48 protein-coding genes (2 of these 48 cut by a window edge) are annotated in these 56,497 nt (G+C 72.1%); 12 read left to right on the forward strand and 36 right to left on the reverse strand.

Features of this window, described 5'->3' with window-relative positions:
• Positions 1–194 carry the 3' end of a GNAT family N-acetyltransferase gene (locus ACZ5Y0_RS01670; RefSeq protein WP_469126647.1) on the forward strand. It extends 268 nt beyond the left edge of the window, so only the last 194 of its 462 coding nucleotides appear in the window; the start codon falls outside the window, past its left edge; it ends in the stop codon at positions 192–194.
• Here the strand turns inward: ACZ5Y0_RS01670 and ACZ5Y0_RS01675 are convergent.
• The 3 genes from ACZ5Y0_RS01675 to leuA all read right to left on the reverse strand — a co-directional run bounded on the left by ACZ5Y0_RS01675 (position 175) and on the right by leuA (position 3,599).
• The gene (locus tag ACZ5Y0_RS01675) at positions 175–636 is read right to left on the reverse strand and encodes a phosphatase domain-containing protein (RefSeq protein ID WP_469126648.1); all 462 of its coding nucleotides are present in this window, start codon (positions 634–636) and stop codon (positions 175–177) included. The genes ACZ5Y0_RS01670 and ACZ5Y0_RS01675 overlap by 20 nt on opposite strands.
• A 361-nt stretch (positions 637–997) precedes the next feature.
• Positions 998–1,693 (reverse strand): TerB family tellurite resistance protein, encoded by a 696-nt coding sequence (locus ACZ5Y0_RS01680; protein ID WP_469126649.1) that lies wholly within the window; start codon positions 1,691–1,693, stop codon positions 998–1,000.
• A gap of 184 nt (positions 1,694–1,877) precedes the next feature.
• Positions 1,878–3,599: a 2-isopropylmalate synthase gene (leuA, locus tag ACZ5Y0_RS01685; protein WP_469126650.1), complete on the reverse strand. Its 1,722-nt coding sequence runs from the start codon at positions 3,597–3,599 to the stop codon at positions 1,878–1,880.
• A gap of 316 nt (positions 3,600–3,915) precedes the next feature.
• On the opposite strand from leuA, the gene ACZ5Y0_RS01690 reads away from it, so the two are divergent.
• Genes ACZ5Y0_RS01690 through ACZ5Y0_RS01700 form a run of 3 tightly spaced genes read left to right on the forward strand, consistent with a single transcriptional unit; the run spans position 3,916 to position 6,663 of the window.
• Entirely contained in the window at positions 3,916–4,986 is a 1,071-nt protein-coding gene (locus ACZ5Y0_RS01690) for a M4 family metallopeptidase (protein ID WP_469126651.1), read from the forward strand.
• 20 nt (positions 4,987–5,006) lie between these two features.
• Positions 5,007–5,273: a protealysin inhibitor emfourin gene (locus ACZ5Y0_RS01695; RefSeq protein ID WP_469126652.1), complete on the forward strand. Its 267-nt coding sequence runs from the start codon at positions 5,007–5,009 to the stop codon at positions 5,271–5,273.
• Positions 5,274–5,331: 58 nt separating this feature from the next.
• Positions 5,332–6,663 carry a GH1 family beta-glucosidase gene (locus ACZ5Y0_RS01700; protein ID WP_469126653.1) on the forward strand — a complete coding sequence of 444 codons (1,332 nt, stop codon included), beginning with the start codon at positions 5,332–5,334 and terminating at the stop codon, positions 6,661–6,663.
• A 300-nt stretch (positions 6,664–6,963) separates the two neighbouring features.
• Here ACZ5Y0_RS01700 and era read toward each other — a convergent pair whose 3' ends face one another.
• Positions 6,964–7,917: a GTPase Era gene (era, locus tag ACZ5Y0_RS01705; RefSeq protein WP_388703820.1), complete on the reverse strand. Its 954-nt coding sequence runs from the start codon at positions 7,915–7,917 to the stop codon at positions 6,964–6,966.
• A 174-nt stretch (positions 7,918–8,091) separates the two neighbouring features.
• Here era and ACZ5Y0_RS01710 point away from each other — a divergent pair, with 174 nt between their 5' ends.
• Positions 8,092–9,402, forward strand: coding sequence for an ammonium transporter (locus ACZ5Y0_RS01710; protein ID WP_469126654.1), 1,311 nt, complete (start codon positions 8,092–8,094; stop codon positions 9,400–9,402).
• Entirely contained in the window at positions 9,399–9,737 is a 339-nt protein-coding gene (locus ACZ5Y0_RS01715) for a P-II family nitrogen regulator (protein ID WP_366057621.1), read from the forward strand. The genes ACZ5Y0_RS01710 and ACZ5Y0_RS01715 overlap by 4 nt, the downstream gene beginning before the upstream one ends.
• Here ACZ5Y0_RS01715 and ACZ5Y0_RS01720 read toward each other — a convergent pair.
• The 15 genes from ACZ5Y0_RS01720 to ACZ5Y0_RS01790 all read right to left on the reverse strand — a co-directional run bounded on the left by ACZ5Y0_RS01720 (position 9,631) and on the right by ACZ5Y0_RS01790 (position 26,103).
• On the reverse strand, positions 9,631–10,650 hold the full coding sequence (locus ACZ5Y0_RS01720) for a DUF916 domain-containing protein (RefSeq protein WP_469126655.1): 1,020 nt from the start codon (positions 10,648–10,650) through the stop codon (positions 9,631–9,633). The genes ACZ5Y0_RS01715 and ACZ5Y0_RS01720 overlap by 107 nt on opposite strands.
• 92 nt (positions 10,651–10,742) lie before the next feature.
• Positions 10,743–12,074 (reverse strand): WxL domain-containing protein, encoded by a 1,332-nt coding sequence (locus tag ACZ5Y0_RS01725; RefSeq protein WP_469126656.1) that lies wholly within the window; start codon positions 12,072–12,074, stop codon positions 10,743–10,745.
• Positions 12,075–12,245: 171 nt separating this feature from the next.
• Positions 12,246–12,719, reverse strand: a complete 474-nt coding sequence (locus ACZ5Y0_RS01730; protein ID WP_469126657.1) for a hypothetical protein — start codon at positions 12,717–12,719, stop codon at positions 12,246–12,248.
• Positions 12,720–12,973: 254 nt separating this feature from the next.
• The gene (locus tag ACZ5Y0_RS01735; RefSeq protein WP_469126658.1) at positions 12,974–13,324 is read right to left on the reverse strand and encodes a cytidine deaminase; all 351 of its coding nucleotides are present in this window, start codon (positions 13,322–13,324) and stop codon (positions 12,974–12,976) included.
• A gap of 52 nt (positions 13,325–13,376) precedes the next feature.
• Positions 13,377–13,736 carry an MmcQ/YjbR family DNA-binding protein gene (locus ACZ5Y0_RS01740; protein ID WP_469126659.1) on the reverse strand — a complete coding sequence of 120 codons (360 nt, stop codon included), beginning with the start codon at positions 13,734–13,736 and terminating at the stop codon, positions 13,377–13,379.
• Positions 13,733–15,028, reverse strand: coding sequence for a hemolysin family protein (locus tag ACZ5Y0_RS01745; protein WP_469126660.1), 1,296 nt, complete (start codon positions 15,026–15,028; stop codon positions 13,733–13,735). Before ACZ5Y0_RS01745 ends, ACZ5Y0_RS01740 begins: the two co-directional genes overlap by 4 nt.
• Positions 15,025–15,522, reverse strand: a complete 498-nt coding sequence (ybeY, locus tag ACZ5Y0_RS01750; protein WP_366057447.1) for an rRNA maturation RNase YbeY — start codon at positions 15,520–15,522, stop codon at positions 15,025–15,027. Before ybeY ends, ACZ5Y0_RS01745 begins: the two co-directional genes overlap by 4 nt.
• A 13-nt stretch (positions 15,523–15,535) precedes the next feature.
• Entirely contained in the window at positions 15,536–16,606 is a 1,071-nt protein-coding gene (locus ACZ5Y0_RS01755) for a PhoH family protein (protein WP_469126661.1), read from the reverse strand.
• Positions 16,607–16,781: 175 nt separating this feature from the next.
• A complete protein-coding gene (locus ACZ5Y0_RS01760; RefSeq protein WP_469126662.1) occupies positions 16,782–17,903 on the reverse strand; it encodes a carbohydrate kinase family protein in 1,122 nt (373 codons plus the stop codon).
• Positions 17,904–18,013: 110 nt separating this feature from the next.
• Positions 18,014–19,303, reverse strand: coding sequence for a glucarate dehydratase family protein (locus ACZ5Y0_RS01765; protein ID WP_469126663.1), 1,290 nt, complete (start codon positions 19,301–19,303; stop codon positions 18,014–18,016).
• Between the two features lie 533 nt (positions 19,304–19,836).
• On the reverse strand, positions 19,837–20,826 hold the full coding sequence (locus ACZ5Y0_RS01770) for an adenosine deaminase (RefSeq protein WP_469126664.1): 990 nt from the start codon (positions 20,824–20,826) through the stop codon (positions 19,837–19,839).
• Positions 20,827–20,846: 20 nt separating this feature from the next.
• Entirely contained in the window at positions 20,847–21,779 is a 933-nt protein-coding gene (locus tag ACZ5Y0_RS01775) for a ribonuclease Z (protein ID WP_469126665.1), read from the reverse strand.
• A gap of 3 nt (positions 21,780–21,782) precedes the next feature.
• Positions 21,783–22,136: a histidine triad nucleotide-binding protein gene (locus ACZ5Y0_RS01780; RefSeq protein WP_467513226.1), complete on the reverse strand. Its 354-nt coding sequence runs from the start codon at positions 22,134–22,136 to the stop codon at positions 21,783–21,785.
• 104 nt (positions 22,137–22,240) lie between these two features.
• Positions 22,241–25,492: a S41 family peptidase gene (locus ACZ5Y0_RS01785; RefSeq protein WP_469126666.1), complete on the reverse strand. Its 3,252-nt coding sequence runs from the start codon at positions 25,490–25,492 to the stop codon at positions 22,241–22,243.
• Between the two features lie 62 nt (positions 25,493–25,554).
• Complete coding sequence (locus ACZ5Y0_RS01790) at positions 25,555–26,103, reverse strand: hypothetical protein (RefSeq protein WP_469126667.1); 549 nt, start codon at positions 26,101–26,103, stop codon at positions 25,555–25,557.
• An 85-nt stretch (positions 26,104–26,188) separates the two neighbouring features.
• Between ACZ5Y0_RS01790 and ACZ5Y0_RS01795 the strand changes: the two genes are divergently transcribed.
• Positions 26,189–26,578 carry a hypothetical protein gene (locus ACZ5Y0_RS01795; RefSeq protein ID WP_469126668.1) on the forward strand — a complete coding sequence of 130 codons (390 nt, stop codon included), beginning with the start codon at positions 26,189–26,191 and terminating at the stop codon, positions 26,576–26,578.
• 83 nt (positions 26,579–26,661) lie between these two features.
• On the opposite strand, the gene ACZ5Y0_RS01800 is transcribed toward ACZ5Y0_RS01795, so the two are convergent.
• From ACZ5Y0_RS01800 to hrcA, 4 genes are all read right to left on the reverse strand, one after another.
• On the reverse strand, positions 26,662–27,408 hold the full coding sequence (locus tag ACZ5Y0_RS01800) for a 16S rRNA (uracil(1498)-N(3))-methyltransferase (RefSeq protein ID WP_469126669.1): 747 nt from the start codon (positions 27,406–27,408) through the stop codon (positions 26,662–26,664).
• Positions 27,405–28,538 (reverse strand): nitronate monooxygenase, encoded by a 1,134-nt coding sequence (locus ACZ5Y0_RS01805; protein ID WP_469126670.1) that lies wholly within the window; start codon positions 28,536–28,538, stop codon positions 27,405–27,407. Before ACZ5Y0_RS01805 ends, ACZ5Y0_RS01800 begins: the two co-directional genes overlap by 4 nt.
• A 202-nt stretch (positions 28,539–28,740) precedes the next feature.
• On the reverse strand, positions 28,741–29,874 hold the full coding sequence (gene dnaJ / locus ACZ5Y0_RS01810) for a molecular chaperone DnaJ (RefSeq protein ID WP_467513210.1): 1,134 nt from the start codon (positions 29,872–29,874) through the stop codon (positions 28,741–28,743).
• Complete coding sequence (gene hrcA, locus ACZ5Y0_RS01815; RefSeq protein WP_469126671.1) at positions 29,875–30,891, reverse strand: heat-inducible transcriptional repressor HrcA; 1,017 nt, start codon at positions 30,889–30,891, stop codon at positions 29,875–29,877.
• A gap of 159 nt (positions 30,892–31,050) precedes the next feature.
• Between hrcA and ACZ5Y0_RS01820 the strand changes: the two genes are divergently transcribed.
• Together ACZ5Y0_RS01820 and ACZ5Y0_RS01825 are read left to right on the forward strand one after the other, a co-directional pair.
• Complete coding sequence (locus tag ACZ5Y0_RS01820; RefSeq protein ID WP_469126672.1) at positions 31,051–31,776, forward strand: MBL fold metallo-hydrolase; 726 nt, start codon at positions 31,051–31,053, stop codon at positions 31,774–31,776.
• A gap of 31 nt (positions 31,777–31,807) precedes the next feature.
• Positions 31,808–32,671 carry a DUF3097 domain-containing protein gene (locus ACZ5Y0_RS01825; protein WP_469126673.1) on the forward strand — a complete coding sequence of 288 codons (864 nt, stop codon included), beginning with the start codon at positions 31,808–31,810 and terminating at the stop codon, positions 32,669–32,671.
• Between the two features lie 227 nt (positions 32,672–32,898).
• Here ACZ5Y0_RS01825 and hemW read toward each other — a convergent pair whose 3' ends face one another.
• From hemW to lepA, 4 genes are all read right to left on the reverse strand, one after another.
• The gene (gene hemW / locus ACZ5Y0_RS01830) at positions 32,899–34,131 is read right to left on the reverse strand and encodes a radical SAM family heme chaperone HemW (protein WP_469126674.1); all 1,233 of its coding nucleotides are present in this window, start codon (positions 34,129–34,131) and stop codon (positions 32,899–32,901) included.
• A gap of 52 nt (positions 34,132–34,183) precedes the next feature.
• On the reverse strand, positions 34,184–36,112 hold the full coding sequence (locus tag ACZ5Y0_RS01835; protein WP_469126675.1) for a SpoIIE family protein phosphatase: 1,929 nt from the start codon (positions 36,110–36,112) through the stop codon (positions 34,184–34,186).
• Between the two features lie 290 nt (positions 36,113–36,402).
• A complete protein-coding gene (locus ACZ5Y0_RS01840) occupies positions 36,403–38,277 on the reverse strand; it encodes an AMP-dependent synthetase/ligase (protein WP_469126676.1) in 1,875 nt (624 codons plus the stop codon).
• Positions 38,278–38,488: 211 nt separating this feature from the next.
• A complete protein-coding gene (lepA, locus tag ACZ5Y0_RS01845; RefSeq protein ID WP_469126677.1) occupies positions 38,489–40,357 on the reverse strand; it encodes a translation elongation factor 4 in 1,869 nt (622 codons plus the stop codon).
• A 220-nt stretch (positions 40,358–40,577) separates the two neighbouring features.
• On the opposite strand from lepA, the gene rpsT reads away from it, so the two are divergent.
• Positions 40,578–40,844, forward strand: a complete 267-nt coding sequence (gene rpsT / locus ACZ5Y0_RS01850) for a 30S ribosomal protein S20 (RefSeq protein ID WP_015660447.1) — start codon at positions 40,578–40,580, stop codon at positions 40,842–40,844.
• 277 nt (positions 40,845–41,121) lie between these two features.
• Here the strand turns inward: rpsT and ACZ5Y0_RS01855 are convergent, their stop codons facing one another.
• The 9 genes from ACZ5Y0_RS01855 to leuS form a co-directional block, all read right to left on the reverse strand.
• Positions 41,122–41,517, reverse strand: coding sequence for a nuclear transport factor 2 family protein (locus tag ACZ5Y0_RS01855; RefSeq protein WP_469126678.1), 396 nt, complete (start codon positions 41,515–41,517; stop codon positions 41,122–41,124).
• An 814-nt stretch (positions 41,518–42,331) separates the two neighbouring features.
• A complete protein-coding gene (holA, locus tag ACZ5Y0_RS01860; protein WP_467513183.1) occupies positions 42,332–43,321 on the reverse strand; it encodes a DNA polymerase III subunit delta in 990 nt (329 codons plus the stop codon).
• A gap of 168 nt (positions 43,322–43,489) precedes the next feature.
• Positions 43,490–43,735, reverse strand: a complete 246-nt coding sequence (locus ACZ5Y0_RS01865; RefSeq protein WP_469126679.1) for a hypothetical protein — start codon at positions 43,733–43,735, stop codon at positions 43,490–43,492.
• A 144-nt stretch (positions 43,736–43,879) separates the two neighbouring features.
• The gene (locus tag ACZ5Y0_RS01870) at positions 43,880–44,776 is read right to left on the reverse strand and encodes an arylamine N-acetyltransferase family protein (RefSeq protein WP_469126680.1); all 897 of its coding nucleotides are present in this window, start codon (positions 44,774–44,776) and stop codon (positions 43,880–43,882) included.
• A 4-nt stretch (positions 44,777–44,780) separates the two neighbouring features.
• The gene (locus tag ACZ5Y0_RS01875) at positions 44,781–47,450 is read right to left on the reverse strand and encodes a ComEC/Rec2 family competence protein (RefSeq protein ID WP_469126681.1); all 2,670 of its coding nucleotides are present in this window, start codon (positions 47,448–47,450) and stop codon (positions 44,781–44,783) included.
• A 149-nt stretch (positions 47,451–47,599) separates the two neighbouring features.
• Positions 47,600–48,643: a ComEA family DNA-binding protein gene (locus tag ACZ5Y0_RS01880; protein WP_469126682.1), complete on the reverse strand. Its 1,044-nt coding sequence runs from the start codon at positions 48,641–48,643 to the stop codon at positions 47,600–47,602.
• 111 nt (positions 48,644–48,754) lie between these two features.
• Positions 48,755–49,600 carry a DegV family protein gene (locus tag ACZ5Y0_RS01885; RefSeq protein ID WP_469126683.1) on the reverse strand — a complete coding sequence of 282 codons (846 nt, stop codon included), beginning with the start codon at positions 49,598–49,600 and terminating at the stop codon, positions 48,755–48,757.
• A gap of 94 nt (positions 49,601–49,694) precedes the next feature.
• Positions 49,695–50,438 carry a hypothetical protein gene (locus tag ACZ5Y0_RS01890; RefSeq protein WP_469126684.1) on the reverse strand — a complete coding sequence of 248 codons (744 nt, stop codon included), beginning with the start codon at positions 50,436–50,438 and terminating at the stop codon, positions 49,695–49,697.
• A 192-nt stretch (positions 50,439–50,630) separates the two neighbouring features.
• Positions 50,631–53,507: a leucine--tRNA ligase gene (gene leuS / locus ACZ5Y0_RS01895; RefSeq protein ID WP_469126685.1), complete on the reverse strand. Its 2,877-nt coding sequence runs from the start codon at positions 53,505–53,507 to the stop codon at positions 50,631–50,633.
• 413 nt (positions 53,508–53,920) lie between these two features.
• Here leuS and ACZ5Y0_RS01900 point away from each other — a divergent pair, with 413 nt between their 5' ends.
• Positions 53,921–55,213, forward strand: coding sequence for a cytochrome b/b6 domain-containing protein (locus ACZ5Y0_RS01900; RefSeq protein ID WP_469126686.1), 1,293 nt, complete (start codon positions 53,921–53,923; stop codon positions 55,211–55,213).
• A protein-coding gene (locus ACZ5Y0_RS01905) for an NADH-ubiquinone oxidoreductase-F iron-sulfur binding region domain-containing protein (RefSeq protein ID WP_469126687.1) crosses the window boundary here: on the forward strand, positions 55,210–56,497 show its 5' portion. It continues 323 nt past the right edge of the window; the window shows 1,288 of its 1,611 coding nt (coding positions 1–1,288); the start codon lies at positions 55,210–55,212; its stop codon lies beyond the right edge, outside the window. Before ACZ5Y0_RS01900 ends, ACZ5Y0_RS01905 begins: the two co-directional genes overlap by 4 nt.

Raw genomic sequence — 56,497 nt, forward strand, 5'->3', positions numbered from 1 at the left:
GGCAGCTGATGACGCGGATCCTCGCTCATCTCCGCACCCGGGGCGTGCACTTGGTGACGCTCTCGGTGGAGCCGCGCAACGACACGGCGATCGCGCTGTACCGGTCCCTGGGCTTCGCATCGGACCCCGGCGGCCCCCGGCCGGACTACTTCGGCCCCGGCGAGGACCGCCTCCTCATGACGCTCGCCCTGTGAGTCCCTGGAACCGCCGCACGTAGCGGCGCTGCCAGGGCGTCTCCACGGCGTGCCGGTCGTAGTGCCGGCGCACGAACTCCACCGCCCCCGCGGCCGGTACGCCGTCCAGCACCGCCAGGCAGGCCAGCGCCGTCCCCGTACGGCCGCGCCCACCGCCGCAGGCGACCTCCAGCCTGCCGTCGGCCGCCCGCCGCCACGCCTCGGTGAGCGCCGCGCGGGCGTCGGCGCGGTCCGCGGGCAGCCGGAAGTCGGGCCAGCGGATCCACCGCGCCTCCCACGGCACGGCCGGGGGTTCACCGCCGAGCAGGTAGAGGCCGTACGTCGGGGCCGGCGCCGCCGGGTCGAGGGGGCGGCGCAGTCCTCGGCCGCGCACCAGCCGCCCGGACGGCAGCCGGAGCACGCCGGGCAGTTCCGTCGGCCAGGGCTCCTGTCGTGTCTCCACGGGCCCATTCGAACCCGGCGCCGCCGTCCGGGCAACCGATTCGGCCCGACCTGTGGGCCGCAGGGGGAGGGAGTGGGTGACACGGGCCGAACACGAGGCCCCGCTGCGGGAGTTCGTCCGCGCGACCGGCAGGCCGCCACGACGCCCGGAACCGGACGGCACCCTGGCCCAAGCTGCTGCGGAAGACACCATGACGCTCCGCACCCCGAAGACCCGGCTCGGCGCACGGTGGAGAAGACGCTCCCCTACCGAAGCCCGGCGTCGGTCTCCCCCGGTGTCCCCGGTCCGGACTCGTACGCCCCGACGACAAGTCGCGCCCGGTCCCGCGCGCCCGGTGTCAGGGCGGGTGTCGGGACGGACCTCAGGACGGTGTGCGGGCCGCGGCCAGCAGCCGGGTCACCTCGTCCGCGCGGATGGTGAGGGCCGCGCCGACGGTGGCCAGGACCTCGCGTTCGGCGGGGGTGTACGGGCCGTCGGCGAGGGCGATGCGGGCGCCCTGGAGCAGGATCGATTCGCGGCCGGCGGGGGCGAGGTACGGGGCGAGCGGGTCGAGGGCCTCGTGCAGCTCTATGGCCAGGCCGGGCGTGCAGGGTGCGCCGTGGACGCGGCCGGTGTCGGCGGCGAGGGCGTCGACCAGGGCGGCGAGCTGCTCGCGGGTGCAGTCCGGGAAGCCGGCCGCGCGCACCGCCACCGTCGCCGTCTCCAGGGACGTGGGGGCGCAGGTGCCGCTCGCCGAGAGGACCGCGAGGGCCACGGTGTGGACGGCGTCGCGGAGCATCGCGGAGAAGCGGGTGGTGGTGGGGTGGTCGAGGGCGTCGGTGCCGAAGTGGCTCCGGCAGGCGGCGCATTCCACGACCGGGCCGGCCTCGCCGCGCGGCAGCACGGGCACGCCCAGCAGGGTGAAGCGGCGTCGCCCGGTGAGCCGCTGGTAGTTGCGGTCACCGCCGCAGCCGGGACAGAAGAACTCGCCGTCCCCGACGGGTGTCCAGGCGGTCCGATGGCCCAGCACACGGGCAAGCCCGGTGGCACGGCCGTCTCGTCCCCGTTCTGGCAGCACGTCGCACCTCCGTAACCGCGGCAACATCGCCACGCGCTTTCGTGATGTTAGCCACATCGTCGAGGCGGAGTCAGCACCCCGGACGAGACCTTTCCGTGACCTCCACGGACGGATGGCCGATATACGACGGAGCCCCGGCCGCCGTTTCCGGCGGCCGGGGCTCCGGAATTCCCGATCCGGATGATCAGCGCGTCGCGCGGTTGACGGCGGAGACGACCGCCTTCAGCGAGGCCCGCGTGGTGTTGGCGTCGATGCCGATGCCCCACAGGACCTTGTCGCCGATCGCGCACTCGATGTACGAGGCGGCCTGCGCGGAGGCGCCCTCGCTCATCGTGTGCTCCTGGTAGTCCAGCAGACGTACGTCGATGCCGATGGACTCCAGGGCGTCGAAGAAGGCCGAGATCGGACCGTTGCCCGAGCCGGACAGGACGGTCTCCTGACCGTCGACGACCGCGTCCACGGTGAGGGTGTCCACGCCGTCGGTGTCGGTGGTCGACTGGCCGTTGCGGACCTGGATGCGGCCCCACGGGTTCTCGGGGTTGGGCAGGTACTCGTCCTGGAAGGTCGCCCAGATGTCGCCGCCGGTGACCTCGCCGCCCTCGGCGTCCGTCTTCGCCTGGATGATCTTCGAGAACTCGATCTGCATCCGGCGCGGCAGGTCCAGCTTGTGGTCGTTCTTCAGGACGTAGGCGATACCGCCCTTGCCGGACTGGGAGTTGACCCGGATGACCGCCTCGTAGGAGCGGCCGACGTCCTTGGGGTCGATCGGCAGATAGGGCACCGCCCACTCGATGTCGTCCACGGTGACGCCCCTGGCTGCCGCGTCGGCCTCCATCGCGTCGAAACCCTTCTTGATGGCGTCCTGGTGGGAACCGGAGAAGGACGTGTAGACCAGGTCGCCCACGTACGGGTGGCGCGGGTGGACCTCCATCTGGTTGCAGTACTCCCACGTACGACGGATCTCGTCGATGTCGGAGAAGTCGATCTGCGGGTCGACGCCCTGCGAGAACAGGTTCATGCCCAGGGTGACGAGGTCGACGTTGCCGGTGCGCTCGCCCTGGCCGAACAGGCAGCCCTCGACGCGGTCGGCGCCGGCCATCAGCGCCAGCTCGGCGGCGGCGACGGCGGTGCCGCGGTCGTTGTGCGGGTGGACCGAGATGCAGACGTGCTCGCGGCGGGAGATGTTGCGGCTCATCCACTCGAAGCGGTCGGCGTGGGTGGAGGGCGTCGAGCGCTCGACCGTGGCCGGCAGGTTCAGGATGATCTCGCGGCCGGGGCCGGGCTGGTAGACGTCCATCACCGCCTCGCAGACCTCCAGCGCGAAGTCCAGCTCGGTGTCGGTGAAGATCTCCGGCGAGTACTGGTAGCCGAACTCGGTCTCCGGGCCCAGCAGTTTCTCCGCGTACTCCATGACCAGGCGGGTGCCGTCGACGGCGATCTGCTTGATGTCGTCCTTGGAGCCGCGGAACACGACCCGCCGGAAGACCGGCGCGGTCGCGTTGTACAGGTGCACGGTGGCACGCCTGGCGCCCTTCAGGGACTCCACGGTCCGCTCGATCAGGTCCTCGCGGGCCTGCGTCAGGACGGAGATCGTGACGTCGTCCGGGATGGCGCCCTCTTCTTCGATGATCGAGCGCACGAAGTCGAAGTCGGTCTGGCCGGAGGCGGGGAAGCCGACCTCGATCTCCTTGTAGCCCATCTTGACCAGCTGGTCGAACATCCGGCGCTTGCGCTCGGGCGACATCGGGTCGATCAGGGCCTGGTTGCCGTCCCGCAGGTCGGTGGAGAGCCAGCGAGGGGCGACGGTGATCCGCTGGTCGGGCCAGGTGCGGTCGGGGATCTCGACCTGCTCGTACTGCCCGTACTTCTGGATCGGCATGGAACTGGGCTGCTGGCGGTTCGCCATGATGCGGTGGCTCCTCAGGATGTCCGGAAGGACGGCCGACGCAATGCCAAGCTCCGCGGGGAGGGAGTCGGCCTCGACTACAGGCCCTCGCCGCGGCAGCTAAGGAGAAGCAGCCCGAAACGCATAGTGCTCCGCACTGTAGCCGAGCCCCACGGGACGCGCTGGCCTGTTCCAGTATGCGGGACCGGCCGGACGAACCGGACAAAAAGTGCCGCATACCACTCATCGGTGTAGATCGCGGATGTTTGTCACTGTATTTCACCAATCATGGTTGCCTTTGGTGACAGGGGCGTCACGCGGTGCGATGGTGCCGGGCATGACGACTCACGGGGGCTTCGAGCCCGTCTTCTGCACCGTCGTACCGCCCCACGTCCTCGACCGCCTGGCGCGCAACGACGACCCCGCTCTCTCCGGACCGGCGCGGCGCACCCTGGTGCGCGACAGCGAGCTGCGCTCCCGGCGCCGGGTGACCAGCGAGTTCCGCCTCGCGCCCGCTCCGGCGGCGCAGGCGCCCTCGGACCAGCCGTTGCGCACGGTCCACGACGCCGGGCACGGCACCGCCCTGCCCGGCACCAAGGTCCGGGGCGAGGGCGACGACCCGGGCCAGGACGCCACGGTGAACCGTGCCTACACGGGCCTCGGCGCCACCTTCGAGCACTTCCTCATGGCCTACGGCCGCCACTCCATCGACGACGACGGCCTGCCCCTGGACGCCACCGTCCACTACGACGAGGACTACAACAACGCCTTCTGGAACGGCGAGCAGATGGTGTTCGGCGACGGCGACGGCGAGATCTTCGTCGACTTCACCAGCTCCATCGACGTGATCGGCCACGAGCTGAGCCACGGCGTCACCCAGTACACGGCGAACCTCACCTACTACGGCCAGCCGGGCGCCCTCAACGAGTCGATGTCCGACGTCTTCGGCGTGCTCATCAAGCAGTACACGCTGGGCCAGACGGCCGCCGAGGCCGACTGGCTCATCGGCGCCGAGCTGCTCGCCCCGAACGTGAGCGGCCGGGCCCTGCGCTCCATGAAGGCCCCCGGCACCGCGTACGACGACGACGTGCTCGGCAAGGACCCGCAGCCCGCGACCATGGACGACTACGTCCGCACCGGTCGCGACAACGGCGGCGTCCACATCAACTCGGGTATCCCGAACCACGCGTTCTACCTGGCCGCCACCGCCCTCGGCGGCTTCGCCTGGGAGAAGGCCGGCCAGCTCTGGTACGACGTGCTGACCGGCGGCGAGCTGACGGAGCGGGCGTTCTTCACCGACTTTGCCAAGCTCACCGTGAAGGCCGCGCGCGAACGCTTCGGCGACGGCGGCGAGGAGTTCCAGGCAGTGGAGAAGGCGTGGGAGCGGGTGGGGGTGCGGATCCGGTAGATCCGTACTAGACACGTCCCATGCGGATTGACGTGAGACGCACGGGCGGGTTCGCGGGCATCGAGCGCGGCGCCGGGGTGGACACCTCGGGGCGGCCCGACGCCCGCGACTGGGAGGTCCTGGCCGGGCAGGCGCTGGCCGACGGTCACCCGTCCCGCCCGGCCGGGGTCCCGGACGGGTTCAGCTACGAGATCACGGTGGACGGGAGGACGGTGTACGCGGCCGACCCCCGGCTCACCCCGGAGCAGCGCGAGCTGGTCTCGCGCGTGCTGAAGGAAGGGGCCTGACCGCCGTTTGACGCCGGGGCGTTGACTTCCCTTACCGGCGGTACGGATGATCGCGCCCATGGCGACTGATCCGCGCGGGGCGGCGAACCCGATACCCCGGTTCCCGGCCGGGTTCCTGTGGGGTGTCTCGACCTCCGCCCACCAGATCGAGGGCGCGGTCGACGCCCGCGAGCCGTCCGTCTGGGACGCCTTCACTGCCGAGCCGGGGCGGGTCAAGGACGGCTCCACGGCCGCGGTGGCCTGCGACCACTACCACCGCCACCCCGAGGACGTGGCCCTCCTGGCCGGCCTGGGCGTGGACGCGTACCGCTTCTCGATCTCCTGGCCACGGGTGAACTCCCCCGGCGGCCTCGACTTCTACGACCGGCTGGTGGACGACCTGCTGGCGGCCGGCGTACGCCCCGTCCCGACCCTCTTCCACTGGGATCTGCCGGCCCGGCTGGACTGGCTGGAAAGGGACACGGCGCACCGCTTCGCCGAGTACGTGGCCGTGGTCGCGGACCGTCTCGGCGACCGTGTGCACAAGTGGATCACCCTCAACGAGCCCGCCGAACACACCCTGCTGGGCCACGCACTGGGCATCCACGCCCCCGGCCGGCAGCTGATGTTCGACGCTCTCCCGGTCGCCCACCACCAGCTCCTCGCCCACGGCCTGGCCGTCCAGGCACTGCGGGCGGCGGGCGCCCGCGACATCGGCATCGCCAACTCCCACGGCCCCACCTGGCCCGCCTCCCGGGAACCCGCCGACCTGGAGGCCGCCGCCTTCTACGACCTCCTGCTGAACCGGCTCTTCGCCGACCCGCTCCTGCTCGGCGAATACCCGGAAGGCCTGGGCGAATTGATGCCCGGGGACGTGCCGTCCGACCTCCAGGTGGTCGCGGAGCCCCTCGACTTCTACGGCGTCAACTACTACGCCCCCACCCGCGTCGGCGCTCCCCAGGGGACCGAGATCGAGTTCGGCGGCGTGCGCATCCCGGCCGAACTCCCCTTCACCGTCCGGCAGATCGAGGGTGTCCCGGTCACCGACTTCGGCTGGCCGGTGGTGCCGGAAGGACTGACGGAACTCCTGACCGGCTTCGCGGAACGCTACGGCGACCGCCTCCCGCCGGTCGTCATCACCGAGAACGGGTGCAGCTACCCCGGCATCGACGACCAGGACCGCATCGCCTACCTCGACGGCCATCTGCGTGCCCTGCACCGGGCGGTGGAGGCGGGCGTGGACGTGCGCGGCTACTTCGTGTGGTCGCTGCTGGACAACTTCGAGTGGGCGGAGGGCTACGCTCGCCGCTTCGGCCTGGTCCACGTGGACTTCTCCGACCCCGGCACCCTGGAACGCACCCCCAAGGCTTCCTATGCCTGGCTGCGGGACGTCCTGCGGGCCCAGAGGTGACGACGGTCCGCCCGTCGGCCGCCCCTGCCGAGCCCTCGACCCGGTCGGCGGGCGGCTGGACGGCGCCGCCGTGCCGCCGTGCCGCCGTGCCGCCGTGCCGCCGTGCCGCCGACGGGACGATCCGGGTGGGCTGGTTCGGGCCCCGCTCCGGGTCGACCCCGGCATCCCCCAGAACCCCGACTTCCGCGACTGCCTCGGGTCCCGCCGCCCTTCCTTCGCCCCCTTCACACGCGGGTCCAGGCCGTACCGACCAGCGGCTACCGCCGCGCGGCAGCGGTGCCGAACACCCCTTCGACGACCCTAGAACCCCAACTTCCGCAACTGCTTCGGGTCCCGCTGCCAGTCCTTCGCCACCTTCACGTGCAGGTCCAGGAAGACGGCGGTGCCGAGGAGCGCCTCGATCTGCTTGCGGGACTTGATGCCGACGTCCTTGAGGCGCTTGCCCTTCGGGCCGATGATGATGCCCTTCTGGCTGGGGCGCTCGATGTAGATGTTCGCGTGGATGTCGAGAAGCGGCTTGTCCGCCGGACGGTCCTCGCGCGGGAGCATCTCCTCCACGACCACCGCGATGGAGTGCGGCAGCTCGTCGCGGACGCCCTCCAGCGCCGCCTCGCGGATCAGCTCGGCGACCATCACCTGCTCGGGCTCGTCCGTCAGGTCGCCCTCGGGGTACAGCGGCGGGCTCTCCGGCAGCATCGGGATCAGCAGGTCCGCGAGCAGCTCGACCTGCTGATCGCCGACGGCGGAGACGGGCACGATCTCGGCCCACTCGATGCCCAGCTCCTTGCCGAGCTGGTCGATCGCGATCAGCTGCTCGGCCAGCGTCTTGGAGTCCACGAGGTCGGTCTTCGTCACGACCGCGACCTTCGGCGTCCGCTTGATCCCGGCCAGCTCCTTGGCGATGAACCGGTCGCCGGGGCCCAGCTTCTCGTTGGCCGGCAGGCAGAAACCGATGACGTCGACCTCGGCCCAGGTGGTGCGTACGACGTCGTTGAGCCGCTCGCCCAGCAGGGTGCGCGGCTTGTGCAGCCCAGGTGTGTCCACGAGGATCAGCTGCGCGTCCGGCCGGTGCACGATGCCCCGCACGGTGTGCCGGGTGGTCTGCGGACGGTTGGAGGTGATCGCCACCTTCGTCCCGACCAGAGCGTTCGTGAGGGTGGACTTGCCCGCGTTGGGGCGGCCGACGAAACAGGCGAAACCGGCCCGGTGGGCGGCCTCGGCCGGCTGTTCGGATGACTGGGTACGAACGCTCATGCCGCCCATTCTCCCTGATCCACGAAGCCCTGCCGTACAACCGCCCGAGAGCACCCCCGGACGTGAGGTTCCAGAAACCCGCACGCAATGAAACGTCACGGAAACACACACGTACGCCACCGGAAACGCATGCCCGTGAATCTCTGACGAGCCCCCACCCCGTTGGAGACGACCGTGACCCTCGCCGCCGCTCGGATCGACACCGGCGACACCGCCTGGCTGCTCGCCGCCACCGCTCTCGTCCTGCTGATGACACCGGGCCTCGCCCTGTTCTACGGCGGCATGGTCCGCACGAAGAGCGTCCTCAACATGCTGATGATGAGCTTCGTGTCGATCGCTCTGGTCACCGTCGTGTGGCTGACCGCCGGTTACTCCCTCGCCTTCGGCCCGGACGCCGGCGGCGGACTCATCGGCACTCTGGAGCACGCCGGCATGGCCGGTCTCCGCCCGGACAGCGTGTCCGGCACCGTGCCGACCCTGCTGTTCGCCACCTTCCAGCTGACCTTCGCGATCATCACGGCGGCCCTGATCAGCGGCGCGATCGCGGACCGCGCGAAGTTCGGGGCCTGGCTGGTCTTCGTGCCGGTCTGGGCGCTCCTCGTATACGTTCCCGTCGCGCACTGGGTGTGGGGCCCGGACGGCTGGATCCTGAGCGGCCTCGGGGCCCTCGACTTCGCCGGCGGACTCCCCGTCGAGATCACCTCGGGCGCCTCGGGCCTGGCGCTCTGCCTGGTCCTGGGGCCGCGCCTGGGGTTCAAGAAGGACGCGATGCGTCCGCACAACCTCCCCATGGTCATGCTGGGCGCGGGCCTGCTGTGGTTCGGCTGGTTCGGCTTCAACGCGGGCTCGGCCCTCGGCGCGAACGGCCTCGCCGCCGCCGCCTTCCTCAACACCCTCGCCGCAGGCTGCACCGGCCTGCTCGGCTGGCTCTTCGTCGAGCAGAAGCGCGACGGACACCCCACCACCCTCGGAGCGGCCTCCGGCGCCGTCGCGGGCCTGGTCGCGATCACCCCCTCCTGCGGTTCGGTCTCCCTGCTCGGCGCCCTCGCGGTCGGCCTCGCGGCCGGCGTCGTCTGCTCCTACGCCGTGGGCTGGAAGTTCCGGTTCGACTACGACGACTCCCTCGACGTCGTCGGCGTCCACCTGGTCGGCGGGGTCATCGGCACCCTCCTCATCGGCGTCTTCGCCGTCGAGTCGATGACCGGCGGCGCGGAGGGCCTGCTCTACGGCGGCGGCCTCGCCCAGCTCGGCAAGCAGTTCGTGGCCGTCCTCGCCGTCGGCGCGTACGCCTTCCTCATGACGTACGGCATCGCCGAGCTGCTCGACCGGACCCTCGGCTTCCGGGCGGACGAGGAGCACGAGCACACCGGTCTGGACCTTACGGTGCACGCCGAGACGGCATACGATCACGGCGTCCTGGGCCATGGCGCCCCGGTCGGTGCGTCCTCCGTCCCCTCCGCTCAGAAGGTCAAGCCCCCGGCATGAAGCTCATCACCGCGATCGTCAAGCCGTACCGCCTCGACGAGGTCAAGACCGCCCTCCAGGAGCTGGGTGTGCACGGTCTGACCGTCACCGAAGCCAGCGGCTACGGCCGGCAGCGCGGCCACACCGAGGTGTACCGCGGGGCCGAGTACCAGGTCGACCTCGTCCCGAAGGTCCGGATCGAGGTCGTCGTCGAGGACGCGGACTCCGAGGCCGTCATCGACGCGATCGTCAGGGCCGCGCAGACGGGGAAGATCGGCGACGGAAAGGTGTGGGCCGTCCCGGTCGAGACGGTCGTCCGGGTCCGGACCGGCGAGCGCGGACCCGACGCGCTCTGACCAGCAGCGTCCCGCCCACCAGCCCGGCGAGGAACGCCACCGCCACCAGCAGCCAGGGCAGCGCGAGGAACGATGTGCTCGCCGACTCCCGCGTGCCCTCGGCGCTCGCGGTCAACGTCACGTCGCCCCGGTCGAGCCGGGGCGCGTCCCGCCAGGGTTCGGTGAGCCGGACCCGCTGGCCGGGCAGCAGCTCGGAAGGGACCGCGGTCAGGTCGCGGGCGAGGAGCGTACGGCCGAAGAGGCCGCGGGCCCGTAGCTCCACCTTCGGTTCGAGGGTGACGTTGCCCGTGTTGTGCAGGGTGTAGGAGATCGTCGCGGCGCTGTCGCCGAGGCCGGGGACGAGCGGCCGGTCGTACCCGAGGCGGACGTCCTCGACGGCCAGCGCGGGCAGCGTCGGGCCGCTGACCTGGAGGTAGACGCGGGCACCGACCGCCCGCCGCACGCCGAGCGCGACTCCGCCGCCGGCCTTCTCCACACGCTCGTCGAGCGCCACGACCGCGCCCGGATGGTCACCGGGTTCGGCGTCCGCGGGCACCCGGATCGTGAACGGCACGGTGACGGACTTCCGGCCGGGCACGGTGACCCGGTCCTTCGCGGGCTTCGCCCACGCTCCCACGCCCCGCATCCGTTCCCCCGGCGTCCGTACGGCGAACCCACCGTCCCGCGCGGTGTTGTAGGCGTCGGCGGCGTACAGCCGGAAGGTCAGGGCCTCGTCCGTCTTGTTGACGACGACGACCTTGTCCTCGATGGTCTGCCCCCGGTCGGCGGAGACGTAGAAGTACGGGCGCGCGGCGACGGTCGAGGAAACGGGCTGCACGGACCAGCTGCCGTTGTCCGCGGCACCCGCCGGAGCGGCGCCCGACAGCAGAGACGGAACGAGCGGCAGAAGGAGCAGGGCGTACGGCTTGCGCATGGGTGCGGACCCCCGCGGACATCGGGCACGGCGGATGGTCGGGCGGGTGCGGACCCGCGCGGAGCGAGCGCCCGGCCACCGGTGGACGTCGATCAGCTGAGCGTCAGGGTCAGGACGCCGGCGTACGTGCCCGGAGGCGTGAACGCCGGTACGTCGAGGGAGAGCTGGGCGTCGGCTGTGAACTCGCCGCCGGTGAGCGCCGCGTCGGGGGCCGAGGCCAGGGTCGCCCCCGCCGTGCCCACCACGCCCGCCGAACCGGCCCGGCAGGTGCTCGGGCTGCCCGCGTCGGTCGCGCACGCGGGTGTCCAGCTCAGCGCGCCGGCGTCGATCTTGGCGCCGGGTCCGGTGAAGTCGGTGACCTTGCCGGTCAGGGACCAGCCCGCGGGGCCACCGCGGAAGTCCTTGACGGTCACCGTCCGCAGCGCGCCGGTCGACGCCCCGCCGGTGCCGAAGTCGACCCCCGACAACCGGACGGCGTCCCCGGCCTGGGACATCGACAGCGTGCCCGCCTTCACGGTCGTCGTCAGCTTCTGACTCCCGTCCGGTACGGGCGTGTCGTCGAGGACGACATAGGCGACGGGTCCGGCGCCCTTCTCCGCGCTCCAGGCGCCGCCCTCGTAGGCCACCACGCCGGTCGTGGTGCGGTCGGTGACGGCGAGGGAGCCGCTGAAGCCGCCCTGCGCGCCCGCGGTCACGGTCGCCGTGTCCGCGGTCTGGGCGCTCCCGGAGCGCCCGGCGAGGGTGACGGTCGCGCCCGGTGTGAAGGCGCTGCCCGTGACGGTCACCGCGGCCCCTGGCGCACCGGAGGCGGAACTGAGCGAGATCGCTCGGGTGTTGGCGGGTGGGTTGTCGCCCGCCGTGACCGTCTCCGACACCGGCGCGGGCGGGCCGGTCACCGTGCAGGGGGTGTCCAGCTCCAGGATGTAGCTGGTGTGGATGTTGTAGTCGCCGGGCGAGAGCGTGATCGCGCCGGGTGCGGTGACCGTGAAGGTGCCGGTCATGGAGAACGACGGGAAGGGCCCCTTGCCGGGCACCGGGTCGTTCTTCTTCGGCCCCGCGACGGTGACGCTGCCGGTCTGCGCCCCGCCCAGGGTGACCTTGCCCGTGGGCGTCATGATGTCGGCCGGCAGGGCCAGGTCGGTGGGGTTGCTCGCGGCGGGCTTGACCACCGTGTAGGTCACGGTGACGGTGTCGCCGACCCGGGGAGTGGCGTCGTCCACCGTGATCTTCCCGGTGGTGGTGCCGTCGATCGGCGGGATGCCCGCGATGGGCGGCGGGACGCAGTGCGTGGGGAAGTCCACGTCCACGGCCGCGGCGACGGCGGCGGGCGCCGCCAGGGCTCCGCCCGCGGTGACCGCGAGCGCGGTCGCCCCGAGCAGCGCGGTCCAGTGCCGTCTGCGGGATCTCTGGGGTGTGGGACCCATGGGTGCCCCCTCCTGAGGGATGCGGGCGCAGCTACTCGTCTGCGCCGACAGGGGGCATTGAGATGGGGATCGCACCAGAAGTCAATGGACGCGACGAGAGGAACTGACGAACCGTCAGCTTCCTGCTCTCGCGGGGAAACTGACGGCTCCATGGCCCCGTTCAGCGCAGCGTCAGAACACGAACGGTCCCGGCGACTGCGGCCCGTTCGCCGTACAGGTGACGGTGATCCCGAAGACGACCATCTTCAGGGACCCCCGGTAGAAGTCCAGCCTGTCACCGGAGGCCACGGTCCCGCCGAGCGGTCCGACCACGATCGGGGCGCCGACCGCCATGGCCGGGTTCGCGGTGCCGGTGAAGACTCTGGCGGCACCGGCCGAGTTCGCCATCGTGAGCGTGGAGGTGATGCTGTTCGCGTTGATCGCGATCGGCGCGGTGATGGCGGTGGACGACAGCTTGAGGGTGGCGGAGGTGCCGCTCTGGGTGGCGGTGAGGGTGGCCGCACCCCCGCCGAACAGACCGCAGTTCGCGGTGACGGTCGCCGTCGTCGGAGTGACGGCGGCGGCAGAGGGTGCGAGCGCCGGCCCGGTGACCGCGAGGGCCCCCGCCAGCAGTGCCGCACCTGATCCGATTCGCTTGCCTCGCATGGGAATTCCGGCTCCTTCCCGAATGTGGGGAGACGGACAGCCGAAGCGGGACGGGTGGGTGCGGGCACCGGTGCCGATGGGGTCTCAATCTGACGGTCCGTCGGATATACGCTTCCATTGACGGGGCGGGGAAGCGAGAAGGGCAAGGCCGAATTCCGGCCTACCTGGGGTGGGCCGCGGGCTCATGATCCCCCCACGTGGCGACCTGGCCCGGCCGGAGAACGCGGGTCCGGGGGGCGAGGCCCCCCGGTACCTCAGCCGGCTGAGACGGTCGCCCGGACGACGCCGTCGGGCCCGGCCACCAGCACCGGCGTCCCCGGCCCGCCGAGATCCCGTACCGCAGCGAGATCCGCCTCGGCGGCACCCTCCGCCGACGTCACGACGGCCGCCGCCTCCAGCGACTCCGCCCCCGACGCCACCGCCATCGCCACCGCCGTCTGCACCGCACTCAGCTTCAGCGACGGCAGATCCACCGTCCCGGCGACATACGTACGTCCCGTCTCGTCCCGTACGGCGGCACCCTCGGGCACACCGTTGCGGGCCCGCGCCGAACGGGCCAGGGTGACGATCTTGCGGTCCTCGGGATCAAGCGCGTTGTCGGTCATGCCCCCGAGCATACGAAGCGCCCGCCCCGGCAGACGCTCAGGGGCAGGCCGCTCAGGGCCGGTCGAGGCGGAGCCGCTCGGCACGCGGCAGACCGGCCACCACCAGGTCGTAGGAGTCCTCGACCAGCTCCCGGACCACGCGGTCCGGGAGACCGCCGTCGACGGTCACCGTGTTCCAGTGCCGCTTGTTCATGTGATAGCCCGGAACGATCAGGCCGGGGTACTCCTCGCGCAGCCGGATCGCGTCCTCCGGGTCGCACTTGAGGTTCACCGTGAGGGGCTTCCCGTCCAGGCTGGTCAGCGCGAAGAGCCTGCCCCCGACCTTGAACACCGAGATCTCCGGACGGAACGGGAAGTCCTCCACGACCGCGTTGAACGACAGACACAGACCACGCAGCTCCTGGGGCGTCACTGCGCCTCCTCGTCCTCCGGCGGCGCCACCGGCTCCACCAGCACCGTCACGATCTTGTTGCGGCGCCCGGCGGCGGCCTCGGCGGTCAGCCGCAGGGAGCGGCCGTCGGGCAGCTCGACGGTCGAGGAGGCCCCGGCGATCGGCACCCGGCCCAGCGCCTTCGCGAGCAGTCCGCCGACGGTCTCCACGTCCTCGTCGTCGTACTCCTCCAGGCCGTACAGCTCGCCGAGGTCGGTGATGTCGAGGCGCGCCGTGACCCGGTAGCGGTCCTCGCCCAGTTCCTCGACGGGCGGGAGTTCACGGTCGTACTCGTCGGTGATCTCCCCGACGATCTCCTCGAGGATGTCCTCGATGGTGACGATGCCCGCGGTGCCGCCGTACTCGTCGATGACGACGGCGACGTGGTTGCGCTCCTGCTGCATCTCCCGGAGCAGATCGCCGGCGTTCTTGGTGTCGGGGACGAACGCCGCGGGCCGCATCGCCGTGGACACCAGGTCGCTCTCCGCGTCCCGGCTGATGTGCGTCCTGCGCACCAGGTCCTTGAGATACACGATCCCGACGATGTCGTCCTCGCTCTCCCCGGTGACGGGTATCCGCGAGAACCCCGAGCGCAGCGCCAGGGTGAGGGCCTGCCGGATCGTCTTGTACCGCTCGATGACGACCAGGTCGGTCCTCGGGACCATGACCTCACGCACGAGCGTGTCGCCCAGCTCGAAGACCGAGTGCACCATCCGGCGCTCGTCGTCCTCGATCAGCGACTCCTTCTCGGCGAGGTCGACCAGCGCCCGCAGCTCCGCCTCGGAGGCGAAGGGGCCGCGCCGGAAGCCCTTGCCGGGCGTGAGCGCGTTGCCGATGAGGATCAGCAGCGACGGGATCGGACCCATGATGCGCGCCAGCGGCAGCAGCACGTACGCCGCCGCCGTCGCCGTGTTCAGCGGGTGCTGGCGGCCGATGGTGCGCGGGGAGACGCCCACCGCGACGTACGACACGAGGACCATCACGCCGATCGCGGCCAGCAGCGCGGGCGTCGTGCCGTCGATCGCCTTCAGACAGGCGTGCGTGACGAGCGCGGCCGCCGCCATCTCGCAGACCACGCGGACCAGCAGCGCCACGTTGAGATAGCGGGTCGGGTCGGCCGCGACCTGGGCCAGTTTCGCGCTGCCGCGCCGGCCGGAGCGGACGGACTCCTCCGCGCGGAAGCTGGAGACGCGCGCGAGGCCCGCCTCCGCGCAGGCGGCGAGCCACGCCACGACGACCAGGGCGATCGCCCCCGAGACGAGGGGGAGGCTCATGACACGGTCGGGGCCGGGGACGGGCCGGTGTGGCCCTTCTCCGCACGCCAGCCGTCCACGATGGCCGCCTGGAGGCCGAACATCTCGGCCTTCTCGTCCGGCTCCTCGTGGTCGTAGCCCAGCAGGTGCAGCACACCGTGGACGGTGAGCAGCTGGAGCTCCTCGTCCATGGAGTGCCGCGTCGGCGCTTCCTCACCCTGCTTCTTCGCGACCTCGGGGCACAGCACGATGTCGCCGAGCAGGCCCTGCGGGGGCTCGTCGTCGTCCTTCGACGGCGGACGCAGCTCGTCCATCGGGAAGGACATGACGTCCGTCGGCCCCGGCAGGTCCATCCACTGGATGTGCAGCTGCTCCATGGCGTCGGCGTCCACGACGATCACCGACAGTTCGGAGAGCGGGTGGATGCGCATCCGCGCGAGGGCGTAGCGGGCGATGTCGAGGATCGCCTGCTCGTCGACCTCGGTTCCGGACTCGTTGTTGACGTCGATCGACATGGTGGTGCTCGGTCTACTTCCCCTTGTGCCCGGACTTCCCCCGGCCGCCCTTGTGCGTGCCGTTCTCCGTGCCGTGCGTGTCGTCGTACTTCTCGTACGCGTCGACGATACGGCCCACCAGCTTGTGCCGTACGACGTCCTGGGACGACAGCCGGGAGAAGTGGACGTCGTCCACACCCTCCAGGATGTCCTGCACCTGACGCAGCCCGGACCTGGTGCCGCTCGGCAGGTCGACCTGCGTCACGTCGCCCGTGATCACGATCTTCGAATCGAAGCCGAGCCGGGTGAGGAACATCTTCATCTGTTCGGGACTCGTGTTCTGGGCCTCGTCCAGGATGATGAAGGCGTCGTTGAGCGTCCTTCCCCGCATGTAGGCGAGGGGTGCCACCTCGATCGTGCCCGCCGCCATCAGGCGCGGGATCGAGTCCGGGTCGAGCATGTCGTGCAGGGCGTCGTACAGGGGGCGCAGGTAGGGGTCGATCTTCTCGTACAGCGTGCCGGGGAGGAATCCGAGCCGCTCCCCCGCCTCGACCGCCGGACGGGTCAGGATGATCCTGTTGACCTGCTTCGACTGGAGGGCCTGGACCGCCTTGGCCATCGCCAGGTACGTCTTGCCGGTACCGGCGGGGCCGATGCCGAAGACGATCGTGTGCTTGTCGATCGCGTCGACGTACCGCTTCTGGTTGAGGGTCTTGGGGCGGATGGTGCGGCCGCGCGAGGACAGGATGTTCTGCGTCAGTACCTCGGCCGGGGTCTCCTGGCCGTCGCTCGTCCCGTTCTCACTCGCCCGCAACATGGCGATCGAGCGTTCCACTGCGTCCTCCGTCATCGGCTGTCCGGTGCGGAGCACCAGCATCATCTCGTCGAACAGGCGCTGGATCATGGCGACTTCCCGCGGATCGCCCACCGCGCTGATCTCATTGCCCCGGACATGGATGTCGGCCGCCGGGAAAGCCGTCTCGATCACGCGCAGAAGGGAATCTCCGGACCCCAGCACGGTCACCATGGGGTGCTGGGCGGGAACGGTGAACTGTGCTCTCGCCTCGCCCTGCGCGGGCGTGTGAGCTGTCGGTGTCTGAGTCATAGGCCGGCCCGAAGGCCTCTACGTCCTCCCGGATGCGACTCGCCTGCCACGAGGGCAGCCTGGCGTTTTCCAGGGTACGCCAGGGGACTGACAACGCCGTAGGGCTTTTCGACCACCGGCTCCTCCGGCGGGACGGTGTCCGGCGGCTCGGGCGGGCGGTGTCCGCTCCCGCACGTCAGCCCGAGCCGCCGAATCCGATCGTGGGGACCGCTCTGCGGCGGGGCCACGGCGTGGCCTGCCGGGTGGGGAGCAGGCCCTCCAGGAACGCGTACCGGCGCAGCGCCTCCGGGTTCTGGCTCTCCACCGACTGCACCCGGCGCCACCAGGCGGCGACCTCGGACCAGCCGGGCGCGGACAGCGAGCCGCCGAACTCCTGCACGGAGAGCGCGGCGGTCAGACCGGCGAACGCCAGGCGGTCCGCGAGCGGCCAGTCGGCCAGCGTGCCCGTGACGAAACCGGCCACGAAGACGTCGCCCGCGCCCGTGGGGTCGAGGGCCTCGACGGCGATCGCGGGAACCTCCGCGGTCTCGCCCGTGCGGCCGTCCACCGCGTACGCGCCCTCCGCGCCGAGGGTGACGACGGCGAGCGGTACGTGCTCGGTGAGGGCGCGGGCCGCGGCGCGCGGACAGGTGGCACCCGTGTACCGCATGGCCTCCTGTGCGTTCGGCAGGAACGCCTCGCAGTACTCCAGGTCGGCCAGGCCCGCCAGGTCCCAGGCGCCGGTGTCGTCCCAGCCGACGTCCGCGAAGACGCGGGTGCCGCGGTTCGCCGCCTGGGCGATCCAGGGGGCGCGCTTGCCGGGGGTGAGGGAGGCGACGGCGGCCCTGGCGTGCGGCGGGGAGGCGGGGGCGGGCTCCTCCGGGGGTGGTTCGTGACCGTGGGAGACCATGGTGCGCTCGCCCTCGTACGCCATCGAGACGGTGACCGGGGAGTGCCAGCCGGGGACCGTGCGGGACGCGGTCAGGTCGATGCCCTCGCCCTGTTCCAGGGTGTCCCAGCAGTACTCGCCGTAGTGGTCGTCGCCGAAGGCCGCGGCGAGCGAGGTCCGCAGGCCGAGGCGGGCCAGGGCGGTGGCCATGTTGGCCACGCCGCCGGGACTGGAGCCCATGCCGCGCGCCCAGGACTCGGTGCCGCGGACGGGGGCGGAGTCCAGGCCGGTGAAGATGATGTCGAGGAACACGGTGCCGGTGAGGTAGACGTCCCACGGCGGGTCCGTGGGGGCGCGCCGGGCGGCCAGCGGGTCTACCTGGGCCTGGCGGGGGTTCCGGTGGTGTCCCTCTCCGGTGGACGCGGTCACGGTGTGCTCCCTGACGTGGTGCCGATTCGGCCAGTGTGCACCACGGGGCTGACAAGGCGGCGGCGTCGGGGGCGGGGCGGGGTGTCGCTGTGGCGGCGGAAGCCTGGGCCTCACCAGCGGGGTACCGCCGGGGTGCTCCAGGCAGGGGTGGCGGCGCGCATCGCTGCCTCGTCGTCCCGGTCGCGGTAGGTGCCCTTGTCGTCCAGCCAGCGCTGGTGGAGGTGGCGGAGGCGGTCCCGGTCGAGGTCGACGCCGAGGCCGGGGGCGTCGGAGACGGTGACCTTGCCCTCGGTGAAGGTGAGGCGGTCGGTGAGGACGTCCTCGGACTGCCAGGGGTAGTGGGAGTCGCAGGCGTGGTGGAGGTCGGGGACGGTGGCCGCGACGTGGGTCATCGCGGCGAGGCTGATGCCCAGGTGGGTGTTGGAGTGCATCGAGACTCCGACGCCGTGGGTGCGGCAGACGGCGGCCAGGTGCTGGGTGTTGCGCAGCCCGCCCCAGTAGTGGTGGTCGGAGAGGACGACCTGGACGGCGTCGCGGGCGAACGCCTCCTTGATCTCGGCGAACGTGGTCACGCACATGTTCGTGGCGAGCGGTACGCCGGTTCCGGCCGCCACTTCGGCCATGGCGGGGGTGCCCAGGGCCGGGTCCTCCAGGTATTCGAGGACGTCCTGAAGCTCCCGGGCCACGCGCAGGGAGGTCGGCACGCTCCAGGCGCCGTTGGGGTCCAGGCGGAGGGGGTGGCCGGGGAACGCCTCGGCGAGGGCGCGTACGGCGGCGACCTCCTCGTCCGGCGGGAAGACACCGCCCTTGAGCTTGAAGGAGGTGAAGCCGTACCGCTCCTTGAACGTCCGGGCCTGCTCGACGATGCCGGCCGGGTCGACGGCCGGCCCCCAGTCGTCCGTCTCGTGCGGTACCGACTCGGGATGGTCGGCCCACTTGTAGAAGAGGTACGCGCTGTACTCGACGGCGTCGCGCACCTTGCCGCCCAGCAGTCGGTGCACCGGCAGGCCGACGGACCTGCCGAGGGCGTCCAGGCAGGCGACCTCGAAGGCCGAGACCACGGACAGGCGGAGCTTGTCGGCCGTCTGGACGCCCCGCAGCCCGCCGACGTCCATCTGCTCCGAGATGCGTGACCGGTCCACGTCCACCTCGTCCCCGAGAGTGAACAGCGCGTTCAGGTCGCTGACCTGTCGGCCGATCAGTTTCTTCGCATAGGGGCGGGCCAGGTCCAGGTACCTGGTGTCGCCGTAGGTCTCGCCCAGACCCGTGACACCGTCGGCCGTGACGACCTCCACGATCAGGCGCGGGGTGTACGGCTGGTGCACGCCCTGCGTGTTCAGGAGGGGCGGGTCGGCGATCAGGATCGGCGTCAGCCGTACGTCCTTGACGGTGAGGTCCACCCGGCCATCTCCCTATGTGAAGGTCGTCCATGTATGAAGATGGAGGCTAAGTACATGGACCGCCGGACGTCAACGGAGCCTTCCCCTTCGGCCACCGGTGAAGGGCGTCACTGCCACCCGACGAACACCTGACCAGATCTCTCCTGATCCACATCACTCCCGTTCCGCTTCTCGCACCTGCGTGCCAGGTACGGATTGCCGCGGGCTGCTGAGTTCGGCCTCGGCCGATTCGCGCGCCGCGTCCACCGGCACGCCCAGCGGGGCGGTACCGCGGGTGGGCGCGGCGGAACAGGCGGTCGTGAAGATCCCGGTGGACGTTCCGGTGGGTGTGTCCAGCCAAGGGGCGTACGACACGGCCGGGCCCCGGCGGGCGGCTGCCGCGCCGGGCGCCGTGGAGTAGGGCGGCCCGGTGGGATCTCGCGCGCCCCGGCTCCGCCTCGCGGTCCCCCCCGCCGCCCGAAGGGGGTGGGGGTACCCCGCCCCCGACCCGCTCCGCTGGCCGGCCTGATCCGAACGGAAGACCCCGGAACGACTCAGAACTCGTACGCGTCGACCTCGGCCAGATACCGCGAACGCAGCTTCTCGTCGTCCTCGAGGAAGGAGGCGACGAAGGAGTTGCGGGCCAGTTCGCGCAGCCGCTCCTCGCTCAGGCCGAGCTCCGACCGTACGGCGTCGAAGTTGTCGCCCGCGTAGCCGCCGAAGTAGGCCGGGTCGTCGGAGTTGACCGTGCACACCAGCCCGGCGTCGAGCATGGCGGGCAGCGGGTGGTCGGCGAGGACGTCGACGGTCCGCAGCCGGACATTGGACAGCGGGCACAGCGTCAGCGGGATCCGCTCCCGCACCAGCCGCTCGACCAGTGCCGGGTCCTCCATGCAGCGCAGCCCGTGGTCGATGCGCTCGATGCCGAGGACGTCGAGGGCCTCGGTGATGTACTGCGGCGGCCCCTCCTCACCGGCGTGCGCGACGCGCCGCAGGCCGAGGGCGGCGGCGGTCTCGTAGACCTCGCGGAACTTCACGGGCGGATGCCCGACCTCCGCCGAGTCCAGCCCGACGCCGGTGATCCGGTCGAGGTACGGCTTCGCGGCGTCGAGCGTCTCCAGCGCGGACTCGGCGGACTCGTCGCGCAGGAAGCACATGATCAGTCGGGTGGAGACGCCGTGGTCGGCCCGGCTGCCGCCGAGCGCCCGCCACAGCCCCTCGACGACCGTGCCCATCCCGATGCCCCGGGCGAGGTGGGCCTGCGGGTCGAAGAAGATCTCCGCGTGCCGCACGCCCTGTGCGGCGGCGCGGGCGAGGTAGGCGTTGGCCAGGTCCTCGAAGTCCCGCTCGGTGCGCAGCACCGCCATCAGCTCGTAGTACAGGTCCAGGAAGGACTGGAGGTCCTCGAACCGGTACGCCTCACGGAGCGCCTCGGTGTCGGCGTACGGCAGCGTGACACCGTTGCGGGCGGCCAGCTCGAAGGCCAGCTCCGGCTCCAGAGTGCCTTCGATGTGCAGGTGCAGTTCTGCTTTGGGGATGGGCATCAAAGCATCGTACGGATGTCTTATCGTCGTTTCGGAACCGGCACCCGCAGAAGGTCGTACGCCACCGTCAGCTCCCCCTCGAACCCGGCCGCCCGCGCCTGCCGCTCGAACTCTCCCCCGGACCCCGTCCGGGAGGTGTCCCCGGGTTCGTTGTACCGCTGACTGAAGTGCGTGAGAACGAGATGCCGGACACCGGCGTCCCGCGCGACCCGCCCCGCCTGACCGGCGGTCAGATGACCGTGGTCCTCGGCGAGCCGCTCGTCCTCGTCGAGGAACGTCGACTCGATGACCAGCATGTCGCAGCCCTCCGCCAACTCCCCCACCCCGTCGCACAGGCGGGTGTCCATGACGAACGCGAACCGCTGCCCGTGCCGCACCTCGCTGACCTCCTCCAGCGACACCCCGCCGACCGAGCCCTCCCGCTGGATGCGGCCGACGTCCGGCCCCCGGACACCGCGCGCGGCGAGCCGCTCGGGCAGCATGCGGCGGCCGTCGGGCTCGATCAGGCGGTAGCCGTAGGACTCGACCGGGTGGGAGAGCCGGCGGGCGTCCAGCGTGTACGACGCGGTGACGGCGAGGGGTCCGTCGCCGTCGACCGGCACCTCGGTGACGCCGACGGTCTCACGGTAGGCGGTGGCATACCTGAGCCGGTCGAAGAAGCGCTGCCCGGACCGCGGGAAATGGGCGGTCACCGGGTGGGGGACCCGGTCCAGGTTGACGCGCTGGATCACCCCGGCGACGCCGAGCGAGTGGTCGCCGTGGAAGTGCGTGACGCAGATCCGGTTCAGGTCGTGCGCGGAGACCCCGGCCCGCAGCATCTGACGCTGCGTGCCCTCGCCCGGGTCGAAGAGGATGCCCTCTCCGTCCCAGCGCAGGAGGTAGCCGTTGTGGTTGCGGTGCCGGGTCGGGACCTGGCTGGCGGTGCCCAGGACGACCAGTTCACGTGCGGACACGGCTCAGCCGGGGGGCCACTGGAGGCCACGGCCGCCGAGGACGTGCGCGTGGGCGTGCCAGACGGTCTGGCCGGCGCCGCTGCCGGTGTTGAAGACGATGCGGTAGCTGTCCAGCTTCTCCTCGTCGGCGACCGCCTGCGTCTCGCGCAGGACGTCCGCGGCGAGCTGCGGCGCCTCGGCGGCGAGGGCGGCGGCGTCCACGTGGTGCGCCTTGGGGATCACCAGGACGTGGGTGGGCGCCTGCGGGTTGATGTCCCGGAAGGCGACGGTCGTCCCGGTCTCCCGCACGATCGTCGCGGGGATCGTCCCCGCCACGATCTTGCAGAACAGACAGTCGTCCTGCGGTTCGCCTGGCATACGGCCTCCTCGGGTGATGATCGCGTACCGGGGCATGCTATCGCCGCCGCCGACGGCTGGTGGGCGGCTCGTCACGCGGTTGCCCGCCCCCCTCGGGGGACGGCTCAGCCAAGACGCCGGTCGACGGGCAGGGCGGGCGGCACCTTCGCCGGAGTCTCCTCCAGTGCGAGCAGCGCCAGCCGGACCGCCTCCTCCAACTGAACGTCCCTGCCCGCGACATGGTCCTGCGGACGGATCACCACCTCCACGTCCGGATCGACGCCGTGGTTCTCCACGCCCCATCCGTGGCCGTCCAGCCAGATCGCGTACCTGGGCTGGGTGACCAGCGTCCCGTCGACCAGGCGGTACCGGTTGTCGATGCCGATGGTCCCGCCCCAGGTGCGCGTCCCGACCACCGGCCCGATGCCGAGCGCCTTGACCGCCGCGTTGACGATGTCCCCGTCGGAGCCGGAGAACTCGTCGGCGACCGCGACGACGGGCCCGCGCGGCGCGTCCTCCGGGTAGCTGTACGGCCGCATCCCGCGCGGCACGTCCCAACCGACGATCCGCCGCGCCAGCTTCTCCACGACGAGCTGGGAGGTGTGCCCGCCCCGGTTCTCCCGGACGTCCACGACGAGCCCCTCGCGGGCCACCTCCACCCGCAGGTCGCGGTGGATCTGGGCCCAGCCGGGGGCCTGCATGTCGGGCACGTGGAGATAGCCGAGCCGACCGCCGGACGTCTCGTGCACGTACGCCCGCCGGCCGGCGACCCAGGCGTGGTAGCGCAGCGGCTCCTCGTCGTCGACGGGGACCACGACGGCGTGCCGGGGTTCGCCCCCGCCGGACGGCGACACGGTCAGCTCGACCGCCTTGCCGGCCGTACCGACGAGGAGCGGCCCGGGTCCGGCGACCGGGTCCACGGGGTGGCCGGCGACGGCGAGGATCGCGTCGCCCGCGCGCACCGCGACGCCGGGCGCGGCGAGCGGGGAGCGGGCGTCGGGGTCGGAGGTCTCCGAAGGCAGGATCCGGTCGATGCGCCAACTTCCGTCCTCGTGCCGGGAGATGTCGGCGCCGAGCAGGCCCTGGCGGGCGCCGCCGCCGTGACCGCGGGGGACGACGTAGGCGTGCGAGGTGCGGAGTTCGCCGTGCACCTCCCAGAGGACGTCGACGAGGTCGTCGCGGGTGGCGACCCGGTCGAGGAGCGGCCGGTAGCGTTCGAGGACGCCGTCCCAGTCGATCCCGCCGAGGTCGGGCAGCCAGAAGTTGTCCCGCATGAGGCGGCCGGTCTCGTCGTACATCTGGCGCCACTCGGCGGCCGGGTCGACGGTCTGGCGGACGCGGCCGAGGTCGACGGTGAGGTGGGAGTCGCCGTCCTCGTCGCCGGAGGCGCGCCGGTCACTGGGAACGACCTTCAGCTTGCCGTCGGAGCGCAGCAGCAGCCGCTTGCCGTCGCCGCTGACCTCGAAGGCGTCGGCGTCGGGGGCGAGGTGTTCGAGGCGCTGGTGGACGAGGTCGTAGCGCTCCAGTCCGGTGTCCGGACCGGGGTCCTCCGGGGTGGCGCGGGAGGCGCCGAGGACACCGCGCACGGGGTGGCGCAGCCACAGCACGCCGTCCTTGGCGGCGCGCAGCCCGGAGTAGCGGCCGGCCTCCACGGGGAAGGGCACTATCCGGTCGGCGAGGCCCTCCAGGTCGATACGGGTGGCCGGGGCGCCCTCGCTGTCGGGGGTCTCGTCCTTGTCGGGGGCCTCGAAGGGGCGGCCGTGCCGTTGCGGGCCGAACGGCGAGGGGGTCGTCGCGGCCAGCGGGATCAGGTACGGGCGCGCACCTTCGATGAAGGACAGGTCGAAGGCGTGCTCGTCGTAGACCGGGTCGAAGGCGCGCGTCGACAGGAAGGCGAGGTGCTTGCCGTCCAGGGTGAACGCGGGCGCGTAGTCGTGGAAGCGCAGCGGGGTCGCCTCGGTGACCGACAGGTCGGCGGTGTTGGCGAGCTTGAGCCGGCTGAGCGGGCGCGGGCCGGGGTGCGACCAGGCCAGCCAGGCGGAATCGGGCGAGAAGACCAGGTCGGAGACCTCACCGTCCTCGCTGCGGTCGACCTCGTGGACCTCACCGGTCTCCCGTTCGACGAGCAGCAGCCGCCCGTCGTGTGCCGCGACGGCGGCCCGGCTTCCGTCGGGGGCCATGGCCAGTTCCAGCACCCTGCCGAGACGACCGGCGGCCAGCCGGCGCGGGGTGGCACCCGGTGCGGGACCGGTGGCGGGCGCGAACTCCAGGGCGTCGTCGCCCTCGGCGTCGGTCACCCACACCACCCACTCCTCGCCCTCCGTGCGGAAGGTGCGCGGCAGCCGGGCGCGGACGCCCGGTTCGGCGGCCAGGGCGCGAGCGGGGCCGTGGCGGTGGGTGACCCAGTGGACGGCGCCGCGCACCTCGACGGCGCTGCCGCGCGCGGTGTGGTCGGGGGTGGCGGAGCCCAGCCAGCGGGCGGCGGACACCGGGTACGGCCGCCGGCCGGTGCGCTGCCCGCCGAGCCGGACGTCGAGGCGGCGCGGCTCGGCGCCCTCCAGGTCGTCCAGGATCCACAGTTCACCGGCGGAGCAGTACACGACCCGGCTGCCGTCCCCGGCCGCGTGGCGGGCGTAGTAGCCGTCGAGCGGGGTGTGCCGCCGCAGGTCGGAGCCGTCGGCGAGGGAGGAGTACAGGGCGCCGGTGCCCTCGTGGTCGGAGAGGAAGGCGATCCTCCCCCGCTCCCGGCCGCGCTCCAGCGGGGGGACCCCCGGGCCCGCCCACACCGGGTACTCGATGTTGCCGTCGAGGTCCTCGTGCAGCCGCGTGAACTCGCCCTCGCCCTCCAGGTCGATCCACAGCTTGCCGGCCGTGCCGCCCCGGTAGCGCTTCCAGGCGGCGGCCTCGCGTCCCATCGACGCGGACACCAGCACCGTGTGCGGGCCGAAGGCGACCCCGCCGACGGGCCCGTACGGCAGGGTGGTGGCCGGTCCGCCGTCGAGCGGGACCGCGCGGGCCCAACTGCGGCGCAGACTCGCCTGGTCGTGGGTGCTCAGCACGAGCACCCGGCCGTCGGGGGTCCAGCCGCGCACCCTGGTCTGGGGGCTGCCCCAGTACGTCAGCCGGGTGGTCGGTCCGCCGTCGACCGGGGAGATGTACACCTCGGGGGCGCCGTCGCGGGTGGAGGTCCAGGCGACGGTGGTGCCGTCGGGCGAGATGCGGGGCAGGGTGACCGGCGTTCTGTCGGCGCTGACCCGCCAGGCGCGTCCGCCGTCGAGGGGCGCGAGCCACACGTCGTCCTCGGCGGTGAAGGCCACCAACTCGCCGTGCAGGTGCGGGTATCGGAAGTACGCGGCAGGCGTCACGGGCTGGGTCACCCGATCACTCTAGGCAGGGGCGGGGGTGACCGACAGGGGTTCGGATCACTTGCTCGCGCAGGTCACTTGGTGTCGGCGGGCTCGCAGCGCGTGCCGTCGTCGCACCGGACCGTCTCGGTGACGGTCACGGTGACCGTGGGCCGGCCGGGCTCGGCGGGCCGTGCGGAGCGGGGCGGGGCGAGCGGCGAGGGGGTGACGGACTGGCAGTCGCCGAGGCCGCCCACCCGGAACAGCTGTCTGCCGCCGACGTCCGCGCGGAGGTCGCCGCGCACGCACGAGCCGTCGACGGCGCGCGTGACGTGGCCGGTGACGGTGATGTCCCGCCCGTCGCCGGTCTCCCCCTCGCAGTCGACGGAGGCGACGGTCTCCCGGCCCCCGGAGGACCCGTCGTCGCCGTAGTCGGCGGTGCAGGTCAGCCACCGCACGTCGACGTCCCGGCGTTCGATCTCGGTCGTCGCCGCCTCGTCGGTGGTGTACGCGACGGCCGCCGAGCCGATCCCGCCCGGTTCGCACGCCACGGCCCCGCCCACGGCCAGGAACGCGAGTCCCGCCACGGCCGCCGCACGTGTCCCACGCGCCCGGCCCAGCGTCCGTCTCCTCCATGCCCCCATGAAGGCAGCCTGCCACCGTCGGCGGGGGCGCGGTAGAGCACTTAACGCCATGCGCCGCACCGCCGTCCCGGCCTAGGGTGACCGCATGCGCAACCACCGCCGCCCGAGGAGACTGACCGTCGACGACACGACGGCCTACCTGTGGACGGTCCGGCACCGGCACCGGGACGGCCAGGGCTGCCGGGACGTCCTCACCCTGGTCCGGGACGGTGTGCGCACCAGGATCGTGTTCCGGGAGGGCGAGGGCCGTTACGTCGGCGGCGGCGCGTACACGCACTCGGGCGGCGTCGGCGACCGCTCCCACCACCTCAACCTGCACAAGCCCGGCACGGTGCGCGCCCTCGTCGACGAGGCCGTCCGCCGCGGACTCCTCCCGTACGAGGGGGAGCTGGACGGCTGGATCCTGTTCGAGGCCCTCGGCCGCGCGGCGCCGGCCACTCCCGAAGCTGCACCGGAGCGCCCCGCAAGCCCCTGAGGGGGACGAGGTGGGCCACGCGCATCCGGTCCGTCGGCGGGACCGGGCCGCGAGTCCCACCGGGTGTCCGCGAGGCGGGCCGGTCAGGACCAGCGGCCGGTCCGGCCCAGGATCAGGGCGGCTGCGGCCGTCCCGGCGGTCGAGGTCCGCAGCACGCTGCGCCCCAGCCGGTACGCCCTGGCACCGGCCTCCTCGAAGAGCGCCAACTCCTCCGGGGAGACGCCACCTTCGGGTCCGACGACCAGCACGATCTCGCCGTCCGCGGGGAGTTGGGCGGTGGCGAGGGGTTCGCTGCCGTAGTCACGGTCCTCGTGGAGCACCGCCGCGAAGTCGGCCCGTGCCAGGAGGGCCGCCACCTGTCTGGTGCTCGCCGCGTCGGCGACCTCGGGGAAGCGGACCCGGCGGGACTGCTTGCCGGCCTCGCGGGCGGTGGCGCGCCACTTGGCGAGCGCCTTCAGCCCCCGGTCGCCCTTCCACTGGGTGATGCAGCGGGACGCGGCCCACGGCACGATCGCGTCGACGCCCGTCTCGGTCATCGTCTCGACGGCCAGCTCGCCCCGGTCGCCCTTGGGCAGCGCCTGCACGACGGTGATCCGCGGTGACGCGAGGGGCTCCTGCGCCACCCGCGTCAGCCGGACGACGAGCCTGTCCTTGCCCTCGGCGGCCACGACCTCGCCCTCGGCCCAGCCGCCGGTGCCGTCGGTGAGGACGACCTCCTCACCGGCCCGCAACCGTTTCACGGAGACGGCGTGGCGTCCCTCGGGGCCGTCCAGCACGAACTCGGCGGGACCACCCGGCAGTTCCTCGACGACGAACACCGGGGCGGTCATCGCGCACCGCCCGCGCCGGCCGCGCCACCGCCCGACAACGCTGTCCTCGCCGTGTCGAGTTCGCCCTTCAGCACCTCCACCAGTTGCCCGGCGGGCAGCGCGCGGGCCAGCCGGTGTCCCTGGCCCGCCCACAGTGCCATGCCCTGCGCGTCGCCCGCCTCGGCGGCCGCCTTGCGCAGCGGCGAGGTGAGGTGGTGGACCTCGGGGTAGGCGGCGGGCGCGTACGGGCCGTGCTCGCGCAGGAAGCGGTTGACCAGGCCACGGGCCGGACGCCCGGAGAAGGCGCGGGTGAGTTCCGTACGCACGAAGAGCGGATCGGTGAGGGCCTCCTTGTGGACGGCGGCCGCGCCCGACTCGGGCGTCGGGAGGAAGGCCGTACCGAGCTGGGCGGCGCACGCCCCGGCGGCGAGGACGGCGGCGATCTGGCTGCCCCGCATGAGACCGCCCGCGGCGACCAACGGCAGGCCCACGGCCTCCCGGATCCGGGCGAGCAGGGACAGCAGGCCGATGCCGGAGCCGTCGTTCTCGGGGATGTCACGGTGGGTGCCCTGGTGGCCGCCGGCCTCCACGCCCTGCACGATCACCGCGTCCGCGCCCGCCCGTTCGACCGCGACGGCCTCCTCGGCGGTGGTCGCGGTGACCAGCGTGAACGTGCCGGCCCGGCGCAGCGCCTCCAGCGCGTCCGGGCTGGGCACTCCGAAGTGGAACGACGCCACCGGCACCGGGTCGTCCAGCAGCACCGCGAGCTTGGCGTCGTAGCCGTCGTCGCGGCCGCTGTCCGGATCGCCCAGTTCGGTCTCGTACCAGGCGGCCTCACCGGCCAGCTGATGGGCGTAGACCTCGACGGCACCGGAAGAGGGCGCGGCGTCGGCCGTTCCGGTGGAGCCGGTGCCTGCGCCGGGGTGGTCCGGCTGCGGCATGAACAGGTTCACGCCGAAGGGACGGGAGGTCAGACTCCGCAGCTGTTTGATCTCCTGGTACATGCCGTCGGCGGTCTTGTACCCGGCGGCCAGGAAGCCCAGCCCGCCGGCCTCGGACACGGCGGCGGCGAGCTGCGGGAGGGAGACGCCGCCCGCCATGGGGGCCTGCACGATCGGGAGAGGGAAGAGATCGGTCAGCGCGGAGGACATGACCGCATGGTGTCACGTCCCCGGAACAGGTCCGAATCGAGCCCGCCGGCCCGTCCGGCGGTGCCCCTCCGGGAAGCTTGCGGGCGCGGCCCGTCCGAGGCCGGCTCGGGGGTCGGGGGGGCGGGAGCCTCCCCCCGGTTCCGGGCGGGAAGGGACGCGCCGGGCGGAACCCGCCCGCCCGCACTCCCTCCCTCGAGCACCGTCAGCGTCCGTTGAACGCGTCCTTCAGCCGGGAGAACAACCCCTGCTGGCCGGGCTGGAACTGCCCGAGGGGCCGCTCCTCCCCCCGCAGCTTCGCCAGCTCCCGCAGCAACCGCTCCTGCTCGGGATCCAGCTTGTTGGGCGTCTGAACCTCGACATGCACGATGAGGTCACCCCGCCCGCCGCCCCGCAGATGCGTGACACCGCGCCCGTGCAACGGAATCGACTGCCCGGACTGCGTGCCGGGACGGATGTCGACCTCCTCGAGCCCGTCGAGCGTCTCCAGCGGCACCTTGGTGCCGAGGGCCGCCGCGGTCATCGGCAGGGTCACCGTGCAGTGCAGGTCGTCACCGCGCCGCTGGAACTGCGCGTGCGGCAGTTCGTGGATCTCGACGTACAGGTCGCCGGCGGGACCGCCGCCGGGCCCGACCTCGCCCTCACCGGCGAGCTGGATGCGGGTGCCGTTGTCGACGCCGGCCGGGATCTTCACGGTCAGTGTGCGACGCGAGCGCACCCGTCCGTCGCCGGCGCACTCCGGGCACGGGGTCGGCACGACGGTGCCGAAGCCCTGGCACTGCGGGCAGGGCCGCGAGGTCATGACCTGACCGAGGAAGGACCGCGTCACCTGCGACACCTCGCCGCGGCCGCGGCACATGTCACAGGTCTGCGCGGTGGTCCCCGGCGCGGCGCCCTCACCGCTGCACGTGGCGCAGATGATCGCCGTGTCGACCTGGATGTCCTTGGTCGTGCCGAAGGCCGCCTCCTCGAGGTCGATCTCCAGCCGGATCATCGCGTCCTGGCCACGACGGGTGCGCGAGCGCGGCCCGCGCTGCGACGCCGTGCCGAAGAAGGCGTCCATGATGTCGGAGAAGTTGCCGAAACCGCCGGCCCCGAAGCCGCCCGCGCCGCCGCCCGCCTGGGACAGGGGGTCGCCGCCGAGGTCGTAGACCTGCTTCTTCTGCGGGTCCGACAGCACCTCGTAGGCGGCGTTGATCTCCTTGAACCGCTCCTGGGTCTTCGGATCGGGGTTCACGTCCGGGTGCAGCTCGCGTGCGAGCCGCCGGAAGGCCTTCTTGATCTCTTCCTGCGACGCGTCGCGGCGCACGCCGAGAACGGCGTAATAGTCCGTGGCCACTTACGACTCCGCCAGGATCTGTCCGACGTACCGTGCCACTGCGCGTACCGCTCCCATCGTTCCCGGGTAATCCATGCGGGTCGGTCCGACCACGCCGAGCTTGGCGACTGCCTCGCCGCCCGAACCGTAGCCGACCGACACCACCGAAGTGGAGTTGAGTCCCTCATAGGCGTTCTCGTGACCGATGCGTACGGTCATGCCCGAATCCCCCGCCTCGCCGAGGAGCTTGAGGAGCACGACCTGCTCCTCCAAGGCTTCCAGGACGGGGCGGATCGTGAGGGGAAAGTCATGTCCGAAGCGGGTGAGATTGGCGGTGCCGCCGATCATCAGCCGCTCCTCGTTCTCCTCGACGAGCGTCTCCAGCAGCGTGGAGAGCACCGTCGTGACCGTGCCGCGGTCCTCGATCTCGAAGGCGTCGGCCAGGTCCTCGACCAGACGCGGCACGTCGCTGAAGCGGCGGCCCGCGACCCGGCTGTTCAGCCGCGCCCGCAGATCCGCCAGCGAGGCCTCGCCGAAGGGCGCCGGGCAGTCCACCATCCGCTGCTCCACCCGTCCGGTGTCCGTGATCAGCACCAGCATCAGCCGGGCGGGCGCCAGCGACAGCAGCTCGACGTGCCGCACGGTGGAGCGGGTCAGGGACGGGTACTGCACGACGGCGACCTGCCGGGTGAGCTGCGCGAGCAGCCGAACGGTCCGTGCCACGACGTCGTCGAGGTCCACGGCGCCGTCGAGGAAGTTCTGGATGGCCCGTCGCTCGGGGGCCGTCATCGGCTTGACGCCGGCCAGCTTGTCGACGAACAGCCGGTAGCCCTTGTCGGTGGGGATGCGCCCGGCGCTGGTGTGCGGCTGGGCGATGTACCCCTCGTCCTCCAGGGCGGCCATGTCGTTGCGGACCGTCGCCGGGGAGACGCCGAGGTTGTGCCGCTCGGTGAGCGCCTTGGAACCCACGGGTTCCTCGGTGCCGACGTAGTCCTGGACGATGGCGCGCAGCACTTGGAGCCTGCGTTCACTCAGCATCCGCGCTCACCTCCAGAAGTCGTCCCCGGTCCCACCGGGGGCCTCGCCTGGCACTCTTCACATCCGAGTGCCAGCGTTCCCCGGCCCAGTGTACGGCTGTGGGGTACACCCCGGGCAAGGTCGGTCGCCCGGCGGGGCTGCCAGGGCTAGCGTCGCGGTATGACGGTGACTTGGGAAGAGCTGGGGTGGGAGCGGGTCGCGACGGGAATCGGCCGGTGCCGGCTCCCGGGCTGGGACTGCACGGTGGGGCTGGTCGTCGGGGAAGGGCGGGCCCTGTTGGTGGACGCGGGGTCGAGTCTCGCCGAGGGCGCCCGGCTGCGGCTGCGCGCCGAGGAACTGGCCGGTCACCGTGTGACGGATCTCGCGCTCACGCACCCCCACTTCGACCATGTCCTCGGGACGGCGGCCTTCGCCGGCGCGGAGGTCTACGCGGCGGTGGGCGCGGAGACGGTACCGGCGGAGGAACTGCGCGCCGACGCGGTCCGCAACGGCCTCGACGAGGCCGCGGCCGCGGCGGCGGCGGACACGCTGGTGCGGCCCCGCCATCTGGTGTGCGGTGAGTGGACGCTCGACCTGGGCGGCGGCCGGCAGGTCCTGCTGGCGAACGTCGGCCCCGGTCACACCGCGCACGACCTCGCCGTCCTCGTCCCGGCGGGCCCTGGTTCGCCCGAGGTCGTCTTCTGCGGCGACCTCGTCGAGGAGTCCGGTGAGCCACAGGCCGGCACCGACGCCGTACCGTCGCAGTGGCCGGCCGCCCTCGACCGGCTGCTGGACCTCGGCGGCGAGGACGCGCTGTACGTGCCCGGTCACGGCGCGGTGGTGGACGCGGCGTTCGTACGGGCCCAGCGGAACGCGCTGGCCGCGCGTTTCGGCGTGTCGCTGTGACCGTGCGAGGGCTTCTCCTATCGTCATCCGAATGCGCCCACCCGTCTCCCACCGCCGCCCTCCCGGCGAGGGCCCTTCGGGCCCGCGCCCTCGCACGTACTCCGCCGACCTGACCCCGCCGTGGAAGAAGCAGCAGCCGGTCCCCGAGGTCCCGGCCGAGCCCGGCCTGGTCGTGGAGGAGCCCGGCACCGGTTTCTGCGGCGCGGTGATCCGATGCGAGGCGGGCACGGTCACCCTGGAGGACCGCTTCGGCAAGCACCGGGTGTTCCCGCTGGAGCCGCGCGGCTTCCTCCTGGAGGGCCGGGCCGTGACGCTGGTCCGCCCGACGTCGGCGGCTCCCATACGGCCCACCCGTACCGCTTCCGGTTCGGTCGCCGTGCCCGGCGCCCGCGCCCGGGTGGCCCGCGCCGGCCGCATCTACGTCGAGGGCCGGCACGACGCCGAGCTGGTGGAGAAGGTGTGGGGTGACGACCTGCGCATCGAGGGCGTGGTCGTGGAGTACCTGGAGGGGGTGGACGACCTGCCGTCGATCGTGGCCGAGTTCGCCCCCGGACCGGACGCCCGCCTGGGTGTCCTGGTCGACCATCTCGTCCCCGGCACCAAGGAGTGGCGCATCGCCCAGTCCGTCACCGGCGAGCACGCGCTGGTGGTGGGCCACCCGTACATCGACATCTGGGAGGCGGTGAAGCCGTCGGCGGTGGGGATCACGGCCTGGCCCCGCGTCCCGCACGGGCAGGACTGGAAGACGGGGGTGTGCCGGGCGCTGGGGTGGCCCTCGGACAACACGGGCGCGGTGTGGCAGGCGATCCTGAAGCGGGTGCGGTCCTACCGGGACCTGGAGCCGGAGCTGCTGGGATCGGTCGAGCGCCTCATCGATCACGTGACCGTGCCCTGAAAAGGTGCGCGTCGGACGCGGGAGACCCGGTGCGCCGTTGTCCGCACAGGCGGAGGTGGTCCGTCGGTCAGCCCGTCCACCTGCCCGAGCGGTCCGTCGGCCCGAGCCGCGGCGCGTTGTCCGGCGATCCGGGACGCGGCCCCGCGCCGCTGGTCCTCGCGCGCCGGGATGAAGGCGACCGCCTCGTCGCGGACGAGCAGGCTTCCCGCCGCCGCGGGGCGTTCCGCTCAGTCCACCAGGTCCCGCACCACCGCGTCCGCCAGCAGACGCCCCCGCAACGTCAACACCGCGCGCCCCTCCTCGTACGGCCCCTCCTGGAGCAGCTCCTCCGACAGCGCCCGCCGCGACGCCGCCAGTCCGGCCTCCTTCAGCAAAGCCAGCGGAACCCCCTCCCGCAGCCGCAGCTCCAGCAGGATCCGCTCGACCCGGCGGTCCTCGTCCGAGAGGATCTCGCGTCCGGCGCCCGGTGAGCCGCCGCCCGCCAGCGCCGCCGCGTAGGCGCCGGGATGCTTGACGTTCCACCAGCGCACGCCCCCGACGTGGCTGTGGGCTCCGGGGCCCGCGCCCCACCAGTCGGCGCCCCGCCAGTACAGCTCGTTGTGCAGGCAGCGTCCCGCCTCGGAGGTGGCCCAGTTGGACACCTCGTACCAGCCGAAGCCCGCCGCGGACATCGCCTCCTCGGCGATCAGGTACCGGTCGGCGTGGACGTCGTCGTCGGTCATCGGGACCTCGCCGCGGCGGATCCGGCGGGCGAGCTGGGTGCCCTCCTCGACGATCAGGGCGTACGCGCTGACGTGGTCCGGGCCCGCGCCGAGGGCGGCGTCGAGGGACGCCCGCCAGTCGTCGTCCGACTCGCCGGGGGTGCCGTAGATCAGGTCGAGGTTGACGTGCTCGAAGCCGACCCCGCGGGCCTCCGCCACGCACGCCTCGGGGCGGCCGGGCGTGTGGGTGCGGTCGAGGATCTTCAGCACGTGCTGCCGGGCGCTCTGCATGCCGAAGGAGATCCGGTTGAAGCCGCCCTGGCGGAGCGTGGCGAGGTACGCCGGGTCGACGGACTCCGGATTGGCCTCGGTGGTGACCTCCGCGTCCGCGGCCAGCCCGAACTCGTCGCGGATCGCCGTCAGCATCCGGACCAGGTCGTCGGCCGCGAGCAGGGTGGGCGTGCCACCACCGACGAAGACCGTACGGACCTCACGCGGGTCGTCGCCGAGGACCTTGCGGGCCAGCCGGACCTCGTCGATCAGGGTGTCGGCGTAGTTGTCGCGGGAGGCGAGGACGCCTCCGGTGCCGCGCAGCTCGGTGGCCGTGTAGGTGTTGAAGTCGCAGTAGCCGCAGCGGGTCGCGCAGTAGGGGACGTGCAGATAGAACCCGAGGGGGCGGTCGGCGGCCCCGGCGAGCGCGGAGGCGGGCAGCGCGCCGTCGGTGGGGACGGGCTCGCCGTCGGGGAGAGCGGAAGGCATGTCTCCCATTGTCCCGTACGGGGCTCGTAGGTCCTGTGGGTCCTCTGTTCGTCTATTCCGCCTGGAGCACCAGCAGGGCAAGGTCGTCCTCCGGGGGCCGGCCGCCGAAGTCGTGGACCAGGCGGCGGATCCGCTCGGCGATCATGTCGGCGTCCAGCCCCGCGCAGCCGGCCAGGGCGAGGGCGAGGCCGTCGCCGTCGTCGAACTGGCGGGAGCCCGAGCGGCGTTCGGTGACGCCGTCGGTGACGCACAGCAGGGTGTCGCCGGGCAACAGGTCCAGGCTCTCGCTGACGTACGTGGCGTCCTCGACGACGCCGAGGAGGGTCTGCGGGTGCGCGGCCGTGGTCACGCTGCCGTCCGGTCCGAGGAGCAGGGGCAGGGGGTGGCCGGCCGAGGCGAGGGTGACGCGGACGCCGCCGTCGAAGGGCACGAGCTCGCCGTAGAGGAGGGACAGGAAGCGGGTCTGCGGCCCGTCGCCGGGGCCCGCGGGGCCGACGAAGGCGCGGGCGGCCGCGTCGGCGGCCTCGGTGGCGTCGTCGAGGAGGAGCTGGTTGAGCCGGTCCAGGACGTCGGAGACGCCGTACCCCTCGCGGGCCAGCAGCCGCAGCCAGGGCCGGGCCAGCCCGATGACCACGGCCGCCTCGGGGCCCTTGCCCTGGACGTCGCCGACCGCGAAGCACCAGCGGCCGTCGCCCACCGGGAACAGGTCGTAGAAGTCGCCGCTCGGCCCGCCCTGCTCGCGCGGCTCGTGCACGAGGGCGCTGCGCAGGCCGGGGATCTCGGCGACCGCGCCGGGCAGCAGGCCGCGCTGGAGGACGGCGCTGATGGTGGCCTGGCGGGCGTACTGGCGGGCCGCGCCGATGGCGAGCGCCACACGCCGGCCGAGGTCCTCGACCAGCCCGGTGACCTCGTCGGGGAAGCCCACCGGCCCGGCGCGGCCGATGACGAGGGTGCCGAGCGGGCGGCCGCCGGCGACCAGGCGGTAGGCGAGGGCGGTGCCGTGCGGGCCGAGGGCGGTGTCGGGCCAGGGGTGGGCGGCGGGCCCGGAGTCGGGGCCTTCGGGCGGGCGCGGCGGGTCCTTCTCCAGGGCGCGGCGCAGTTCCTCGATGTGGTTCTCGCTGATGTGCCAGACGCGGGTCAGGCGTGCCCCCGGTCCGTCGTCCCAACCGGCGCGGGGGCCGAGTTCGTCCGCCAGCCAGACCGCGCACCAGTCCGCCAGGCGCGGCACGATCAGCTGACCGGTGAGCGCGGCGACCAGGTCCTCGTCGAGCTGCCCGGCCAGCAGGTCGGAGGCCTCGGCGAGGAAGGACAGGGCGCCGCGGCCGAGCCAGTCGCGGTCGTGGGCGGCCGGCCGGGGTCCGGGAGCGAGGGCCCCGGCGAAGGCGAGGGAGGGGACGGTGTCGGGGGCTGTGGTCGTGGCCGTGGCTGTGGTCGTGGCTGTGGCGACCCAGGGTTCGCCCTGGTCGCCGGCCTCGTCCGCCGGGCGGGCCGGGAGCCGCGCCCAGACCGTCTTCGTCCCCCTGCGGTACGTCACGCCCCACGCGTCGGCCAGCGTGGCCACCAGGGGCAGGCCACGGCCGTACTCGGGGATCTCGTACGGCGGGTCGGGGCTGCCGTCGCGGGGGGCGCGGGAGGGGTGGTGGTCGGTGACCTCCACGACGACGGCACAGGCGTCGGGCTCCGGCTCCGCCTCCAGCCGGCACAGCAGGCCCACTTCCGTGCCGGCGTGCACGACGGCGTTGGTGACCAGCTCGCTGACGACGAGTATCGCGTCCTCGGCGAGCCGTCCCGCCAGTGCCTGGGCGCCGGGCAGGCCGAGGCCGGTCCACTCGGCGAACGCGGCCCGGACGAGATCGCGGGCGGCGCCGGGCGCGAGGGAGCTGCCGGCCAGGGTCGCGCGCGTGTGCGGGTGCCCTCCCGCGTGCGCCGGCGCACCACTGGCACGGGACACGGTCTCCCGTTGCGTGGGAATGGCCCCCATGAACGGCTCCCCGGCGATCGGACGATTCGGGCCTCGGTCGCGGGCGTCACACCCCGGCCGATTCCGACAGCGTGACAGACCGACCGCGTCCATACGCGCTGAGTTACCGAACTGGACCGTGATGAGGGGGAACCGAGTTCCGCATGTGTCCGAAGAGGGCCGGTTCCGGGGCGGGATCGGAGCACCCCGCCCCGGAACCGCGGGAAAGGAGGGGAAAGCACACCTCCTCGGGGCGTGCGGACCGCGAGCGGCCACGGCGTACCCGCGGCCGCCCCGCGCCCCGCGGCCTCCTACGATTCCCGGGACCCCGCGTACATCTCGTCGATCAGATGCTTGTACTCGCGCTCCACGACCGGCCGCTTCAGCTTCAGGCTCGGCGTGATCTCACCGTGCTCGATGTCGAGGTCCCGCGGCAGCAGCCGGAACTTCTTGATCGTCTGCCACTTCTGAAGCCCCTGGTTGAGGTGCTTCACGTACCCGTCGATGAGCGCCACCGTCTCCGGCGCGGCCACGATCTCGGCGTACGGCTTCCCGCCGAGCCCGTTCTCCTCGGCCCAGCTCCGCAGGGACACCTCGTCCAGTGCGATCAGGGCCGTGCAGAAGTTCCGGTCGGCGCCGTGCACCAGGATGTTGGAGACGTACGGGCAGACCGCCTTGAACTGTCCCTCGACCTCGGCGGGCGCGATGTACTTGCCGCCGGACGTCTTGATGAGGTCCTTCTTGCGGTCGGTGATCCGCAGGTACCCGTCGGGCGACAGCTCCCCGATGTCCCCGGTGTGGAACCAGCCGTCGGCCTCCAGGACCTCCGCGGTCTTCTCGGGCAGGCCGTGGTAGCCCTCCATGATGCCGGGGCCGCGCAGCAGGATCTCGCCGTCGTCGGCGATGCGCACCTCGGTGCCGGGCAGCGGCTTGCCGACGGTGCCGGTGCGGTAGGCCTCGCCGGGGTTCACGAAGGAGGCGGCGGAGGACTCGGTGAGGCCGTACCCCTCGAGGATGTGGATACCGGCGCCGGAGAAGAAGTACCCGATGTCCGGTGCGAGGGCCGCGCTGCCGGAGACGCACGCGCGCAGGTTCCCGCCGAACGCCTCGCGGATCTTCGCGTAGACGAGCGCGTCGGCGACCTTGTGCTTGGCACCGAGCCCGAAGGGGACGGAGGCCGTGCCGGTGCGCCGGAAGTTGTCCTGTGCGGCCTTGGCGTACTCGCGGGCGACCTCCGCGGCCCACTGGAAGATCTTGTACTTGGCGGCGCCGCCCGCACGCGCCTTGGCGGCGACCCCGTTGTAGACCTTCTCGAAGATCCGCGGGACGGCCGCCATGTACGTCGGCCGCACGACCGGCAGATTCTCGATGATCTTGTCGACGCGGCCGTCCACCGCGGTGACGTGCCCGACCTCGATCTGGCCGGAGGTCAGCACCTTGCCGAACACGTGCGCGAGCGGCAGCCAGAGGTACTGCACGTCGTCCGGACCGACCAGGCCGGTCGCGGCGATCGCCCTCGCCATGTACGACCAGTTGTCGTGCGGAAGGCGCACACCCTTCGGTCGGCCGGTGGTGCCCGAGGTGTAGATGACCGTGGCGAGCTGCTCCCGCGTGATGGAGCCGACCCGCTCCTTGATCAGCTGCGGGTCCTTCTCCAGGCGGGCGGCGCCGCGCTTCTCCAGGTCCTCCAGCGTGAGGATCCAGTCGGCGGTCTCCACCCCGGCCGGGTCGATCACGACCACGTGGGTCAGCGCGGGAAGCTCCTGGCGCTTCTCCACCGCCTTGGCGACCTGGGCCGCGTCCTCCGCGATCAGCACCCGGCTGGCGGAGTCGGAGAGGATGAACGCCGACTCCTCCGCGTTGGTCTGCGGATAGATGGTGGTCGTCGCCGCGCCCGCGCACATGATGCCGAGGTCGGCGAGGATCCACTCGATCCGGGTGGAGGAGGCCAGCGCCACGAGCTGCTCGGGCTGCACTCCCAGGTCGATCAGGCCGGCCGCGATGGCGTGGACCCGCTCGGCGGCCTGCGCCCAGCTCAACGACTTCCAGTCGTCCGGGCCCGCTCCCGTCGACGCCGGCACGGGGTAGCGGTACGCCTCCGCGTCCGGCGTGGCGGCCACGCGCTCCAGGAAGACGCCCGCGACGGACGGCGGACGGTTCTCGATCAGTGTCTGTGTGTCGCTCACGACATCCTCCGGGGCCCGCGACGAAGCGGCTGGCTCAGTGCGGCTGTTGTTTAACTCGCGAGTAACTATCGAGCAGGGATCAGAGTAGAGGGCGACTGGCCTGCACGTAAGGGGCCACGGACTGTCACTTTCTACACAATGACGACCCGTGGACGGCGCGGGGCCCGCCGCGCGACTGCGCGGCGGGCCCCGTGACCGGCGTGTCGGCGGCCTACTTCTTGCCCTTGCCCGAACCCGCGTTCTCGTCGCTGCTCAGGACGGCGATGAAGGCGTCCTGCGGAACCTCCACGGAACCCACCATCTTCATCCGCTTCTTGCCTTCCTTCTGCTTCTCCAGCAGCTTGCGCTTACGGGAGATGTCGCCGCCGTAGCACTTGGCGAGGACGTCCTTGCGGATGGCGCGGATGGTCTCACGGGCGATCACCCGCGAGCCGACGGCGGCCTGGATGGGCACCTCGAAGGCCTGCCGCGGGATCAGCTCGCGCAGCTTGGCGACCAGCCGCACACCGTAGGCGTACGCGGCGTCCTTGTGGGTGATCGCCGAGAAGGCGTCGACCTTGTCGCCGTGCAGCAGGATGTCGACCTTGACCAGGCTGGAGGTCTGCTCGCCGGTGGGCTCGTAGTCCAGCGACGCGTAACCGCGGGTCTTCGACTTCAGCTGGTCGAAGAAGTCGAAGACGATCTCCGCGAGCGGAAGCGTGTAACGGATCTCGACCCGGTCCTCGGAGAGGTAGTCCATGCCGAGCAGGGTGCCGCGCCGGGTCTGGCACAGCTCCATGATCGACCCGATGAACTCGGTCGGTGCCAGGACGGTGGCGCGGACGACCGGCTCGTACACCTCGCTGATCTTGCCCTCGGGGAACTCGCTCGGGTTGGTGACGGTGTGCTCGCTGCCGTCCTCCATGACCACCCGGTAGACCACGTTCGGCGCAGTGGCGATGAGGTCGAGGCCGAACTCGCGCTCCAGCCGCTCCCGGATCACGTCGAGGTGCAGCAGACCCAGGAAGCCGACGCGGAAACCGAAGCCGAGGGCTGCGGAGGTCTCCGGCTCGTAGACCAGCGCGGCGTCGTTGAGCTGGAGCTTGTCCAGGGCGTCGCGCAGCTCCGGGTAGTCGGAGCCGTCCAGCGGGTACAGACCGGAGAAGACCATCGGCTTCGGGTCCTTGTAGCCGCCGAGCGCCTCGGTCGCGCCCTTGTGCAGGCTGGTGATGGTGTCACCGACCTTGGACTGGCGGACGTCCTTCACACCGGTGATCAGATAGCCCACCTCGCCGACGCCGAGGCCGTCGGCCGACAGCATCTCGGGCGAGTTGGTGCCGATCTCCAGCAGCTCGTGCGTGGCGTTGGTGGACATCATCCGGATCCGCTCACGCTTGTTGAGCTGCCCGTCGATGACACGGACGTACGTGACCACGCCGCGGTAGGAGTCGTACACCGAGTCGAAGATCATCGCGCGGGCGGGCGCGTCCTTGACCCCGATCGGTGCCGGTACCTCCCGGACGACCTTGTCGAGCAGCGCGTCGACGCCGATACCGGTCTTGGCGGAGACCCGCAGCACATCGTCCGGCTCACACCCGACGAGGTTCGCCAGCTCCTCGGCGAACTTCTCCGGCTGCGCCGCCGGCAGGTCGATCTTGTTGAGCACGGGGATGATCGCGAGTTCGTTCTCCATCGCCAGGTAGAGGTTGGCGAGGGTCTGGGCCTCGATGCCCTGGGCGGCGTCCACGAGGAGGATGGTGCCCTCGCATGCGGCGAGCGACCGCGAGACCTCGTAGGTGAAGTCGACGTGCCCCGGGGTGTCGATCATGTTGAGGATGTGCGTGTTCCCGGGGTCCTGGGTCGGAGCCCACGGCAGACGCACCGCCTGGGACTTGATCGTGATTCCGCGCTCACGCTCGATGTCCATACGGTCGAGGTACTGAGCACGCATCTGCCGCTGCTCGACCACGCCGGTCAGCTGAAGCATCCGGTCGGCGAGCGTGGACTTGCCGTGGTCGATGTGCGCGATGATGCAGAAGTTGCGGATCAGTGCCGGGTCGGTACGGCTCGGCTCGGGCACATTGTTAGGGGTCGCGGGCACGCAGGGTCCTGTCTCTTGAGGCGCCTTATGCCTCGGGTCGGATCGATACGTAGGCTCCATGGTCCCACGCGCGGCGACCGGGGACCGGTTTGGGCCACTCTCCGACCCACTGGTAGTCTGGGTGGCTGTGTCTCATGCCCTCTCAGCGCGAGGCACACTCAAGAAATCACCTGGTGCGGGACCCGAGCGGTCTCGTGCCTGAACCTGCAAAGGCTCTTTCGTGGCGAACATCAAGTCCCAGATCAAGCGGATCAAGACCAACGAGAAGGCTCGGCTGCGCAACAAGGCGGTCAAGTCCTCCCTGAAGACCGCGATCCGCAAGGCCCGCGAGGCCGCTGCCGCGGGTGACGTCGAGAAGGCCACCGAGTACCAGCGCGCTGCCGCGCGTCAGCTCGACAAGGCCGTCTCCAAGGGCGTCATCCACAAGAACCAGGCTGCCAACAAGAAGTCGGCGCTCGCTTCGAAGGTCGCGTCCCTCAAGGGCTGAACTCCTTTCTTGATCTGATCGCCGGGGAGATTCAGGGCGGGCCCTCTCTCATCCGCCCCCGACCGGCACCCACGGATCCACGCGCGGCCTGCGTTCGCCACGCGGGCGTGGATCCAGCGATCCGAACCGAAGGCCCCGGCACCACGCCCTTCCCCAGGGCGGGCACCGGGGCCTTCGGCATTCCTGCGCGGGGGCAGCGCCATCCTCGTGGGGTGATCCTTCGTGCGCCTCGTGGGGTGATCCTTCGTGATCCGCGTGAGGTCTTCGTGGGGCGCTGTCACGACCAGAAGTCGTCATTGTTGTCGATGTCCTCGACGCACTCGTCGAGGTCCGTGATCTTGTCCCCGATGATCCGGAACACAATGCACCCGGTGTCGTCGAGGTGCTTGCCCTGCCGCTCGGCGGTGAAACGGCACATGCCGACCGCGTGGCCGCGTCCGTCGACGCAGATCCCGAGCATGTGCAGACGCATCGTGCCGCCCGTCTCCTCGCCGAGCCGCCGGTACATGTCGATGATCGCGTCCTGGCCCTTGAAGTCACCCGAGAGCGGGTGAGTGCCGGGCACGTGGTGCGTGGCGTCCTTCGCCGTCAGTTCCCTGAGGGTGTCCATGTCCCCTCGGGAGAAGGCCTCGAAGCCTGTGCGAACAAGCGCTGCGTGCGGGTGTTCAGCCATGGCCGATCGCCACCTTTCCGCCGTCCTGGGCGATACGTCGGCTGTTGGTCTCGATTCTCCTCCGTCCACAGCGGACGGCGACTGGATCTACAGGAACGCCACCACAGGGACTTCTCGTTCGGGTCAGCGTCAGGCCGGGGCGGGCGGGCCAGACGTGGCAGGCCCGGCGGGAGGGCCAATCCGAGCGGGTCTCAGGCCGGGAGGGCAGGTCAGCCGGGCCAGGCGGAGCGGGCGGGCCAAAGGCAGCGGGCGGGCGCGCGGACCAGGCGGGCCACGCCGGGTCGGCGGTCGGACCAGGTCCAGCGGACCGGTGCGCGGATCAGGCGGACCGAGCCCGGCGGAAGGGCGCGCGGACCAAGCGGACCAAGCCCGGCGGGCGAGCGCGCGGACGACGACGGCCGGGATGAAGCCCTCGGCCGGCCACTTCTCGTCGACCAGGCAGGCCAAGCCGAGCGGCGCGGCGGTGCCGGCAGCGGCACCGCGTCGGCCGGACTTGAGGGCCTTCGTTCGGATCATGCCGGGTCAGGGAGCGGGGTCTGGTGCGGTGCCGAAGGTCCCCCGAGCGGGGGACTTCCATGTCTTCCGGGCAGCGGGCAGCGGGCAGCGGGCAGCGGGCAGCGGGCAGCGGGCAGCGGGCAGCGGGCAGCGGGCAGCGGGCAAGGATCGCAAGCGGCGGACGGACGCGATGTCGTCGGTCGCCACGCCGCCGCGCACATCACAGATGACAGAACTCGTGCACCGCTCTGACAGCGAGGCGCCCCGCCAGACGCCGCGAGCCCGGCCTGATCCCAACCCGAGGCTCTACGGACACCGCCTAGGCCCGGCCCCCGGAACGTGCCGCTCGTGCCACCGCCACCACGGCCTTCTCCAGCGCGTACTCCGGGTCGTCGCCGCCGCCCTTCACACCCGCGTCGGCCTCGGCGACCGCGCGCAGTGCCATGGAGACACCGTCGGGTGTCCAGCCCCGCATCTGCTGGCGGACGCGGTCGATCTTCCAGGGCGGCATGCCGAGCTCCCGCGCGAGGTCGGCGGGTCTCCCGCCGCGCGCCGAGGACAGCTTGCCGATGGCCCGCACGCCCTGCGCGAGCGCGCTCGTGATCAGGACAGGCGCGACGCCGGTGGCCAGTGACCAGCGCAGCGCCTCCAGCGCCTCCGCCGCCCTGCCCTCCACGGCTCGGTCGGCGACGGTGAAGCTCGACGCCTCGGCCCGGCCCGTGTAGTACCGCCCGACGACCGCCTCGTCGATGGTGCCCTCGATATCGGCGACGAGCTGCGACACCGCCGCCGCCAGCTCCCGGAGGTCACTGCTGACGGAGTCGACGAGCGCCTGACAGGCCTCGGGGGTGGCCGACCGGCCGGTCGCCCGGAACTCCTGCCGGACGAAGGCCAGCCGGTCCGCCGCCTTGGTCATCTTCGGGCAGGCCACCTCTCGCGCTCCCGCCTTGCGCGCGGCGTCCAGCACCCCCTTGCCCTTGGCGCCGCCCGCGTGCAGCAGCACGAGCGTGATCTCCTCCGCGGGCGCCCCGAGATATCCCTTCACGTCCTTGACCGTGTCGGCGGACAGGTCCTGCGCATTGCGTACGACCACGACCTTGCGCTCCGCGAAGAGCGACGGGCTGGTCAGCTCCGCGAGGGTGCCGGGCTGGAGCTGGTCCGACGTCAGGTCACGTACGTCGGTGTCGGCGTCGGCGGCCCGGGCGGCGGCCACCACCTCCTGCACGGCACGATCCAGCAGGAGGTCCTCCTGGCCCACGGCGAGTGTCACCGGGGCGAGGGGGTCGTCATTCGCAGTCTTCCTGGCCATTGGGTCAAGGATGGCACGCGGCACTGACAGCGAGGACAGCTCAGGGACGGCGGCGTACGGACTTCCGGTGAGGGGACCGAACCGGAAGTGACCCGGAACTCACGTCGGACTTCCGTGAGGACTGAACCAGAGAGCTGCGCGGGACTGACAGCAGGGCCGCCGGCGCTCCTACGGCTCCTCCCGCCACCCGTCCCACTCGGCCGCGAAAGCGTGCAGTTCCGCCGCGTCGAGCCGTCCCTCCTCGTCACGCAGCACCACCAGCCACTGCGCGTCCTCAGCGTCGTCCTCACCGGCCAGCGCATCCCGGACGACCTGCGGCTCCTCCCGCACCCCGAACCGCTCCCCGAGCGCCTCCACGACCTCCTCGGCGGCGTCACGGTCGGGCAGCACCAGCACATGTCTCACATCGCTCACCCGCCCATTTTCCGGCATGTCCGCCGCGGCCGGAGGGCAGGTCAGCCTTCGAGGACGATCTGCACGTCCGCCCCGGCCACCCCGCCCGGCGGGGCGGCCGACTCAGCTCACCGACTCGGTGCCGGGTCGCGTCAGCCGGCCCCCTCAGCCCGCGCCACCTCCCCGCGTCACCGGCACCCGCTCCAACTCGATCCCGAACCGCTCCCGGTACACGTCCAGCACCTCCTCGTCCCCTGCCAACTCCCGCTCCTCGCTGGTGCCCTGCGGACTCGTCACCTTCAACCGTCTTCCGCTCAACGTGATCCTCCCGCCGTCCTCCACGATCCGCGAGCACACCGGTGACCGGGTGAAGTGGGACTCGGGGGACGTGCTGTGCCACCACGCCCCGGCCGCGAAGTCGGCCAGCACCCGGGGCCGCACCTCCAGCCGATACACCCGTCTGTCGTCCCGTACGACGTCCAGGTCGGCCGCACCCGCCAAGCCGCCGCCCTCCCGCACCGTCCGCCCGGCCCCGCCTTTCACCCCGGCCGCGTCCGCACGGGCCTCCATGATCCGGAACACGCCCCCGGGATCGTCCTGCTGCCCCCGGTGCTCGAAACGGAGCGGGTAGTGGCTGTGCGCCCCGAACCCGACGTCGGCCAGCCACTCCCCCGCGTCCACCGTCCGCACCAGCAGCGCGAGATGGTCGTACGGGATCCCGAGCCGCCCCTCGTCGCCGTAGACCCGGCCGGCGAGCAGTGTCACATCGAAGCCCAGTGCCGTGAGCAGCGCGCCGAACGCGCCGTTCAGCTCGTAACAGAACCCTCCCCTCCCCCTCATGGCGACCTTCTCGGCCAGCCGTCTCTCCTCCAGCACGATCTCCTCTCCGAGATGCACCGACAGGTTCTCGAAGGGCACGGTCCGCAGGTGCCGCAGATGCAGCTCCCGCAGGACGTCGGCGGTGGGCCACGCCGAGTGCTCGACGCCCAGCCGGCGCAGATACGCCTCGACCAGACGGGCGTCGAGCGGGGACGTGGCGGTGGCGGCCTGTACGGAATCCATGCCGTCAGTCTCCCGCCGCCCGCAGTTCGCCGCCCGCACCCACGACGGCCACCGCCCCGTCCCGGTCGGTCCGCAGCACCACCGCGCCCATCGCCCGCAGGGCGGCGACGGTGCCGGGAGCCGGATGTCCGTACGGGTTGTCCGCTCCGGCGGAGATCAACGCCAGCCGGGGCGCCACCTCCCGTATGAGATCGGGGTCCTGATAGGCAGACCCATGATGGGCGACCTTCAGCACGTCCACCCCACGCAGCCGAGCCGCAGCCGGCGACCGGGCCAGCGCCTGCTGGGCCGGCGGTTCGAGGTCCCCGAGCAGCAGCATCCGTATCCCGGCGGACCGTACGAGCAGCGTCACACTCGCGTCGTTCGGTCCCTCCGGTTCCGGCACCTGCCGGGCCGGCGGCCACAGCACCTCCCAGTCGAGGGGACCGAGCCGCCGCCGCTCCCCCGCCACCGCCCGCACCAGGGGAACCCTGCGGGCGTCGGCCTCCTTCCGGACGAACGCCACCTGGTCCACCGGCTCCGCGAAGCCCGTCGTCTCGATCGCGCCCACCGCCCGGCCCCGCAGCACGCCGGGCAGTCCTGCCACGTGATCGGCGTGGAAGTGGGTCAGCACGACGAGTGGGATCCGGGTGATGCCCAGCCTGCCGAGGCACCGGTCGACCAGTGCCGGGTCCGGGCCCGCGTCCACCACCACGCCGGTTCCCTCACCCGCGGCGAGCACCGTCGCGTCACCCTGGCCCACATCGCACATCGTCAGCCGCCAGCCGGGCGGCGGCCAGCCCGTGAGCACGCGGGTCAGGGGAGGCGGCCGCACCACCGCGAGCAGGAGCAGCGCCGCGCAGGCCGCGCACAGCCACGGTCGCCGCAGCAGTCGCCTCCCCAGGGGCACCGCCACCACGGTGGCGAGGGCGAGCAGCAGCGCTCCGCCCCAATCGCCAGGCCAGTCCACTCCCGAGCCGGGCAGCGCCGCCCCGGTCCGCGCGACATCCGCGATCCACTCGGCCGGCCAACTCGCGCACCAGGCCAGTGTCTTGGCCACCGACATCGCCCACGGCGCCGTCGCCAGGGCGGCGAACCCCAGCACGGTGGCCGGTGCCACCGCGAACTCCACGAGGAGGTTGCACGGCACCGCCACCAGGCTCACCCGTGCCGACAGCACCGCCACGACCGGCGCGCACAGGGCCTGTGCCGCTCCCGCCGCCGCCAGTGCCTCGGCGAGCCGCGGCGGCACCCCGCGCCGTCGCAGAGCGGCACTCCAGCGCGGCGCCAGCGTCAGCAAGGCCCCCGTGGCCAGCACCGACAGCAGGAATCCGTAACTCCGGGCCAGCCACGGGTCGTACAGCACCAGGAGCAGCACCGCCGTCGCCAGTGCCGGGATCAGGGACCGGCGGCGACCGGTGGCCAGGGCGAGCAGTACGACGGCTCCGCAGGCCGCCGCCCGCAGCACACTCGGGTCGGGCCGGCACACGACGACGAACCCGAGCGTGAGCACTCCGCCGAGCAGCGCGGTCGTCCGGAGCGGGATGCCCAGGCGGGGTGCCAGGCCGCGACGCTCGACATGCTGGGCCAGACCGGGCGGCCCGAGGAGGAGGGCGAGCATGATGGTGAGGTTGCTCCCGGACACGGCCAGGATATGGGCGAGGTCCGTCTCCTTGAAGGCCTCGTCCAGTTCGGGCGTGATCCGTGAGGTGTCCCCGACGACCAGCCCCGGCAGCAGCGCCCGCGCGTCCGCCGACAACCCGTCGGTGGCTTGCCGCAGCCCCGCCCGCAGGCGGCCCGCGAGGCGCTGAGCCGCCGACGGATCCCGCACCACCGAAGGCACCGTGCACGTCCCCCGGCCCCGCACCCGCAGCACCGCCGCGATCCGGTCACCACCCGTCAGCGCGGGAGCCAGCCGCCCGGTCACCCGCACTCGGGTGGACGGCAACAGCCCCAGCCACGCCTGCCGCACGCCCCGGCCGGCATCCGTCGCCGGCCGTCGCCCACCCGCCCCTTCCCTTCCCCGGACGTCCACGACCACGAGCACCGGCGCCCGGGTCGCCACTCTCGCCGTCCCGTCCGCCCCGACGCTGCGCACCTGCCCGTCGATCAGCACGGAATCCGGGGTCACGTGATCCCCCCGCACCTTCGGCCGGGCAAGCCGCGGGTCGGAGGTCAGCTCCACCTCCGCGGTGACGGTGGCGTACTCCCGCGCCAGCACCGGCACCGGTCCCCGGCGCAGATCGGCCCCGTGCAGCCCTGCGGACGCCCCGGCCGCGGCCACGCAGAGCAACACCGCCGCCCCGCTCATCCGCGACCACCCGTACCGAGAGCCCGCCGGCCGCCAGAGCGGCCCGTCCGCAGACCGGCTCCGTGGCACGGCCGGCGTGCGCCCCGTCACCCCTTCATCCAGCGACCCCTCCCTGCCGGGCCATCTGTCCCGCCCACCGCCCGGCTGCACACCGCGGCCGGCCGAGGGCCGCCCTCTCCGCGCCCCACTCCCCCACCCGCCCAGGAGCAGGCCCGCCACGACCAGGCAGCCGAGCGCGACACCACCCACCAGCCAGGACGACGCGTCCAGCATCGCCGCCGCCGTCGCCCAGGCCGCGAGCGCGGGTGGCACGAGCCGCAGGTCAACCGGCCCTTCCTGGCGCGGATACGAAGCCCCCAGCCGACTCCCGGAAGCGGCGTGCACCGCTTGGCGCGAACGCCGCCGGCCGTCCGCCCCCGCCGCTGCTCGCGGTCCGGCCTCTCCTCCCGTCCCCGTCCCTGCCGAGGCCGCGGGATCGCGCGCCACCAGGTCCGACCGGCGCGTCCCGTCGTCCGTAGCCGCCCCCTCTCCCCTCATGGGCGCACCAGGTTCCGCAGGTCGGAGAACCGCCGGTCGCCGATCCCGTTGACCTCACGCAGTTCGTCCACCGAGCGGAAGCCACCGTGCCGCGTCCGGTAGTCGACGATGTGCTGGGCCAGTACGGGCCCCACTCCCGGCAGCGTGTCGAGCTGGTCCACGGTGGCCGTGTTGAGGGAGACGGGAGCCGGCGGCCCCGCACCCACGGCGCTACCTCCTGGCCCCCCTCCAACCGCCGGGACGCCGACGCCGGGCGGTCCGCCCACGACGACCTGCTCCCCGTCCACGAGGAACCGCGCACGGTTCAGACCGTCGGTGTTCGCGCCCTGCCGCACCCCGCCGGCCGCGGCCAGCGCGTCGACCACGCGCGAACCGGCCGGAAGGCGATGGATGCCGGGATGGCGGACCTTGCCGCTGACGTCCACCACGATCTCCGCCCCCGCCGTGCCCACCCCACCGGGCGCTGCCGAAGAGGAGGGCTCGGCCGGCCCGGTCCGCTCGTCCACTCCGTAGGGAGCGGCCGCCCGCACCACTTCGGGAGCCCGCACGGGCTGCGCGCGGCCGGCCCAGAAGTGCTGGACCGCGAACGCGGCCACGGCGACCACCACGACGGCCAGCGCCAGCACACTCCTGCGTTCCAGCCCGCACCGCGCCTGCGCCCACACCGGCAACCGCTCCCGCAGAGCCAGCCCGGCCCGCTCCCGCCAATCCCCCGGCCCCCGGGCCGCGCCCGCACGGCCGGCGCCCCCGACCGCGGCACGATCCTCCCCGTCGGGGTCTGCCGCGCCCCCCGGCTCGCCGACTTCCCCCGGATCGCCGCGATCCCCAGGCGGCGGCCCCATCCCCAACTCCCCGCGCTCGTCACCCCGTTCCCCGAACAGCAGCTCCGCCCGCCGGCGCAGTTCCTCCGCCGAGGCGTGGCGGTTCCCCACCCGGGTGCGGGACGGCGACCGTCGGGGTCGGACACGTCCGTCGGAGCCGGGCCTGCGGCCGGGTCCACTCGTCGCTGTGGTCGTCCGTGTGCGTGATCGAAGTGCCATGCCATGAGAATGGGGACACTTCGCGCCACCGCGATGATCTTGTTCAGTTTCCGGGGAGAACCACCCGGTTGTGGATAACTCCGCCACCCACAGGAGTGAGGCGACCCCTCGTCACCGAGCCGAGACCACAACCCCCAGCAGCCCGGGTCCGGTATGGGCCCCGATCACCGCACCGACCTCGCTCACATGCAGCTCCACGAGACCGGGTACCCGCGCCCGCAGCCGGTCCGCCAGGGCCGACGCCCGGTCGGGGGCTGCCAGATGGTGGACGGCGATGTCCACCAGCGCGCTGCCCGCCCGATCGGCCGCCAGCTCCTCGAGGCGGGCGATCGCCTTCGACGCCGTCCGCACCTTCTCCAGGGGCTCGATGCGCCCCTGGGCGAGCTGGAGCAGCGGCTTCACCGCGAGCGCGGAGCCGAGGAGGGCCTGGGCAGCGCCGATCCGGCCGCCACGGCGCAGGTAGTCGAGGGTGTCGACGTAGAAGAAGGCGGAGGTGTCGGAGGCGCGTTTCTCCGCGGCCACGACCGCCTCGTCCACGGTGCCGCCGGCTTGTGCCGTCTCGGCCGCCGAGAGCGCGCAGAATCCGAGCGCCATCGCGATCATGCCGGTGTCCACCACCCGCACCGGGACCGGCGCTTCGCGCGCCGCGAGGAGCGCCGCGTCGTGGGTGCCCGACAGTTCGGCGGACAGGTGAAGGGAGACGATGCCGGTGGCGCCGCACTCCGCGACTTTGCGGTAGGTCTCCGCGAAGACCTGGGGGCTGGGACGCGAGGTGGTGACGGAACGTCGCTTCTGGAGGGCCAGGGCCAGCGAGCGGGTCGAAATCTCGGTGCCCTCTTCGAGTGCCTGGTCGCCGAGGACGACGGTCAGGGGCACCGCGGTGATGCCGTGGCGCTCCATCGTCCGCCGCGGCAGGTAGGCCGTTGAATCCGTGACGATAGCGACATGGCGGGACATGAGCTGGAGGTTACCTGCCGTATCCGCTGGACGGGAGCCCGCCCCTCGCGGCCGTTGGGCCCTTGACCGGATCAGGTACCGCAATCGGCGGGCGTCAGGTGGTGCTCTCGGGCCGGGGCTTCCTCTGCCAGGGATAGGTGGGACGCGGTCCCGGCGGGGTGATGGCCGGCCGGGCGGGAGGCTCCGCCGCGCGCGAGGCGGGCGACTGCGGCGAGGTCCGTCCTCCGGTCGCGCTGTCGGCGGTCGGCGCCTCGGGCCAGGGGGGCGCCGCCTGCGTCCGCGCGGGGTCGTCCACGGTGGTCCAGTGGCGCAGGGCGCCGGCCTCGACGTCGATCTGTGCGTGGAGGGTGTCCAGGTCGTCGTCGGCGAAGCGGCGGGCCCGGTCGCGGGCGGCCCAGCGCAGCGAGTCCGCCGATGAGGTGATGCGGTCGGTGCGCTCGCGCAGCGACGGCATCCGCTCGGCGAGGGTGGCCCGGTCGGGCTCGGACTCCAGTCGCTTGAGTTCGTCGTCCAGTTCGCGCCCGTGTCCGCTGAGGCGCGCGAAGAGGGCGAGGGATTCCTTCAGGGACTCGTCCTCGGCGGCGCCGGCCTGGAGCGCGTCCTGCGTGGCCCGCATCGAGGTTCGCAGCTTCAGACGGAGCTGGGCGATCTCACCGGCCGGGCCGAACTGGGCGAAGGACTTGGCCCGCAGGGTGTGGTCCTCGACGGTGCGGCGGGCCTGGGTGATGGTGCGGTCCACGCCGCGTCTGGCGGCGCCGACGGCCTTCACCGTCGCGTAGGCACCCGCCGCCAGGAAGAGCACGAAGAGCAGGGCAAAGATCGCGATCACTGCTTCCACCAGCTCCTCCTCCGGTCCCGACACGGCACACCACGCGCCGCTCTTCAACGGTAAACGCTACGGGCAGGCGCGGAGTTCCACCGGAACCCCGAACCTGCCCGTAGGGGATCACCCCGATCCCCCGCGCGCACGGACCTCAGCCGCACGCACCCGCGACCCGCACGGCACCGACCTCAGCCGTACACGCCTCCATCAGGCCGGCACGATGTTGACCAGCTTCGGCGCTCGCACGATCACCTTGCGGATCCCGGCGCCGCCCAGTGCGCTGACGACGTTCTCGTCGGCCAGGGCCACCTTCTCCAGCTCCTCGTCGGAGATGGCCGGCGACACCTCCAGGCGCGCCTTGACCTTGCCCTTGATCTGGACCACGCAGGTCACGGTCTCGTCCACGACGTACGCCGGATCGGCCACCGGGAAGTCCCGGTGGACGACGGAGTCGGTGTGGCCCAGCTTGCGCCACAGCTCCTCGGCGATGTGCGGGGCCAGCGGCGCGACCAGCAGCACCAGGGGCTCGGCGACGGTGCGTGACAGGGGGCGGCCCGTCTTGGTCAGGTGGTTGTTCAGCTCGGTGACCTTGGCGATGGCGGTGTTGAAGCGCATGCCCTCCAGGTCCTGGCGCACGCCGTCGATGGCCTTGTGCAGGGCACGCAGGGTGTCCTCGTCCGGCTCGGAGTCGACGACGGTGACCTCACCGGTGGCCTCGTCCACGACGTTGCGCCACAGCCGCTGGAGCAGCCGGAACTGGCCCACCACCGCGCGCGTGTCCCACGGCCGCGAGACGTCCAGCGGGCCCATCGCCATCTCGTACAGGCGCAGGGTGTCGGCGCCGTACTCGGCGCAGATCGCCTCCGGAGTGACCGCGTTCTTCAGGGACTTGCCCATCTTGCCCAGCAGCCGGGAGACCTTCTCGCCCTGGTGGTAGTACGCGCCGTCGCGCTCCTCCACCTCGACGGCCGGTACGGCGATGCCGCGGCTGTCGCGGTAGACGTACGCCTGGATCATGCCCTGGTTGAACAGCCTGTGGAACGGCTCCGCGGAGGAGACGTGCCCCAGGTCGAACAGGACCTTGGACCAGAAGCGCGCGTACAGCAGGTGCAGCACGGCGTGCTCGGCGCCACCGACGTACAGGTCGACTCCGCCGTGCGGCTGCCCGGCGCGCGGGCCCATCCAGTACTGCTCGATCTCGGGGTCGACCAGCTTCTCGGAGTTGTGCGGATCCAGGTAGCGCAGTTCGTACCAGCAGGAACCGGCCCAGTTGGGCATGGTGTTGGTCTCGCGGCGGTACTTGCGAGGACCGCGGCCGTCGCCCAGGTCCAGGGTGACGTCGACCCAGTCCTCGTTGCGCGACAGCGGCGTCTCGGGCTGGGTGTCGGCGTCGTCCGGGTCGAAGGTGCGCGGCGAGTAGTCCTCGACCTCGGGCAGCTCCAGCGGCAGCATCGACTCGGGCAGCGCGTGGGCGATGCCGTCCTCGTCGTAGACGATCGGGAACGGCTCGCCCCAGTAGCGCTGACGGCTGAACAGCCAGTCGCGCAGGCGGAAGTTGACGGTGCCCGCGCCGAGGCGGGACCGCTCCAGCCACTCGGTGATGCGCTCCTTGGCCTCGGCGACGCCCAGGCCGTCCAGTGAGATCTGCTCGTTCGACGAGTTGATGATCTTCGCGTCGTAGGAGGCGAAGGCGTTCTCCCACGTCGAGGTGTCGGTGCCCCGGCCGTCGGTCGGCTCGACGATGCACTGGACGGGCAGCTCGAAGGCGCGGGCGAACTCGAAGTCGCGCTGGTCGCCGGCCGGGACGGCCATGATCGCGCCGGTGCCGTAGCCCATCAGGACGTAGTCGGCGATGAAGACGGGGATCCGCTCGCCGTTGACCGGATTGGTCGCGTACGCGCCGATGAAGACTCCGGTCTTGTCCTTGGCCTCGGCCTGGCGCTCGACGTCGGACTTGGCGGCGGCCTGCGCGCGGTACGCGGCGACGGCCTCGGTCGGGGTCGCGTGGCCGCCGGTCCACACGTCGTGCGTGCCCTCGGGCCAGACATCCGGGGTGAACTTCTCGACCAGCGGGTGCTCGGGCGCCAGCACCATGTAGGTCGCGCCGAACAGGGTGTCGGGGCGCGTGGTGAAGACGGTGATGCGCTCGCCGTCGATCGGGAAGTCGACGCGCGCGCCCTCGGAGCGGCCGATCCAGTTGCGCTGCTGGAGCTTGATGGCCTCGGGCCAGTCCAGCGCGTCCAGGTCGTCGAGCAGCCGGTCGGCGTAGGCGGTGATGCGCATGTTCCACTGGCGCAGCTTGGCCTTGAAGACGGGGTAGTTGCCGCGCTCGGAGCGGCCGTCGGCGGTGACCTCCTCGTTGGCCAGCACGGTGCCCAGGCCGGGGCACCAGTTGACGGGCGCGTCGGAGGCGTAGGCCAGGCGGTAGTCGCTCAGGACGTCGGCGCGCTCCACGTCGCTCAGCTCGTTCCAGGAACGGTCGCCGGGCAGGCTTCGCTCACCGGACTCGAAGCGGGCGACCAGTTCGGCGATCGGGCGGGCCTTCTTCGCCTCGTCGTCGTACCAGGAGTTGAAGATCTGGAGGAAGATCCACTGGGTCCACTTGTAGTAGTCCGGTTCGATCGTGGCGAACGACCGGCGCTTGTCGTGGCCCAGACCCAGTCGGCGCAGCTGGGACTTCATGTTGTTGATGGCGGCCTCGGTGGTGATCCGGGGGTGCTCGCCGGTCTGCACGGCGTGCTGTTCGGCGGGCAGGCCGAAGGCGTCGAAGCCGAGGGTGTGCAGGACGTTGTGGCCGGTCATCCGCTGGTAACGGGCGAAGACGTCGGTGGCGATGTAGCCCAGCGGGTGGCCCACGTGCAGGCCCGCACCGGAGGGGTACGGGAACATGTCCATGATGAACTTCTTGGGCCGGGCGACGACCGCGGGGTCGCCCGCCAGGTCGCCCGTGGGGTTCGGCGCCGCGTACGTGCCCTCGGCGTCCCAGACATCCTGCCAGCGTGCCTCGATGTCGGCTGCCATGGCGGCCGTGTACCGGTGCGGCGCGGCCACCTCGGCGGTGGCAGCGGGGTTCGTCTCGCTCATGTCCTCAAAGCTCCATCGATCGTCTCTGCCAGCGGCTGCCACTCAGGAAACGAAAAATCCCCTCGCACAGGAGGGGACGCCGCGCCGATTCCGAACCGTCCGGTTCTCCGGCGTTCGGGACTGATCAGCGCGGCTCGCTAAGCAGAAGGCGTACGGCACGCATGGCATCAGGGTACCGCAGGCCTTGAGCAAGCCGCGACGCGCTTGCGTATGCCTGGTCGACACGTTCGCACCCACGCCACCACTGGACCAAGGTCAGGGATTACTTCGCGTAACAGCCACTAAGGGACATCGCCGCGGCCACATTGTCCTTTGATAACAACGCAATAACTCAAACCTCGTACCCATCGGTATGGCGCCCACTTAGAGTTCGGCATCGGGACCGCTTTCCCGAACTGCTCGGAGTTGCCCCCATGAACCCTCGTCGTAGTAACAGCTCGCTCCCCCAGCCCGGCCGGTCGGCCTATGGGGTGGCGTCCGCTGTCGTCCTGCTTCTCATACCCGTGGTCGTGCTGGTCGGAGGTGACCAGTTCCGCGAATTCCTGAACTTCGGCGCGGGCGTGTTGTCCCTCGTCTCGCTCAGCTGCTCCGTGATCTGGGGTCTGGTCGCCCAGGACCGGGTCTTCCTCAACACGCGCCAGCGGCTCATCGGCCAGGCCGTGCACCGGACGACGGCGGTCGCCTCGATCGCGTTCCTGCTGCTGCACATCACCACGAAGATCGCGCTGGACCACACCCAGTTCATCGCGGCGATCATCCCGTTCTCGCTCGGCGTCACCGGAACCGCCGGCCTGATCGGCCTCGGCTCGCTGGCCGGACTCCTGATGATCTTCGTGGGCGTCACCGGCGCGCTGCGCAGCCGGTTCGCCTCCCCGGCCCCGGTGGCCGCCCGCTGGCGGGCCATGCACATGCTGGCCTATCCGGCGTGGTGCGCCGCGCTGATCCACGGACTCTACGCGGGTCGCGCGGCCAAACCGATCTTCACCATCCTCTACAGCCTGTGCCTGCTGGGCGTCATGGGCGTCCTCGCGCTGCGCTCCGCACCGCGACCGTTCAAGCGCAAGGTCGCCGACCGCATCGCCGCGGTCCTGGGCACCGACGAACCGGCCGGCCGCGACGCACTGGACGCGAGCCGGGCCCGGATGGCCCAGTCCCAGTCCCTGCCGGGCTACGAGAGCCGCCCCGGCGGGGGTGCGGGAACGGCGGGTTCCGGGCGCATGGCGCCGCCGTCGTCGCTCCTGTTCGACACGCCCGCGCCCGAGCCCGCGAACGGCTTCGCGGCCGCCTACCGCGCCGTCTCGACGCCCCCGCGCGCGGAGCAGTCGTTCGCGGCCGACCAGACCGCGCGCATGGACCTGTCGTTCGACATGCAGGCCACCGAGGCCGTCCCGCGCGTGGACGGCGGCGGCAGCACCTCCGGCAGCTGGCCGATCCCGTCGCCGCCGCCGGTGGGCGAGGCGCCGCAGTCGGTCTACGACCCGCTCCAGGACACGGGATTCAACATCCCGGTCTACGGCAATCCGGGCACGGGCGGGTACGGCGGGAGTGACGTGTACGACACCGGTGAGACAAACACCCGGTACGGCGCGTACAACCCGAACGACACGTACAACAGCGGTCCCGCCGATGAACCATCCCCCGGAGCGTCCTTCGACGCGCCGGGTTCGGGCGAACCTTGGAACACGCCTTCCGGAGGCTATAGGTGAACGAGGCCCTGCCCGACGTCCCGGAAGTCCGCGTGGTCGGCCTTCCGCAGCTCACGTCGGGCTTCGACCTTGTCGAGAGACTCGATCTGCCCATGCACCTGAAGGTGCACGGGCCGCTTGAACCCATGGGCGGAGAGAAGCTCGCGCAGCTCTCCGAACGGATCAACCTCAAAGGCCGCGGCGGCGCGGGCTTCCCCTTCCACAAGAAGCTGCGCTCGGTCGCCGACGCGGCGATCAAGCGGGGTGTCCGGCCGGTCGTCGTCGTCAACGGCAGCGAGGACGAACCGGCCTGCCGCAAGGACACGGTCCTGATCAACCGCGCCCCGCACCTCATCCTGGACGGCGCGCTGCTGGTCGCGGAGGCGCTGGGTGCGCGCACGCTGGTGGTGGCGGTCACCCGTGAGTCGACCCAGCGGTCCATGGAGGCCGCGCTGGCCGAGCGCGGCCTCAGCAACGGCCGGCGTTCGGCGCTGAAGGCGTTCGTCCAGCGCAACCCGATCCGCATGGTCACCGGCGCGGCCGCGTCCGTGGTCCGCTCCATCGACGGCGGCCCGGCGATCCCGCCCGGCCGCAAGGTCAGCGCCTCGCAGAACGGCGTCGGTGGCGCTCCGACCCTGCTCTCCAACGCCGAGACGTTCGCCCAGCTGGCCATCGGCGCCCGCATCGGCCCGGAGCGTTACGGCAACACGGGCCTGTACGACGAGCCCGGCACCGTCATGCTGACGGTCTCCGGCGCGGTCGCCCGCCCGATGGTGATAGAGGTCCCCACGGGCGTCCCGCTGCGCTACGTCCTCCAGCTGGCCGGCGCCCCGCCGGTCCCGCAGGGTGTGCTGACCGGCGGGTACCACGGCAAGTGGATCGACGCGGCGACGGTCAACGAGGCGGTCGTCTCGCGCAACTCGCTGGACGCGGTGGGCGGCGCGCTCGGCGCCGGTGCGATCCTGCCGATCAGCCAGGACACCTGCCCGCTGGGCGAGTCGCTGCGCGTGGCCCAGTGGCTGGCCGAGGAGAGCGCGGGGCAGTGCGGTCCCTGCTACCTCGGTCTGCCGGCCGCCGCGCGCGGCTTGGAGGACATCATCAACGGCGGCGGACCGGCCGCCCTGGAGGCGCTCAAGCAGGTCGCCAAGAACGTCAAGCGGCGCGGCGCCTGCTCGCACCCGGACGGCTCCGCGATGTTCCTGGAGTCGACCATCAAGGCGTTCACGGACGATCTGGCGGCCCATGTCCTCGGCAATGGCTGCGGACGGCCCGTGGAGGGCGTTCTGCCGCTCTTCGAGGGCGGCA

Source organism: Streptomyces sp. NPDC033216 (assembly GCF_055577115.1).

What these genes read in the sequence shown, in the direction of transcription:
- ACZ5Y0_RS01880 (WP_469126682.1), bottom strand. Translation starts at nt 48,643, where the DNA reads ATGGCACTTCGATCACGCACACGGACGACCACAGCGACGAGTGGACCC.
- era (WP_388703820.1), bottom strand. Translation starts at nt 7,917, where the DNA reads ATGAGCGTTCGTACCCAGTCATCCGAACAGCCGGCCGAGGCCGCCCAC.
- hemW (WP_469126674.1), bottom strand. Translation starts at nt 34,131, where the DNA reads ATGCCTTCCGCTCTCCCCGACGGCGAGCCCGTCCCCACCGACGGCGCG.
- ACZ5Y0_RS01730 (WP_469126657.1), bottom strand. Translation starts at nt 12,719, where the DNA reads ATGCGAGGCAAGCGAATCGGATCAGGTGCGGCACTGCTGGCGGGGGCC.
- ACZ5Y0_RS01805 (WP_469126670.1), bottom strand. Translation starts at nt 28,538, where the DNA reads ATGTCCTCCGCGCTGACCGATCTCTTCCCTCTCCCGATCGTGCAGGCC.
- hrcA (WP_469126671.1), bottom strand. Translation starts at nt 30,891, where the DNA reads ATGCTGAGTGAACGCAGGCTCCAAGTGCTGCGCGCCATCGTCCAGGAC.
- ACZ5Y0_RS01735 (WP_469126658.1), bottom strand. Translation starts at nt 13,324, where the DNA reads ATGACCGACAACGCGCTTGATCCCGAGGACCGCAAGATCGTCACCCTG.
- ACZ5Y0_RS01795 (WP_469126668.1), top strand. Translation starts at nt 26,189, where the DNA reads ATGCGCAACCACCGCCGCCCGAGGAGACTGACCGTCGACGACACGACG.
- ACZ5Y0_RS01885 (WP_469126683.1), bottom strand. Translation starts at nt 49,600, where the DNA reads ATGTCCCGCCATGTCGCTATCGTCACGGATTCAACGGCCTACCTGCCG.
- ACZ5Y0_RS01700 (WP_469126653.1), top strand. Translation starts at nt 5,332, where the DNA reads ATGGCGACTGATCCGCGCGGGGCGGCGAACCCGATACCCCGGTTCCCG.
- ACZ5Y0_RS01725 (WP_469126656.1), bottom strand. Translation starts at nt 12,074, where the DNA reads ATGGGTCCCACACCCCAGAGATCCCGCAGACGGCACTGGACCGCGCTG.
- ACZ5Y0_RS01825 (WP_469126673.1), top strand. Translation starts at nt 31,808, where the DNA reads ATGCGCCCACCCGTCTCCCACCGCCGCCCTCCCGGCGAGGGCCCTTCG.
- ACZ5Y0_RS01900 (WP_469126686.1), top strand. Translation starts at nt 53,921, where the DNA reads ATGAACCCTCGTCGTAGTAACAGCTCGCTCCCCCAGCCCGGCCGGTCG.
- ACZ5Y0_RS01695 (WP_469126652.1), top strand. Translation starts at nt 5,007, where the DNA reads ATGCGGATTGACGTGAGACGCACGGGCGGGTTCGCGGGCATCGAGCGC.
- ACZ5Y0_RS01715 (WP_366057621.1), top strand. Translation starts at nt 9,399, where the DNA reads ATGAAGCTCATCACCGCGATCGTCAAGCCGTACCGCCTCGACGAGGTC.
- leuA (WP_469126650.1), bottom strand. Translation starts at nt 3,599, where the DNA reads ATGGCGAACCGCCAGCAGCCCAGTTCCATGCCGATCCAGAAGTACGGG.
- leuS (WP_469126685.1), bottom strand. Translation starts at nt 53,507, where the DNA reads ATGAGCGAGACGAACCCCGCTGCCACCGCCGAGGTGGCCGCGCCGCAC.
- ACZ5Y0_RS01690 (WP_469126651.1), top strand. Translation starts at nt 3,916, where the DNA reads ATGACGACTCACGGGGGCTTCGAGCCCGTCTTCTGCACCGTCGTACCG.
- ACZ5Y0_RS01790 (WP_469126667.1), bottom strand. Translation starts at nt 26,103, where the DNA reads ATGGGGGCATGGAGGAGACGGACGCTGGGCCGGGCGCGTGGGACACGT.
- ACZ5Y0_RS01780 (WP_467513226.1), bottom strand. Translation starts at nt 22,136, where the DNA reads ATGCCAGGCGAACCGCAGGACGACTGTCTGTTCTGCAAGATCGTGGCG.
- holA (WP_467513183.1), bottom strand. Translation starts at nt 43,321, where the DNA reads ATGGCCAGGAAGACTGCGAATGACGACCCCCTCGCCCCGGTGACACTC.
- ACZ5Y0_RS01870 (WP_469126680.1), bottom strand. Translation starts at nt 44,776, where the DNA reads ATGGATTCCGTACAGGCCGCCACCGCCACGTCCCCGCTCGACGCCCGT.
- ybeY (WP_366057447.1), bottom strand. Translation starts at nt 15,522, where the DNA reads ATGTCGATCGACGTCAACAACGAGTCCGGAACCGAGGTCGACGAGCAG.
- ACZ5Y0_RS01720 (WP_469126655.1), bottom strand. Translation starts at nt 10,650, where the DNA reads ATGCGCAAGCCGTACGCCCTGCTCCTTCTGCCGCTCGTTCCGTCTCTG.
- ACZ5Y0_RS01755 (WP_469126661.1), bottom strand. Translation starts at nt 16,606, where the DNA reads ATGACTCAGACACCGACAGCTCACACGCCCGCGCAGGGCGAGGCGAGA.
- ACZ5Y0_RS01855 (WP_469126678.1), bottom strand. Translation starts at nt 41,517, where the DNA reads ATGGCTGAACACCCGCACGCAGCGCTTGTTCGCACAGGCTTCGAGGCC.
- ACZ5Y0_RS01835 (WP_469126675.1), bottom strand. Translation starts at nt 36,112, where the DNA reads ATGGGGGCCATTCCCACGCAACGGGAGACCGTGTCCCGTGCCAGTGGT.
- ACZ5Y0_RS01770 (WP_469126664.1), bottom strand. Translation starts at nt 20,826, where the DNA reads ATGCCCATCCCCAAAGCAGAACTGCACCTGCACATCGAAGGCACTCTG.
- ACZ5Y0_RS01800 (WP_469126669.1), bottom strand. Translation starts at nt 27,408, where the DNA reads ATGACCGCCCCGGTGTTCGTCGTCGAGGAACTGCCGGGTGGTCCCGCC.
- ACZ5Y0_RS01820 (WP_469126672.1), top strand. Translation starts at nt 31,051, where the DNA reads ATGACGGTGACTTGGGAAGAGCTGGGGTGGGAGCGGGTCGCGACGGGA.
- ACZ5Y0_RS01745 (WP_469126660.1), bottom strand. Translation starts at nt 15,028, where the DNA reads ATGAGCCTCCCCCTCGTCTCGGGGGCGATCGCCCTGGTCGTCGTGGCG.